This is a genomic window from Streptomyces filipinensis, from assembly GCF_014649495.1.
GTDB classification, from domain to species: Bacteria; Actinomycetota; Actinomycetes; order Streptomycetales; family Streptomycetaceae; genus Streptomyces; species Streptomyces filipinensis.
In genome coordinates, this window is record NZ_BMTD01000002.1 from 227,213 (window position 1) to 284,883 (window position 57,671).

The window sequence follows — 57,671 nt, forward strand, 5'->3', positions numbered from 1 at the left end:
ACCGAGGTGATGGCCGCGCTGGCCCGGCGCGCGCTGGACGAGGGCGCGTCGGCGGCCTGGCTGCAGGTCGAGGCGGACAACGGGGGCGCACACGCGCTCTACGCCGCGCTGGGCTTCACGCCGCACCACTCCTACCACCACTACCGGGCGCCGGACGAGCCGGGTGACAGCCGTGGAAGGGCCTGAGCCCGCCGTGCCCCGCCCGTATCTGCCGCCGCCGTATCCGCCCCCGCCGGAGCGGTCCGCCGAGCTGCGCCGGAGGTTCGCCGAGGAGGCACGCTCGGAGCGGCCGGATCTGTCGGCGCTGTGCCTGCTGATCGGCGCCGAGGCGGACGGCTCGCTGGACGAGACCGGCATCGACGCGGCGCAGGCGGAGCTGGACCGGCTCGCGGGCGAGCTGCCGTACCGGCCGGGCGGGGCGCACGCGTGGGCGGAGGCCGTACGGCGGCTGCTCGGGGCGCGCTACGAGTTCCACGGGACGCCCGGCGACTACCAGCGGCTTGAGGCCTCCCTGCTGCACGAGGTGCTGCGGCGGCGGCGCGGGCTGCCGATCCTGCTGTCGGTGGTCTGGCTGGAGGTCGCGCGGCGGGCGGGTGCCCCGGTGTACGGGGTCGCGCTGCCGGGGCACTTCGTGGTGGGGTTCGGCACGGCTGGGGAGCAGGTGCTGGCCGATCCGTTCGACGGTGGCCGGGTGCTGACCGGGACCGACGCGGACCTGCTCGTGGTGGGGGCCACGGGGGCGCCGCTGGACGCCGCCATGCTGGAGCCCGCGGCGCCGCTGGAGATCATCCACCGGATCCTGAACAACGTCCGCGCGTGGGCCACGGCCCGGCCCGAGCGCTCGGATGTGGCGCTGTGGGCCGTGGAGCTGGCGCTGCTGGTGCCCGCGCATCCGGCGAGGCTGCGCTACGAGCGGGGGCAACTACTGGTGCAGCGGGGCGAGTTCGTGTCGGGTGCGGAAGAGCTGGAGCACTACGCCGACCTGATCGAGGTGGTGGACGAGCCGGCCGCGCACAAGGTGCGGCAGCAGGCCCACACGGCTCGGGCGATGCTCAACTGAGCCGTCAGAGCCAGCCCTTCTCCCGGGCTGTCCGCACCGCCTCCGCCCGGTTGCGTACCGCGAGCTTCTGGATGGCCGTGGAGAGGTAGTTGCGGACCGTGCCCTGGGAGAGGTGGAGGGCCTTGGCCAGTTCGGCGTTGCTGGAGCCGTCGGCCGCCGCGCGGAGCACCTCGCGTTCGCGTTCGGTCAGCGGGTTCGCGCCCTCGGCGAGCGCGGCGGCGGCGAGCGTGGGGTCGATGACCCGCTCGCCGGACAGCACCTTGCGGACGGCCTCGGCGAGCTGAGCGGCCGGGGCGTCCTTGACGAGGAAGGCGTCGGCCCCGGCCTCCATGGCGCTGCGCAGATAGCCGGGGCGCCCGAAGGTGGTCAGGACGACCAGCTTGACCTGCGGATACGCCCGGTGGACCTGGGCAGCCGCCTCGATGCCGGTGCAGCCGGGCATCTCGATGTCGAGCAGCGCCACGTCCACGCCGTGCGCCTTGACGGCCCCGAGCACCTCGTCCCCGCGCGCGACCTGGGCGACGACCTCGATGTCGTCCTCCAGGCCGAGCAGCGCGGCCAGGGCCTCGCGGACCATCGACTGGTCCTCGGCGAGAAGGACCTTGATCGTGCTCGTCATGCCCCGGATCCTACGTCCCCCGCAGGGGCCGCGGGGACGCGGGCGACCAGCCGGAACCCGTGCCTGATCCGGCCCGCCTCCAGGGTGCCGCCGGCCTTTTCCAGCCGCTCGGACAGACCGGTCAGGCCGTTGCCGGGGCCGTTGTTCGTCCCCCCGGATCCGTTGTCCTCGACGCAGAGTTCGAGCACCGGGCCGTCCAGGGTCTGGCGGTGCGTGAACTGGACGAGGCACTTGTCGGCGCCGCTGTGCCGGACGACGTTGGTGACCGCCTCGCGCAGCGCCCAGGCGAGCGCGGACTCGGCCTCCTCGGGGACGTCGGCGAGGCCGGGCTCGGCGGGCACCTCGGCGGTGACACCGGCGGCGGTCAGCGCGACCTGGATCCCGGCGAGTTCGGCGGCCAGCCGGGGGCGCCGGTAGCCGGTGACGGCCTCACGGACGTCGACCAGGGCCTGCCGGCTGACCTGTTCGATGTCGGCGACCTGCTGGGCGGCCTTGTCGGGGTGGTCGGGCAGCATCCGGCCGGCCAGCTCGCTCTTCAGCGTGATCAGGGAGAGCGAGTGGCCGAGCAGGTCGTGCAGGTCGCGGGCGAGCCGCAGCCGCTCCTCGTTGGCGGCGAGATGGGCGACGGTGGCCCTCGCCTTGCGCAACTCGACCGTCGTACGGATGAGTTGGCCGACACCGACCATCGCGAACCCGATCAGCGGGACGAGGAGCAGGCTGTCGTCCGGCCTCTCGTCCCAGTGCAGTCCGACGAGGCACATGACCACGGTCAGCGCGGGGATCGCCCAGAACGCGGCCCGGATCGGCAGGGTCGCCCCGCAGGCGACCGACAGGTAGACGAACAGGCCGAGCCAGGCACCGCCGAGGGTGTACGCCAGCAGCGGGGCGAGCACGGCGAGGACCGAGAGCAGCGAGAGCACGACCCGCGGTGCGAAGGGCCGGCCGATGTTCCGGAAGACCAGCGTCAGATAGGCGGTGACGAAGGCCGTGAGGCCGAGCGCGCCGGCGGCCGAGGCGCCCGCGGTGTGGTGGCCCGAGGTCAGGTCCTTGACCGGCGAACTGAGGAAGATCAGCCAGACGCCGATCCACAGCACCTTGGCCATCAGCTCGCGCCGGTTGCGGGGGCCCTGGCCGATGCGCACCTGCTGCTCCGGCCCCTGCTGGCCGGTCTGCCGGTCTTCCGTCGTCGTGCTCACGCCTTCAGCGTGTCCTTCCGGTACAGCCAGGCCGCGCCGCCCGCGAACAGGACGAAGTAGCCGGCGAGGATCGCGATGTCCGTCGTGCTCGGGGCCTGGCTCTGCTCGATCGCCCGTCCCAGAGCAGCGTACGCGTGCGTGGGCAGCCACTTCGCGATGTCCTGCAGGATCTTCGGGAAGGTGGTGGACGGCATCCACAGGCCGCCCAGGATCGACAGACCGAAGTAGACGATCATCGTGATCGGGCGGACCGCGTCACCGGAGGCGAGGTAGCCGAGGGCGACGCCGAGCGCGGCGAAGACGAGGCTGCCGGCCCAGATGACCCCGGTGAGGGCGAGCCACTGCCACGCGTCCAGGCGGACCTGCTTGATCACGGCGGCGGCGGCGAACACCACGATGATGGAGGGCAGGCTCACCACGGCGGCGCTGGCGGTCTTGGCGAGGACGTAGCCGCGCCCGGGCAGCGTGGTCATCCGCAGCTGCCGTACCCAGCCGCTCTCGCGCTCCTTGGCGATGCGCTCGCTGTTGCCCATCAGGACGGCGGTCAGGGCGCCGAAGGAGGCCATGGAGACCATCAGGTAGGTGGCGACGGTCTGGCCGGTGTCGTCGACCTTCTGGTTCGAGCCGGAGCTGCTGGAGAAGATCAGGAACAGGATCGCGGGGTAGAGCACCGAGAAGAACAGGAACTTCTTGTTGCGCAGGGCTCGCGCGAGTTCGAGCTTGATCAGGGCGTTCATGACTGCTTGGCCTCCTCGGCCTCCGTGATGGCGACGAAGGCCTGCTCCAGGCCGAGCCCGGCGACTTCGAGATTGCGGGGATAGACACCGAGTCCGTACAGGGCGTGGACGGTGGCGTCGGCGTCGGACGACTGGATGCGGACCGTCTGGCCGGACCCGGCGGCGGAGCCGCTGTTGGACACGGTGACGGAGGTCAGGAACGGCAGGGCGCGCAGGGCCGCCTCGTCGATCCCGCCCTCCAGGTCGAAGGAGACGCGGCGGGAGCCGGCCTTGGCCTTGATCTCCGCGGCGGTGCCGTCGGCGAGGAGCCGGCCGCGGTGCAGCACCAGGACGCGGTCGGCGATGGCGTCGGCCTCTTCGAGGTAGTGGGTCGCGAAGAGGACGGTACGGCCCTGGTCGGCCTGCTCGCGCATGGTGGCCCAGAAGGCCTGGCGGGCGGAGACGTCCATGCCGGTGGTCGGCTCGTCCAGGATGATCAGGTCGCTGTCGCCGGCGGTGGCGAGGGCGAAGCGCACGCGCTGGACCTGGCCGCCGGAGAGCTTGTTGACCTTGCGGTCGGCGATCTGCGCGATGCCCGCGCGGGCCATCACATCGGCCGCCTTGTACGGCTTCGGGTGCAGCGAGCAGAACAGCTTCACCAGTTCTTCGACGGTGACCTCGTCCATCAGACCGCCGCTCTGCAGCATCGCCCCGACCCGCCCGGCGACGATGGCCTCGCGCGGGCTGCCGCCGAACAGGCTGACCGTGCCGGTGTCGGGGTGCTTGAGGCCGAGGAGCAGGTCGAGGGTGGTCGACTTGCCGGCCCCGTTCGGGCCGAGGAGGGCGACGGTCTCGCCCGGGTACAGCCTGAGCGAGAGTCCGTCGACGGCCCGCACGCTCCCGTACGTCTTGCTCACCTGGTCGAAGCCGACCACCGGGGTGGTGGCCGGTGCCGCAGTTGTCGTCATGCCGTCCATGCTCGCGGCGAGGGCCGGATGCCGGGCAGTGTCGGGGGTCCTGAGTGCCGGATGACAGATGTCATGCGGATCGGGTGACGGGCACGGCGAAGGGGGCGCCCGGTGAGCGCCCCCCCATGTACCGCCGGGCTAGCTGGGGTTGGTGTCGATGACTGCGACCCGGTTGGTCCTGCTGATCAGGGCCTGGCGCAGGGCGACGTAGACGTCCTGCGGGGTGACGGGGGTCTTCTTGTTGTTGCCGCGGGTGATGAGCACGCCGTCGAAGGTCTTGCCGTAGAGCTGCTTCAGGGCGGCCAGGTCGGGCTTGTCGACCAGTTTGCCGTCCGAGGTGGGCACCACCTTGAGGAACTTCCAGAGCGACTTCTCCGGGCTCATCAGCACCACGTGTCCGGCGCCCGCCGACACGGTCACCTTGGCCGACATCGCCGGCTGTGCGAACTCCTTCATCTCGCGGTCGACCTCGGCCTTGGACACCGTCGGCTGCTTCGTGGCCGACGGGACGGTGACCGCGGTCGCCGTGTCCGTCTCGACCATGGTGCGGTAGGCCTGTTCGACCGCCTGGGTCGACTGGGCCGCGTCGATGGCCTTGCCCGCCTTGCCGTAGACGGCGACGGCCGCGCCGGGCTTGAAGTCGATTCCACCCTCGGTGACCGAGCCGGAGCCGCCGCCGGCCTGCTGCAGGGCGGCCTGCAGCTTCTCCTCGTCCACCGGCATCTCCGGGTCGATCACCCGCTTCTGACCGAAGAGCGAGCCGATGACGTGGACCGGGTTGTAGTCGCTGGTCGCCGCCTTGCTCACGGTGGCCTGGAAGTCGAACTGGAGACCGGCGTTCTCCGGGGTCAGGGTGACCGTCCGGCCGCCGACGGAGAGCTTCAGCGGCTTGTTCACGCGGCCGCCGAAGGCGTCGTCGAGCTTCTTGACGGCGTCGTCCCGGGTGCCGCCGCCGATGTCCACGCCGAGGACGGTGGTGCCCTTGGGGACGTCGGTGTGGTTCATCAGCAGTCCGGCCCCGTAGGCACCGCCCGCGACGACGACCACGCCGGCGCCCAGCAGCACCAGCTTGCTGCGGCCCTTCTTCTTCGGCTTGGCCTGCGCCTTGGGCGCGGGAGCCGGTGCGGGGGCGGACGGGGTCTGCGTGCCCGGGCCGTCGGACCGGGTGCCGCCGAACGGGGAGGTGCCGGCGCCGGGGACGACGGGGATGCCGCTGGTGACGGTGTGCCCGGAGACGTTGTCGGCCGGGCGGTAGCCGGGCGTGCCCGGTTCGGGGGCCGGCTTCTGCGGGGTGAGGATCGCGGTGTCGTCGCTGATCCCGCCGCCCGCGCCGAGTCCGCTGGGGGCGCCGGCGGGGCCGGCACCGGGAACGGCGGGGCCTTCGAGGTCGGCGAGGGCGCTGCGGGGGGCCCGGGTGCCCGGGCCGCCGTAGCCGCCCGTACCGCCGGAGAGGGGACCGCCGTCGAAGGGTTCACCGCCGTCCGGGCCGGGGCCGCCGGGCGCCGGGACGAGGGGGCCGTCACCGGTGACCGGGCCGCTGGTGGGGCCGGCCGGGCCCTGCGGACCGCCGAGGCCGCCCTGGCCGCGCGGGCCGTTGAAGCCGCTGGGGCCTCCGGGACCGCCGAGGCCACCCTGTCCGTCGGGTCCGGTCGCGCCCGCCGTGCCGCCGAAGCCGTCCTGACGGTTCGGACCCCGGGTGCCGGGGCCGTCCGGGTCGCCCGCGCCGGTGGGGCCCGTGCCGCCGAAGCCGTCCTGGCCGCCGTTCTCCGAGAAGTACGGCAGGTCGTCGCGGCGGGCCTCGCCGCCGGACGCGCCGGGGCGGGAGCCGCCGCCCAGCGTGCCCGCGGCCAGTGCCTCGGTCACGTCGAAGGAGCCGGTGCCGCCGCCGTGCCCGGGGGCGACGGGGCCGCCGGTGGCGCCGGGCAGGCCCTTGCCGTTGGTGCCGCCGGAGCGGGAGGCACCGGGGACGCTCATGGAGCCGACCACACCGCCGGGACGGCCGCCGCCGGGTCGTGCGCCGGTGTTACCGGCCGTGCCGGATGCTCCCGGACCACCCGTACGGGTACCCGACGCGCCGGAGGCGGGGGTGGAACCGCCGGAGGTCCCTGCCCCGTTCGTGCCGGCGCCGCCCGGACCGCCCTTGCCGGCGGCGGACTTGCGGGGCGCGAACCAGTCGCTGGTCTTCTCCTCGGCCTGGGCCGCGGGCTCGGCGGCGGACTCGGCTGCGGCCGCAGCGGTGCCCGCGGCCGTGGCGGCCGGCTCGGCAGCGGGCCGCGGGTCGGCGGGCGTCTCGCCCCCCGCGCCGTCGGTGTCCCCGACGGGCTTGCGCACGACGACCGGCGGGATGGGCCGGGATCCGGGGATGTTGATGCGGATCCGGGTCGTCAGCGTGGTCTCGGTCTTCTTCTCCTCCGGTCGCGTGGCCGAACGGCCCGCGTCCGCACCGTCACCCGAAGCCATGGGGGTCCCGTACGGCGGCGTGCCGGAGGGGTATGCGGCTCCGCCGCGCCCGTTGGGCCCGGAGGACGGAGTGTCAGTTTCACGACTCAAGGCAGGTTCTCCCAGTTGGCTCCACCGCCCGTTACGACCTCACGATGGGGGTCCCCCCGCTGCGGCGAAGCCGGAAGCGGGGGAGGCTCGGCGGCGCGCACCACCATACTGGCCACTTCTGGCGCGTATCCCATGACCGCTGAGGAAACCCACACCGGACTCGCACGCGCGTCGCACGGCGAAGTGGTACGTCACTTGCCAAGTCGGGCGGGACCGCCGCGGGGTTGCCGCCCGACGCCGACGGTGGCGCAGATCACAGCGAGGGCCATGCCGCCGAGCAGGAAGAGGTAGGAGCCACCGCCCGCGCCGAACAGGAAGTCCCCTTCGGGGCGCGAGGTCGTGAGCAGGACGACGGTGACGATCCAGCCCGCCACCGGTGCGACCGCGCCGCCCCGGCCGCCGGTGGCGTACGCCCCGCCGAGGAACAGCCCGGCCGCGCCCGCGAGGGCGAGGAGCAGCCCGCCGGGGAACCAGGCGGCCTGGACGAGGGTCCCGGCGAGGCCGGTGACGGCACCCAGCACGAAGAGGCCGACGTGGGCGGCGGCCCGGCCGGCGGAGGGCGGCCGCAGCGGCTGGGCGAGCAGCGAGCCCGGTCCGTTGTCACTCATGCCACGGCCTCCTCGACGCCCGCGAACAGATCCGTCTCGCCAGGCTGCGCCGCGCCGCGCACCGCCTCGTAGTACTCGGTCGTGAACAGCGGCTGGGCCAGGGCGTTGGAGAGCGCGAAGTAGGGCTCGGCCACGTCGATCTGGGTGGCGTGGGCGCGCATGGCGGCGGCCTTGGCGGAGGCGAAGGCGGTCCCGTCGACGCTGGTGGTGACCCGCTCGTCGTCGACCACGCCGGGTACGTCGTCCAGGGTCGCGCCCTTGTCGAACGGCAGTACGGGCAGCTCGTCCTGGAGGCGGGCGAAGGCGGCCTCGGCGACGGAGCGCGGCATCCGGTTCCAGTACACCTTGGCGATGCGGTGCCCGCGCTCGTCCGCCAGCTCGACGGCGCGCATGGCGACGCGGTGGGCCTGGATGTGGTCCGGGTGGCCGTAGCCGCCGCGGTCGTCGTAGGTGACGAGCACCTGGGGGCGGACCTCCAGGATCACCTCGGCGAGATGTCCGGCGGCGGCGTCCACGTCGGCCTGCCAGAAGCAGCCGGGGTCCTCGTTGTCCGCGATGCCCATCATTCCGGAGTCCCCGTACCGTCCGGCCCCGCCGAGCAGCCTGGCGTCCGTCACGCCCAGCTCGCGCACGGCGGCGGCGAGCTCCCCTCGCCGGTGCGCACCCAGCGCCGGGCCCGCCAGATGGCGCAGCTCCGGCGGGATGACCTCGCCCCGCTCCCCGAGTGTGCAGGTGACCAGGGTCACATGCACGCCCTCGGCCGCGTACCGGGCCATGGTCGCGCCGTTGTTGATCGACTCGTCGTCCGGGTGCGCGTGCACCAGCAGCAGACGCCGGGCTGGCAGTTCCGTCATGGGACCACCCTACGAGGTCGCCGCCCGGTGTTCCCGGTGGCGGCGGCCGTCAGAACTTGATGCTGCCGATCATGCTGGCGACGTTCGTCGTCAGCTCACTGATCGTGGGGGCGACGGTGGAGGAGGCGAGATAGAAGCCGAGCAGGACGCAGATGACCGCGTGCCCGCCTTTCAGCCCTGACTTCTTGATCAACAGGAAGACGATGATCGCCAGCAGCACCACCGCCGAAATCGAGAGTGCCACGGCGGCTCACCTCCAAAGATCCCAAGGACGCGGGGGGTTCGGACTATGGGGGTTGTGACTCGGTCGTAGATCAGTAGAGCAAATCCATGCAGGCGCCAGCGGGTTCATACCCACACAGCGGTAGTGATCATAACTATCCGTGCTCGCGCATCGCTCGGCGCACGGCCGCACAAGGGGGCGCATGGCCAATATGGTCGGGGTATGACGACCGAGCCTGACTCCTTCCCCCGTCGGCACGCCCGGACCCAGCGGTTCACCCTCGGCGCGCCGCGTGCGTTCACCGTGGCGCCCGACGGTTCGCGTGTCGCGTTCCTGCGCTCCGGCTCCGGCACCGACCGGGCCAACTCCCTGTGGGTCATGGATCTTCCGGAGGGCGCGGAGCGCCTCGCGGCCGATCCGGGCACCCTCCTCGGCGGCGCCTCGGAAGAGCTCTCGACCGAGGAGCGGGCGCGCCGGGAGCGCAGCCGGGAGGGGGGTGCCGGCATCGTCGGCTACGCCACCGACACGGCAGTGGAGTTGGCGGCTTTCGCCTTGTCGGGGCGGCTTTTCACGGCCGAGCTGCGAGCAGGCACGACGCGTGAACTGCGGGTACCCGGGCCGGTGATCGACCCGCGCCCCGCCCCCGACGGCCGGCACGTCGCGTATGTCGCCGAGGGCGCGCTGCGGGTGGTGGACACCGAGGGCGGAAACGACCGGGCGCTCGCCGAACCGGAGCCGGCGGCGGGGCCGGGCCGTGTCACCTACGGGCTCGCGGAGTTCATCGCGGCCGAGGAGATGGGGCGTTCGCGGGGCTTCTGGTGGGCGCCGGACGGCCGCCGGCTGCTCGTGGCGCGCGTGGACGACACGCCGGTGCAGCGGTGGTGGATCGCGGATCCCGCCCGCCCGGAGCGTGAGCCACTCAACATCGCGTACCCGGCGGCGGGCACGCCGAACGCGGACGTCCGGCTCTTCGTGGTCGGGCTCGAAGGGGAGCGCACGGAGGTGGCGTGGGACCGGGCCCGCTACCCGTATCTGGCCCGAGTGCACTGGTCAGCGGCGGGTGCGCCGCTCTTGCTCGTCCAGGCGCGGGACCAGCACAGCCAGCTGATCCTGGCGGTGGACCCGGACAGCGGGGCGACGCGCATGGTGCACGCGGACGAAGATCCAAGTTGGCTTGAACTGTTCGCCGGAGTGCCCTGCTGGAGCCCCTCCGGGCAGCTTGTCCGGATCGCGGACGAGGGTGGCGCACGGGTGCTGGCGGTCGGCGAACGGCCGTTGACCAGCGGCCAGTTGCAGCTCCGCGCGGTGCTGGACGTGGGCCCGGACGACGTGCTGGTTTCCGCCTCGGCGGGCGCGGAGGCGCCGGAGCCGGAGACCGGCGAGGTCCATGTGTACCGGGTGAACGAGCTGGGCCTGGAGCGCGTGTCACAGGAGCCCGGCGTGCACTCGGCGGTGCGCGCCGGGGGCGTGACGGTGCTCGTGTCGGCGACACCGGGCAGGCCGGGCACTCGCGTCCAGGTACTGCGTGACGGAAAACCGGCGGCGACTGTCCGGTCTTACGCCGAAGATCCCGGTCTGTCCCCGCGGGTGACTCTCACCCAGGGGGGCGCACGCCGAATTCCGTGCGCCGTGCTTATGCCACGGGACTACCACGGTGACGCTCCCCTGCCGGTCCTGATGGACCCCTACGGCGGTCCGCACGGCCAGCGGGTGCTCGCCGCACACAACGCGCACCTCACCTCTCAGTGGTTCGCCGACCAGGGTTTCGCGGTGGTCGTGGCCGACGGACGCGGCACCCCGGGGCGCTCGCCGGCCTGGGAGAAGGCGGTCCGGGACGACCTGGCGGACGTCGTGCTCCAGGACCAGGTGGACGCGCTGCAGGCGCTCGCCGGGGAGTTCCCGCTGGACCTCGGCCGGGTGGCGATCCGCGGCTGGTCCTTCGGCGGCTATCTGGCGGCACTGGCGGTGCTGCGCCGCCCGGACGTCTTCCACGCGGCCGTCGTCGGCGCGCCGGTCACCGATCTGCGGCTGTACGACACCCACTACCAGGAGCGCTACCTCGGCCACCCGGACGAGCGGCCGGAGGTCTACCGCCGCAACTCGGTGATCGACGACGCGGGCCTGGTCGACCCGGCCGGGCCGCACCGCCCGATGATGATCATCCACGGGCTGGCGGACGACAACGTCGTCGTGGCCCACTCCCTGCGGCTGACCTCCGCGCTGCTCGCCGCGGGCCGCCCGCACGAGGTCCTGCCGCTGTCCGGGGTGACGCACATGACCCCGCAGGAGACCGTGGCGGAGAACCTGCTGCGGCTGCAGCTGGACTTCCTCCGGCGGGCGCTGCCCCACCAGGGCACATGAGCGTCAACTGCGTTAACACGCAGGCAACTCCGCGGAAGCGGTACCGATATACGGACGCGGAAGACTGATCAGCGTACGGCCGTGCGGGTGCCGTGAACGGGCCGGGGTGCGCCGAAGTCACCCCGGCCCGTTGCCGTGCTCGCCCTCCGCCGGGACCACCTGCCGTTCCGCCGCGAAGTGACAGGCCGAGTCGTGGGCCGCCGGGCCGGACGCGTCACGGAAGGCTGCCGGTACCGCGAGGGCCGGCACCTCGCGGGCACAGCGCTCCTGGGCCTTCCAGCAGCGGGTGCGGAAGCGGCAGCCGGAGGGGATGTTCGTCGGGGACGGCACGTCTCCGGTGAGGATGATCCGCTCGCGGTGTTCGCGGGCCTCGGGGTCGGGGACCGGGACCGCCGACAGCAGTGCCTGGGTGTAGGGGTGGGTGGGGTGGTCGTAGATCTCGGCGTCCCGTCCGATCTCCACGATCCGGCCCAGGTACATGACGCCGACCCGGTCGGAGATGTGCCGGACCACGGACAGGTCGTGGGCGATGAAGACGTAGGAGAGGTCGAACTCCGCCTGGAGGCGGTCCAGCAGGTTCACCACCTGCGCCTGCACCGAGACGTCCAGCGCGGACACCGGCTCGTCGGCGACGATCACCTCCGGGCGCAGCGCCAGCCCCCGTGCGATGCCGATGCGCTGGCGCTGGCCGCCGGAGAACTGGTGCGGATAGCGGTTGACGTACTCCGGGTTGAGGCCGACCACGTCCAGCAGCTCCTGGACCCGGCGGCGGCGGTCACCCTTCGGTGCCACTTCGGGGTGGATGTCGTACGGCTCCCCGACGATGTCCCCGACCGTCATACGGGGGTTGAGGGACGTGTACGGGTCCTGGAAGACCATCTGGATGTTGCGGCGGACGGCCTTGAGGGCCCTGCCGGACAGCCGGGTGATGTCCTCGCCCTTGAACAGGATGGAGCCGGCCGTCGGGCGCTCCAGGCTGCAGAGCAGCTTCGCGACCGTCGACTTGCCGCAGCCCGACTCCCCGACGATGCCGAGGGTCTCGCCCCTGCCGAGGGTGAAGTCGACGCCGTCGACGGCCTTCACCGCGCCGACCTGCTTCCTGAACAGGACGCCCTGGGTGAGGGGGTAGTGCTTGACCAGTCCGGTCACTTCGAGGATCGGCTCAGTGGTCGCGGTCATCCAGGCACTCCCTCCAGAAGTGGCAGGCGCTGCCGCGTACGCCGGAGACCTCGTACAGCGGGGGTTCGTCGGTGCGGCAGACGTCCCTGGCCATCGGGCAGCGCGGGTGGAAGGAGCAGCCGGGCGGGATGTCCATCAGGTTCGGCGGGAGGCCCTTGATGGCGTACAGCTCCTGCCCCTTCTGGTCCAGGCGCGGGATGGAGTCCAGCAGGCCGCGGGTGTAGGGGTGGGCGGGTGCCTTGTAGAGGTCGTGCACGGGCGCCGACTCGACGATCTTCCCGGCGTACATCACGGCGATCCGGTCGGCCACGTCGGCCACGACGCCCAGGTCGTGGGTGATGAGGATGAGACCCATGCGGTACTCGCGCTGCAGTTCCGCGAGCAGGTCCATGACCTGGGCCTGCACGGTGACGTCGAGGGCGGTGGTCGGCTCGTCGGCGATGACGAGCGCCGGTTCCAGGGCCAGCGCCATGGCGATCATGATGCGCTGGCGCATACCGCCGGAGAACTGGTGGGGATAGTCCCGCACCCGCTGGGCGGCGGCCGGGATGCGCACCCGCTCCATCAGCTCGACGGCCCTGGCGCGCGCGTCCTTCTTCGACATCCCGCGGTGCACGACGAACATCTCGCCCAGCTGGTCCCCGACGGAGATGACGGGATTGAGGGCCGACAGGGCGTCCTGGAAGATCATCGCCATGCCGGCGCCGCGGACCTTCCGCCGCTCCTCTTCCCTCAGCTTCAGCAGGTCCCGCCCCTGGAAGAGGATCCGGCCGCCGGTGATCCGCCCCGGCGGCATGTCGAGGATGCCCATGACGGCCTGCGCGGTGACGGACTTGCCCGACCCCGACTCCCCGAGCACGGCGAGGGTCTCCCCCGCGTCGACCTCGTAGCTCACCCCGTTGACGGCATGCGCCACCCCGTCCCGCGTCCGGAACTCCACGTGCAGGTCCCGCACTTCGAGCAGCACGCCCGCATCACCTCAGCTTCGGGTCGAGGGCGTCGCGGACCGCGTCGCCGAGCATGATGAAGGCCAGGACCGTGACGGCCAGGGCGCCCGAGGGCCACAGCAGGGCGTGCGGGGCGTTGCGGATGTAGGGGGAGGCGCTGGAGATGTCGATGCCCCAGGAGACGCTGGGCGGTTTCAGCCCCACCCCGAGGTACGACAGGGTCGCCTCCAGCGCGATGTACGTGCCCAGCGCGATGGTCGCCACCACGATCACCGGCGCCACGGCGTTCGGGGCGATGTGCCGCAGCAGGATGCGGGAGTCGGAGGCACCGAGGGCGCGGGCGGCCTGGACGTAGTCGTTCTGCTTGGCGGTGATGACCGAGCCGCGCGCGATCCGGGAGATCTGCGGCCAGCCGAGCAACACCATGAAGCCGATGACCGGCCAGACCGTCTTGCTGGTGACCACCGACAGCAGGACGAGGCCGCCGAGGACCACCGGGATCGCGAAGAAGATGTCGGTGACCCGGGACAGGACCGAGTCCCAGACACCGCCGAAGTACCCGGCGAGGGCACCCAGGACCGACCCGGCCACGGCCACCCCGAGCGTCGCCAGCACGCCCACCGTGACGGACGTACGGGCGCCGTACACCGTGCGCGTGTAGACGTTGCAGCCCTGGCCGTCGTACCCGAAGGGCGCGCCCGGTCCCGCGCCGTCCTGTGCCTTGGCCAGGTCGCACTTCAGGGGGCTGCCGGAGGCGATCGCCGAGGGCCACAGGGAGATGAGGACCAGGAAGGCGATCACCAGACCGGAGATCAGGAACACCGGGTTGCGGCGCAGGTCACGCCAGGCGTCGGACCACAGCGAACGGGGCCTGCCGGCCGGTCCGGTGCCCCCCGGGCCGCCCGGCGTCCGCTCCAGCGTGGCCGCCTCGCTCACGCCGAGGTCCATCGCCCCGCCCATGCCGGTCCCGGCGATGGCGCCCTCGGGCTCGTACGACTGCTCAGGCATAGCGGATCCTCGGGTCGAGTACGGCGTACAGGAGGTCGACGAGGAGGTTGGCGACCAGGAAGACGAGGACGAGGACCGTCACGAAACCGACGACCGTCTGGGTGTTCTGGCGCAGGATGCCCTGGTAGAGCTGGAAGCCGACGCCATGGATGTTGAAGATCCGCTCGGTGGCGATCGCCCCGCCCATCAGCGCGCCGATGTCGGCACCGATGAAGGTGACCACGGGGATCAGGGAGTTGCGCAGCAGGTGCCGGACGACCACCCGGCGCCGGGGCAGGCCCTTGGCGATCGCCGTACGGACGTAGTCGGACCGCCTGTTCTCGGCGATGGCGGTGCGGGTGAGCCGGGTGACGTAGGCGAGCGAGACGGAGGCGAGGACCAGGCCGGGCACGATCAGCTCGTCGTAACTTCCGTAGCGCACGGACGGGCTGATCCACTGCCATTTGATGCCGAGCAGCAGTTGCAGCAGCAGACCGGTGACGAAGGTGGGGACGGAGATCACCACCAGGGTGGCCAGCAGCACCCCGGTGTCGACCGGCCGGCCGCGCCGCATGCCCGTCAGCACGCCCAGCGACACGCCGACGACGATCTCGAAGAGGATCGCGACGATCGTGAGCCGGACGGTGACGGGGAACGCCGCTCCCATCAGCTCGGTGACCTTCTGGCCGTTGAAGGCGGTGCCGAAGTCTCCGGTGAAGACGTTGCCCATGTAGGTCGCGTACTGCTGCCAGAGCGGCTTGTCCAAGCCGAACTCCCGCTTCAGCTGGGCGGCCGTCGCCGGGTCGCACGCCCGCTCCCCGCACAGGCCCGCGATGGGGTCGCCCATCACGTTCACCATCAGGAAGATCAGCAGCGTCGACCCGATGAACACCGGGACCATCTGGAGCAGCCGCCGCGCGACATAGCGCCCCACGGGGGTCAGCCGACCTTGATCTCGTTGTAGACCGGCACGCTGAAGGGGTTGAGCGCCACGTGGGAGAGCCGGGCGGTGTAGCCGGCGCTGCCGTTCTGGTACCAGAGCGGGATGGCCGCCATGTTGTCGCGGACGACCTTCTCGGCCTGCTGGAAGAGCCGGACGGCGGTGGGCTGCGCGGTCTCGGCGTTGGCCCGGTCGACGAGCCGGTCGAACCGCTTGTCGGACCACTTGCCGTCGTTGGAGGAGGCGCCCGTGTAGTACAGCGGCTGCAGGAAGTTCTGGATCAACGGGTAGTCCATCTGCCAGCCGGCCCGGAAGGGGCCGGTCATCTTGTGCTGGGTGATCTGGTTGCGGAAGTCGGCGAAGGTGCCGACCGGGTTGCCGACGCAGGCCCTGTCGTCGCCGAGGGCGTTGTTGATGGAGTTGCACACGGCGTCCACCCACTGCCGGTGCGAGCCGGTGTCCGCGTTGTAGGTGATCGTCAGCCGGCCGCCGGGGATCCCGCCGCCCTCCTCGATGAGCCTCCGGGCCTGTGCGGGGTCGTAGTCGCAGGCGTGGCCGCACAGTCCGGGCCGGTAGCCGCCGGCCGTGCCGAGGACCGGGGAGGTCCAGTCGGTGGCGGGGGTGCGGGTGCCCCGGAAGATGGTCTCGGTGATCTGCCTGCGGTTGATCGCCATGGACAGGCCCGTGCGGACCTTCCGTGCACCGCTGGTGTTCCACTTCGGGTCGTAGTAGGGGAAGGCCAGGGTCTGCAGGATGCCGGCCGGGGTGTTGATGTAGCGGCCGTTCAGGTCGGTCTCGACGTTCTTGAGCTGGCTGGCCGGCACGTCGTCGACCAGGTCGAGGTTGCCGGCCAGCACGTCGGTGTACGCGGTGTTGCTGTCGGTGTACACCAGGAGGGTCACGCCGACGTTCCGGGCCGGGTCGGGGCCGGGATAGGCGTCCCACCTCTTCAGGTTCATCGCCGAGCCCTTGGTGTAGGACTCGATCTGGTAGGGCCCGTTGCCGACCGGTCTGCTCAGCCAGGCCGCGTGGTCGGTGAAGAAGGTGCGCGGGAGCGGGGCGTAGGCCACGTACCCGAGGGTGTCGGGGAAGCTGGAGAACTTCTGGCTGAGGGTGACGGTGAAGGTCCTGGGGCCGGTGACCCTGAGCCCGGACAGGGTGTCGGCGGTCTGCGCCCCGCTGTCGGGGTGGACCTGGCCGTAGCCCTCGATGTAGCCGAAGAAGTACGCGTTCTTCTGGTTGTTCCGCAGGCTCGCCCCGTAGTTCCAGGCGTCCACGAAGGACCTGGCGGTGACGGGTTCGCCGTTGCTGAACCGCCAGCCGTTCCTGACGGTGACGGTGAAGTGCCGCGAGTCCGTGGTGTCGATGCGCTCGGCGAGCATGTTCTGGGCCTTGCCGGTCCTCGGGTCGTACCTCTTCAGGCCCCGGAAGACCATGTCGAGGACCTTGCCGCCCTGTACCTCGTTGGTGTTGGAGGGCTCCAGCGGGTTCTGCGGGTCGCTCCAGGAGGAGGTCATCACCCCGGGCCCGCCGAATCCGGCGCCACCCCCGCAGGCGGTGGCCATCAGCCCCGCGGCGACCGCGCAGCCGGCCCATCTGACGCGCGTGCCTCCCCGCATGCGGTGCCTCCTCCGCGCTCACCGACCCGATACCGGTCAATATCGGCTCGTACAGCGCATACCGCATGCCCGTGGCCGGATTGAGGGGCCTTTAGGGGGACACGTCATCCGAATGCAGACAGCCACCTGGAGGAGCCCGGGCGATCTTGCGCCGACCACGCAACAGATCTCTGTGCAACGTTGTCGAAACGTTGGATTGCGACGTGCCGATGTACGCATGTCGACACACCACCGTCCGCATATCGAACTCATTGCCCGATTCGCCCAATTGGTCCAATGTGAAGCACGGATTGATTACAGCGCGCTACCCGCGTAGCTACGGAATAGTCAACTACGAGTAAAGAACGTAAAGACGCAACCAAGGCGACCGAGAATTTATTGACCTTGAATGAATTGCGTTGAAAAAGTCCGGCGTAGCCCGTAGGGGAGCGCCCTGCGGAGCCTTGACCCACAAGGCACGGAGCATCATGACCCCCGCAACCCCTTCCTCGGCCGCCCCCCTTGAGGTGACCAAAGAAGACAGCGCCACATCGGCGAAGCCCGGCAACCCGAAGGGCACCGAGAGCCGCTCTCCGGGACGGCTGGCCTGGACCCGCTTCAAGCGGGACCGCACGGGTGTCATATCGGCCATCACGGTGATCTTGTTCTTCGTCGTGGGCATCGCCGCGCCGCTGATCGCCAAGGTGTACGGCAAGGACCCGTACACCACGTACGGCATGAACATCCCGGGCCTGTTCAACGAGTTCAACTACCCGTTGAAGCCCAACGGCGGCATCAGCTCCGACTTCTGGTTCGGCATCGAGCCGCAGCTCGGGCGGGACGTCTTCACCTTCCTGCTCTACGGCATCCGCAACTCCCTGCTGATCGCCACCGCCGCCGCCCTGATGACGACCCTGCTCGGCGTCGTCATCGGCATCACCGCCGGCTACCTGGGCGGCAAGACGGACTACTTCGTCGGCCGGGTCATCGACATCCTGCTGGCGTTCCCGCAGACGCTGTTCTTCATCGCCTTCTGGCCCGTGGTCATGGCGATCTTCGTCAAGCCGACCGACGGCACCCCGGTCTGGCTGACCGTGACCAGCCTGATCCTCGTGATGACCGCCTTCGGCTGGGCCTCGATCGCGCGTCTGCTGCGCGGTGAGGTGCTCGCCCTGCGCGAGCGCGAGTTCGTGGAGGCGGCCAAGGTCACCGGCGCCTCCCCGGCCCGGATCATCTTCAAGGAACTGCTGCCCAACCTGTGGACCCCGATCCTCATCCAGGCGACGCTCCTCCTCCCGACCTACGTCACCGCCGAAGCGGGTCTCGCCTTCCTCGGTGTCGGCCTTACGGACCCGACCCCCGACTGGGGCGTGATGATCCAGAACGGCGCCAAGGTCTACCAGGACGACATCACCTTCATGCTCTTCCCGGGCGTGGCCATGGTGATCTTCGTCGTGGCCTTCAACCTGCTCGGCGACTCGGTCCGCGACGCACTGGACCCGAAGACCAAGCGCTGAGTTCCTCCCGGCCCGGGCGACGGGGCCCGGCCGGGAACTAGCACCTCCTGTCATCCACTACGAACGGGTCAGCCATGTCTCTCTCCCGCAGAAACTTCGTCATCGCCACCTCTGTCGCGGCCGCGGGCTCGACGCTGCTGTCCGCGTGCAGCAGCGGCGGCGGGGGCGGCAACGGCACCCCGAGCGCCGGCGCCACCAGCTACACGGGCGCCAAGGTCACCATCGGCACGAAGGCCGACTCCACCGGTCCCGCCCCGGAGATCCCCGGCGCCAAGAAGGGCGGCACGATCTACGGCCTCGCGCCGGACGACTTCTCGCACCTCGACCCGCAGCGCATCTACTACGCGTACAACTCCACGATCGCGCTGCTGCTGCACCGCTGCCTGACCGGTTACAAGATCGACTCCTCCGGTCACCAGAAGCTCGTCGGCGACCTCGCCACCGACACCGGCACCGCCTCCAAGGACAACAAGACCTGGACCTTCACGCTGAAGGAGGGTCTGAAGTGGGAGGACGGCAGCGAGCTGACCGTCGAGGACGTGCGCCACGGCATCGAGCGTCTGTGGGCCCCGTTCGTCACCGAGTCCGCCACCTACGCCCAGCTGGCGCTGACCGGCAAGGGCGCCAAGTGGCGTGACGCCTACGAGGGTCCGTACAAGGGCAAGCACCTGGACGCGATCGTCACCGACAAGGCCAAGCGGACCATCACCTTCCACCTGGCCGAGCCGAAGCCGGACTTCAACTTCACGCTGGCGATGCACTCCTACGCCGCCACGCCCGTGAAGCTGGACACCAAGGAGAAGTACGACAAGGCCCCGGTTTCCGCCGGTCCTTACAAGATCAAGGCGCACTCCATCGACAAGTCGATGGTGCTGACCCGCAACAAGAACTGGGACCCGGCCACCGACTCGATCCGCAACGCCTACCCGGACGGCTTCGAGTTCCTCTTCGGTGTCGAGACCCTCGACAGCACCGACCGCCTGATCGCCGACCAGGGCAACGACCAGTACGCGGTGTCGATCTACAAGGGCGTCCCGGCCGAGCGCATCCAGAAGGTGCTCACCGACCCGCAGCTGAAGAAGCGCACCTTCAACGGTCTGCTCACCGGCACGTACTTCTACTGGATCAACACCAAGCGCGTCACCGACCTGAAGGTCCGTCAGGCCCTCATCCACGCCTGGCCGCTGCAGCAGATCCGGCAGATCTACGGCGGCCCGTCCGCCGGTGACCTCGCGAGCTCGATCCTCAGCCCCGACATCATCGGCTACGAGAAGAGCGACGTCTACGGGAAGCTGACGAAGCCGGCGGGCGACCCGGAGAAGGCCAAGGCGCTGCTGAAGGAGGCCGGCAAGGAGGGCGTGAAGGTCGTCTACGCCTTCCCGCAGGACCCGACCTACCTCAAGACCAAGGTCGTCATCGAGAACGCGCTGAAGGCGGCCGGCTTCACGCCGGTCATGAAGCCGGTCGACTCCACGTCGTACTACGACCAGATCCAGCAGATCAACAACAGCTACGACGTCATGTGGGGCGGCTGGTCCCCGGACTGGCCGACCGCCTACACGATGATCGAGCCGCTCTTCGACGGCGCCGCCATCGGAAACGGCCAGAACAACGTCTCCCAGACGGACATCAGCTGGATCAACGACGCGATCAAGAAGACCGCGGTGATCGCCGACCAGACCGAGGCCGGCAAGGCCTGGGCCGCGCTGGACAAGAAGATCATGACGGAGGTGGCGCCGATCATCCCCGAGACGTTCACCCGCCGCTTCTACGTGTACGGCTCGAAGGTGGGCGGTGCCCAGTTCGACCCGAACTTCTCCGCGACCCTGCTGTACAAGACCTTCGTGAAGGCCTGACGTACGAACCCCGGCGGGGCGGCCCCGGTGCCGCCCCGCCGTCTCACCCCCTACGGCATCCCGTCAGGAAAACCCAACTGCCATGCTCCGCTTCCTCATCCGCCGGACCCTCGGCGCCGCTGTGATCCTGCTGATCATCAGCGCCCTGGTGTTCGTCCTGTTCTACGCCGCTCCGCGCGACCCCGCCCGCCTCGCGTGCGGCAAGGTCTGCACCCCCGAGACCCTGGCCCTGGTGAAGAAGAACCTGGGGATCGACCACTCGCTCCCCGTGCAGTACTGGGACTGGCTCAAGGGCCTCTTCGTGGGACGTGACTACGCCTCCTTCGGGCACTGCGACGCGCCGTGCCTGGGTTACTCGTTCCAGAACCGCGAGCCGGTCCTGGGCACCATCGAGGACCGCTTCCCGACGACGATCTCCCTGGCCCTGGGCAGTGCCCTGGTCTTCCTGGTCTTCGGTGTGGGCACCGGCATGCTCGCCGCGGTGAAGCAGGGCAAGGCCCTCGACAAGATCGCCAGCTCCGCCTCGCTGATCGCGTCGTCGATGCAGATCTACGTCATCGGCGTCCTGGCCACGTACCTCCTCGTGGACCAGTGGCACCTGATGGACCGGGCCAACTACACGCCGTTCACCGACGACCCGGGCAAGTGGTTCACGGGCCTGCTGGTGCCGTGGCTGGTGCTGTCGCTGATCTTCACGGCCAACTACACCCGTATGACGCGGTCCCAGATGGTCGAGTCCCTCAGCGAGGACTACGTCCGCACGGCCCGCGCCAAGGGCCTGTCCCGCCGAAAGGTGTTCTTCCGCTTCGCCTGGCGCGGCGCGATGGGCCCGATCATCACCATCTTCGGTCTCGACCTCGGCACGCTCCTCGGCGGCGCGATCATCACCGAGTCGACCTTCAGCCTGCAGGGCATCGGCAAGCTCTCGGTGAAGGCGGTCAACACCAACGACCTGCCGATGCTGCTCGGCGTCATCCTGGTCGCCGCGGCCGCGATCGTCGTCTTCAACATCATCGTCGACGCCGTGTACGCCCTCATCGACCCGCGCGTGCGCCTCGCGTAAGGAGAGCGAATCATGAGCACCCCCTTCCTCTCCCTGCGCGACCTGAAGGTCCACTTCTCCACCGAGGACGGCATCGTCAAGGCCGTCGACGGGCTCTCCTTCGACCTGGAGAAGGGCAAGACCCTCGGCATCGTCGGCGAGTCCGGCTCCGGCAAGTCGGTCACCAACATGGCGATCCTGGGCCTGCACGACCCGCGGAACACCACGATGGACGGCGAGATCCTGCTTGAGGGCAAGGAGCTGATCAGCGCCAGCGAGTCCGAGCTGGAGAAGCTGCGCGGCAACAAGATGTCCATGATCTTCCAGGACGCGCTGGCCTCGCTCTCGCCGTACCACACCATCGGCGCGCAGATCGCCGAGACGTACCGCAAGCACACCGGCGCCTCCAAGAAGGAGGCCCGGGCACGCGCGATCGAGATGCTGCGCCGGGTCGGCATCCCCCAGCCGGATGTCCGTGTGGACGACTACCCGCACCAGTTCTCGGGCGGTATGCGCCAGCGCGCGATGATCGCCATGGCGCTGGTCTGCGACCCCGAGCTGCTGATCGCCGACGAGCCGACGACGGCCCTCGACGTGACGGTCCAGGCCCAGATCATGGACCTGCTCAAGGACCTCCAGCAGGAGTTCGGCACCGCGATCATCTTCATCACCCACGACCTCGGTGTCATCGCCGACATCGCCGACGACGTGCTGGTGATGTACGGCGGCCGGTGCGTGGAGCGCGGCACCAAGAAGCAGGTGCTGAGCGCCCCGGAGCACCCCTACACCCTGGGTCTGCTGAACTCCATGCCGAGCCTGGACGGCCCGGTCGACGTGCCGCTCTCCCCCATCCCCGGTTCCCCGCCCTCGCTGCTCAACCCGCCGTCCGGCTGCCGCTTCCACCCGCGCTGCGCGTTCGCCGAGAAGGTCACCGACGGCCGGTGCTCGTCCGAGCGGCCGAAGCTGGAGGTGGCCGAGGGCCGCGGCTCCGCCTGCCACCTCACCGTGGAGCAGAAGCGGGAACTCTTCTCCGACTACGCCGCAACCCGGCACAACTGACGGCCACCAGACGGGACTTCACGACCATGAGCAACACGAACCCCCTCCTGGACGTCTCCGGGCTCACCAAGCACTTCCCGATCAAGGGCGGCTTCCCGATCCGCCGGACGGTCGGCGCGGTGCAGGCCGTGGACGGACTGGACTTCCAGGTGGCCGAGGGTGAGAGCCTGGGCCTCGTCGGCGAGTCGGGCTGCGGCAAGTCGACCACGGGCCGGCTGATCACCCGGCTCCTGGAGCCGACCGGTGGCAAGATCACCTACCGGGGCCAGGACATCACGCACGCGGACCGCAAGGGCCTGGCGCCGATCCGCTCCGAGATCCAGATGATCTTCCAGGACCCGTACGCCTCGCTGAACCCGCGGCAGACGGTCGGAAAGATCATCTCCGGTCCGATGGAGATCAACGGGATCAACCCCGAGGGCGGGCGCGAGAAGCGGGTCCGTGAACTGCTGGAGATCGTGGGTCTGAACCCCGAGCACTACAACCGCTTCCCGCACGAGTTCTCCGGCGGCCAGCGCCAGCGCATCGGTGTCGCCCGCGCGCTCGCCCTGGAGCCGAAGCTGATCGTCGCGGACGAGCCGGTCTCCGCCCTGGACGTCTCGATCCAGGCGCAGGTCGTCAACCTGCTGCAGAAGGTCCAGAGGGAACTGGGCATCGCGTTCGTCTTCATCGCCCACGACCTCGCCGTCGTGCGGCACTTCTCGCAGCGCGTCGCGGTCATGTACCTCGGCAAGATCGTGGAGATCGCCGACCGCGACGACCTGTACGACAACCCCCGCCACCCCTACACGCGGGCCCTGCTGTCCGCCGTGCCCGAGGCGACGGTGGACGCGGAGCCGCGCGAGCGCATCCGCCTGGTCGGCGACGTGCCCTCGCCGATCAACCCGCCCTCCGGCTGCCGCTTCCGCACCCGCTGCTGGAAGGCGACGGAGAAGTGCGCGACGGAGGCCCCGCCGCTGGTCCAGGCCGAGGGCAACAAGCCCGGTCATCTGACGGCCTGCCACTACCCGGAGACGGCGGACACCGTCCCGGCCCCCCGCCTCTCCAAGGACCCCGAGGCGGCGGCCTGACACACCCCTTTCCGTCAGCCCCGCCTTGCGGAACGGACTTCACCGGCCCATTGACCCGAGCCCATGAAATCCGCTTCCAGGGAACGAAGGCCCGCGCCTCCCCAGGTGCGGGCCTTCGGCATGGAACGGCCATGTCACGCACCAGAGTTGATAGATGCTCAAGAAGTGCACCGGAAACTGACGCGCCGTTCAACAACGTGTGTCAGACTGCCGCGGTGGTAGATCATCCGTTCACCGATCTCACGCTCGCCGCGCTCTACGACAGCCTCAACCCCTGGGGTCCGGCTGACGACTTCTACCTCGGTCTGCTGCGGGACGCGCACGCGGTTCTGGACATCGGGTGCGGCACCGGACGGCTGCTGCGGCGGGCCCGCGCCGAGGGGCACACGGGCCGGCTGATGGGGCTCGACCCGGCCGCCGCCATGCTGGTCCAGGCGCGGCGGGCCCGGCCGGACGTCGAGTGGGTGCTCGGGGACACGCGGGTGCGGCGGTGGGAGGCGGAGTTCGACCTCGTCGTCATGACCGGGCACGCGTTTCAGGAGCTGGTCGGGGACGAGGAGATCCGGCACTGTCTGCGGGCGGTCCGCGCGGCCCTCGGCGACGACGGGCGGTTCGCGTTCGAGACCCGCAACCCGGCCGCCCGCCCCTGGGAACGGTGGGTCCCGGAGCGGGTGCACGAGATCACCGCCGCCGACGGCACGCCGGTACGGGTGTGGCACGAGGTCCTGGAGCCGCTCCGCGGGGGCCGGGTGCGGTTCACGGAGACCTACGACGGCGACGGCTGGCCGACCCCACAGGTGTGCCACGGCGTCCTGCGCTTCCTGGACGCCGGGACCCTGGAGGGTTTCCTCGCGGAGGCCGGTCTGGTGGTCACCGAGCAGTACGGGGACTGGGAGCGGGGACCGCTCACCCCCACCAGCCCCGAGATCATCACCATGGCCCGGCGGGCCTAGGCGCTGCCGGAGGGGGCGCCGCTCGCGGCGAGGCACTACGCGCCGGTCGTGCCCGACCGTGTGGGCGGGGGGTTCACTCGCGGTGAGGGAGGGCCTGGTGCCGGTGGTCCCTGGGCGTGGTGCCGTAGGCCGCGCGGTAGGCACGGCTGAAGTCGGCCGCGCGGGGGAATCCCCAGCGGGCGGCGATGGCGTGGATGGGGACGAGCCGGAGCGCCGGGTCGGCGAGGTCGCGGCGGGCCGCCTCCAGGCGCAGGCGGCGTATCCACGCGGCGACCGTGGCGTCCTCGTCCTGGAAGAGGCGGTGCAGATAGCTGGTGGAGATGTGGTGCGCGGCGGCGATGGTGCTCGGGGTGAGGTGCCGGTCGTGTAAGTGCTCCCGGACGAACGCCTGGATGCGCAGGAGGAGGGCGCGCCGATGGGTCTCCGGGGGCAGGCGGTCCCCGGCGTCGAGCAGATGGGCGAAGAGCGCGGCGACCAGAGGTGTCGCGATGGACGCCAGCCGCGGCCGGTCGGAGGGCCGGTACGCGGACGGGTCCGCGACCAGCCGGGTGAGGAACTGCGCCAGCAGGGCACCCATGCCGTCCCGGGCCGACACCGGCGCCCCGACGATCCGGCCGGCCATGTCACGAGACAGCGGCAGCAGGGCCTTGGGCACCTCCAGCGCCACCGTCTGAACCGGGTCCCCGATGCTGTAGACGTCGTTCGGCAGCGAGGAGGAGTTGATGAACAGGTCGTACGGCTTGTACTCGGTCTCCCGGTGCCGCCACACGCCCGCCCCGGTCCCGCTGACGACGAGTGACAGGTGGTACGCCTCGGGGTCGGACTGCCGGATCAGCTTCGGCGTACGCCGGAACACCAGCGGCTGGAACGTGGCGGACCACACGGTGACGGCACCGAGGTCCAGCACGCGCTGGGAGGCCCGGAAATCGCCGGCGTGGTCGCTGCACAGCTCCATGGGTGCGTGCGTACGGCCCAGGAGTTCGGTCCAGTAGTCGAACCGGTCCGCCGCGCACACGTCTTCGCTCCGGAACACCATCTCGTCCAGCACTGACTTTTCACCGTTTCCGAAACCGCTGGGCAAAGGCTCTCCCCTGGAGTGACGGGGCTCCGAACGCCCTGGTTCCACGCCTTGGGACCTGGAGGTTGCTCGCGTCGGCTATGACAGTGATCACCGTGTGATCACTGGTCGTTGATCGTTTCCGGCGGGTAGATTCGCGTCATGCCCACCCGGTCGGCCGACCACCGACAGCGCGGGTGGCGCCCAGGGGGTGGGTGACGCACACACGCGGCCGAGCCGGTGTGCGGTGTGCACCGAGCGTTCGACAGGCCCGCCCTTTGCGGCGTGGACCGTCGATCCCGAGGACCCGGACCTCTTCATGAACTCCCCCCTGAACCTGCTCCGGTCACGCCTGCCCGTGTGGCTGGTCCCGGTGCCGTGGACCCTCGCCCTCGGCCTGTGGGGGCTGTCCCGGCAGCACAGTGTGTGGCGGGACGAGGCCGCGACGTGGATGGCGGCCCAGCGGTCCGTCCCCGAGATCTGGCATCTGCTGCGGCAGGTCGACGCCGTGCACGGGCTCTACTACCTGTTGATGCACGGGCTGTTCCACTGCTTCGGGGCGAGCACCACGACCCTGCGGCTGCCCTCCGTGCTGGCCGTGGCGGTGGCGGCGGCCTGTGTCACGGCCGTCGGCCATCGGCTGGCCGGGGTCTGGGCCGGCGTGGGCGCCGGGCTGGCGTTCGGGCTCCTTCCCGCCGTGCAGTTCTCCCTCCAGGACGGCCGCCCGTACGCGCTCGTGTCCGCGGGGGCCGCGCTCTCGACGCTGCTGCTCGTCGGCGTGCTCCAGGAGCGCGGCCGTACCGGGCACTGGGTGGCGTACGGCGGCACGGTGCTGCTGTGCGGGCTGCTGAACTGGCTGTCGCTGCTGATCCTGCCCGCGCATCTGGCGACGCTCCGCTGGACCAGGGCCCGGCGCGGAGTGCAGGTGCGCTGGGCGGTCGCCGCGTCGGCCGCGGTCGCCGGCACACTGCCGCTGATCCTGTTCAGCCGGACCCAGGCCCATCAGGTGGCCTGGATACCGCCGCTGACCTGGCAGAAGATGATCGGGCCTGCCGTCCTGCTGACGCTCGGCGCGCTCGCGGCCCTGGCGGACCGGCCACGCGGGGGCCGGCTTTCGGCGGCGGCCGTCGGACTGCCCCTCCTGGCGGTGCCGCAACTCGGCCTGCTCGCCGTCTCCCTGGTCCGTCCGCTGTACCTGGACCGCTATGTCCTGTTCAGCATGCTGGGCCTGGCCCTGCTGATCGGGGCGGCCCTCGCGGCGGCGGTCCGGTCGACGGGCCACCGGTACCCGCGTGCCTCACGATGGCTCGTCCCGGTGGCGCTCGCGGTGGCCGTGGTGGCGCTGTTGCCCCAGTCACTGGCCCAGCGGTCCCCGGCCAGCCGCGTGGACGACGTCCTGGCGGTGGCCGGGGAGGTCCACCGGCTCAAGAGGACCGGGGACGCCGTCCTCTTCCTGCCGGCGGACCGGCGCGACACCGCCCAGGTCTCCCCCGGCGACTTCGCCGGCCTGCGGGACATCGCACTGGTGAGGGATCCCGTGGCGGCCGGGAACCTGAAGGGCGAGGAGGCGTCAGCACAGCGGATACGGTCCGCGATGCTGGCGCAGCACCGCATTCTGCTGGTCACCGACGCGCCGGAGGTGGCCCCGCCGGTCTCGGCCGAGCGGGACAGGGCGAAGGCCGACGTACTGAAGCGGCACTTCACCGCGGTGGCGGACGAACGGGTGCGCGGCCGGCGGGTCACCGTGTACGAGCGTCACCCGTAGTCCGCGACACGGGCGCCACGCGTACTCCCCGATACGGGCGCCACGTGTACTCCCCGATACGGGAGCCCACCGCAGGCCCCGGTACAGGCGCCACCCGCAAGCCTCGATACAGGCGTGCCCGTGTCCCCCGCTCGGGCGTCACCCGCACCCACGGACACGGGCCACGCGTGGCTACGCCTCCTGCGCGGGCTCCGGCCCCGGTGTGCCCTCCTCCAGTGCCGCCAGCGCCGGGTCCAGGACGATGTCCTCGTCCCGTGCCTCGGTCGTCGGCTCCTCCGGGAAGTGGCAGGCCGTCAGATGGCCCTCACGGTTGCCGGAGATCTGGACCAGCGGCGGCTCCTCGGTCGCGCACTTGTCCTGGGCCTTCCAGCAGCGGGTGCGGAAGCGGCAGCCGGAGGGCGGGGAGATCGGCGAGGGCACGTCGCCGGCCAGGCGGATGCGCTCGCGCGCGGTGGCGTCGTCCGTCGCGAGGTTCACCTCGGGGACGGCGGACAGCAGGGCGTGGGTGTACGGGTGGCGCGGCCGGGTGTAGATGGATTCGCGGTCGCCCACCTCGATGATCTTGCCGAGGTACATGACCGCGACGCGCTGCGAGAAGTGCCGCACGACGGCGAGGTCGTGGGCGATGAAGACGAACGCGATGCCCAGTTCCCTCTGGACCTTCTGCAGCAGGTTGACGACCTGCGCCTGGATCGAGACGTCCAGGGCGGAGACCGGCTCGTCCGCCACGATCAGCTTCGGCTCCAGGGCCAGCGCGCGGGCGACACCGATGCGCTGGCGCTGGCCGCCGGAGAACTCGTGCGGGAAGCGGTTGTAGTGCTCGGGGTTCAGACCCACGATCTCCAGCAGTTCACGGACCCGCTTCTCGCGCCCGCCCTCGGGGTTGATCCCGTTGATCTCCATCGGACCGGAGATGATCTTTCCGACCGTCTGCCGTGGATTGAGCGACGAGTACGGGTCCTGGAAGATCATCTGGATCTCGGAGCGGATCGGCGCCAGCTGCTTGCGGTTCGCGTGGCTGATGTCCTGCCCGCGGTAGGTGATCGTGCCGCCGGTCGGCTCCAGCAGCCGGGCGATCAGCCGGCCCGTGGTCGACTTGCCGCAGCCCGACTCGCCGACCAGACCGAAGCTCTCCCCGGCGTGCACGGTGATGTCGACCCCGTCCACGGCCTGCACCGCGCCGACCGTCCGGCGGATCGGGAAGCCGCCCTTGACGGGGAAGTGCTTGACCAGTCCGGAGACCTCCAGCAACGGCTCCCCGTCCGCGCCGGCGCTCTTCTCGCGCGGGGCCGGGAGGACCAGGTCCTCTTTCATGACGGTGTCCTCCTAGGACGTACGACGACCTAGCCCAGACGGGGCTTGATCTCTTCGATGAAGATGGTCCGCTTCTGTTCCTCCGTGAGATGGCACGCGGAGGCCCGGTCCGGTGCCAGCAGCGGGCGCTCGCGCACACAGCGGCCCGTGCCCTCCACCCGCTCCTGGAAGGTGCAGCGGGGATGGAAGCGGCAGCCGGACGGCGGGGTGAGCAGCGAGGGCGGCGAACCGGGGATCGGGGACAGCTGGGCAGCGAGGTCGGAGTCCAGCCGGGGCATCGAGTTCAGCAGGCCCCAGGTGTACGGGTGCCGGGGCGCGCGCAGCACCTCGTCGGTGGTGCCCCGCTCCACCGCGCCGCCCGCGTACATCACCATGATGTCGTCGGCCATGTCGGCGATCACCCCCAGGTCGTGGGTGATGAAGACGATGCCGGTGCCGAACTCCTGCTGCAGGTCCTTCAGCAGGTCCAGGATCTGCGCCTGCACCGTCACGTCCAGGGCGGTCGTCGGCTCGTCGGCGATGAGCAGGTCGGGGTCGCAGACCAGCGCCATGGCGATCATCGCGCGCTGGCGCATACCGCCGGAGAACTGGTGCGGGTACTCCTTCGCCCGCTCCCTGGGGTTCGGGATGCCGACCTTGCCGAGCATCTCCACGGCACGTGCCCAGGCCTCCTTCTTGGAGGCGCCGATGTGCTTCATGTACGGCTCGGCGATCTGCCGGCCGACCGTGTAGTAAGGGGAGAGCGCGGTGAGCGGGTCCTGGAAGATCATGGCGACCTTGTTGCCGCGCAGCTTCTCCAGCTCGGACTCGCGGGCCGTGGTCAACTCCCGCCCGTCCAGCAGGATTTCACCCTCGACCGTGGTGAACATGGGGTTGTGCAGGCCGAGGATGGTCAGGTTGGTCACCGACTTGCCCGAGCCGGACTCGCCCACGATGCCGAGCGTCCTGCCGCGCTCCACGTCGAAGGACAGCCCGTCCACGGCCCGTACGACGCCGTCCTCGGTCTTGAAGCTGACGTGCAGGTCCCGCACCGAGAGCAGGGGACCGGTACCGGCCGGGTTCGGAGCACCGGCTTCCTTGGTCAGAGTGGTCACGACAGTGCTCCTAGGACAGCCGCACGCGCGGGTCGATGAAGGCGTAGGCGGCGTCGACGATGATGTTGAACAGCAGGATCATGCTGGCGGAGAAGAGCATCACGCCGAGCAGCAGCGGCAGGTCGCTGAAGAAGACGGACTGGACGGCGAGGTTGCCGAGGCCGGGGAGGCCGAAGGTGTACTCGGTGATGATGGCGCCGCCGAACAGCGAGCCGAGGTCGATGCCGAAGATGGTGACGATCGGGATCAGCGAACCGCGCCAGGCGTAGCGGAAGAAGACGTATCCGCGGGACATGCCCTTGGCGCGCGCGGTGCGGACGTGTTCCTCCTGGAGCTGTTCGATCATCGAGGAGCGCGCCATACGGGTGTACTGCGCGGCGAAGATCGTGGAGAGGATCACCCACGGGATGATGAGTCCCGTGAACCAGGACGCGGGGTCCTGGGTGAAGTCGTTGTAGGCGGGCTTGTCGAACCAGTGGGTCTGGTAGACGAGGATCGCCAGGGCCAGCGGGCCGAGGAAGTAGATCTGCAGCGAACTGATGACCATGGCGCCCGCGGTGGCCGTCTTGTCGATCAGGGTGCCGCGCCGCCAGGCGGCGAGCAGCCCGGTGCCGAGGCCGACGATCAGGAAGCACACGGCCGCGCCGAGGGTGAGCGAGACGGTGGTGGGCAGGCGGTCCATCAGGGTGCCCCAGACCTGCTCGTTGGTGTGGTACGAGTAGCCGAAGCAGGGGGCGGGGCAGGGCCCCTGGGCGAACTGGTTGCTGCCCAGGACGAGGTTGTGCAGGAAGATCCAGTACTGCTCGGTGATGGGCTTGTCGAGGCCGAGCACATGGTGGATGTTCGCGATGCTGTCCGGGTTGCACGTCTTGCCGCACATCAGCAGCGCCGGGTCCCGGGGCACCCCGAAGAACAGCAGGAACGTGACAATGCTCAACAGGAACAGGATGACGACGGCACCGATGAACCGGCGCACGAGGAAGCGCAGCATGGCAGGGCAGCTCTCAGACGTCGGCGGCCTCGGCGGTGCCCGGCGCGTCCCGCTGGCGGGAGCGCGCCGGGTACCGGGCGGGGACGGTTACTTGATGAAGAGGCGACGCGGGTCGACGCCGCCGATCACGTCGTCGTAGACGAGGCCGCCGACCTTGGAGCCGGCGATCTGGGTCTGCTTGTAGTACCCGGTCGGGACGACGTTGACGACGTCCTTGACGATGTACTGGTCGAGCTTCTCCCACTCGGCCGCCGACTTGACCGGGTCGGTGATCTTGTTGATCCGGTCGATCTCACTGTTGATCTTCGGGTCGTTGACCTGCGAGTAGTTCTGCGCGCCGTCGGCGATCACACGGCCGTCGTACAGCGGCGGGAGCACGGTCGAGGCGGACGGCCAGTCGGCACCCCACGCGGTGTGGAAGATGTCGTAGTTGTTGTTCAGCTTGGAGACCTGGTCGTAGTAGGTCTCGGACGGGATCTCCTGGCGCTGGACGTCGAAGCCGGCCTTCTTCAGGCCCGCCGCCATGGCGGTGGAGTACTGCTGGCCCTCGGGGGTGTTGATGTAGCCGAAGGTCAGCTTCATGTTGAGCTTGCCGGCCTTCTTCAGCAGCTCACGGGCCTTGTCCGGGTCACCGGCGGGCTTCTTCTTCTTGCCCCACGGGTCGAAGGAGGGGTCGTAGCCGGAGACGGTCGGGGAGATCAGGCCGCCCGCGACCTCCATGGCGTCGGTGCCGCCGTAGGCGCGCACGAACGGGGTGACCGGCAGCGCGTAGGCGATGGCCTCGCGGACCGTCTTGTCCTTCATGGCCGGGTGGCTCATGTTGATGTTCATCTGGCCGACGTAGGGCTGGTAGCCGGAGACCGTGCGGGACTTCATCTTCGGGTCCTTGAGCACCTGGGACAGGTTGCCCGCGTCGACCTGGTTGTTGAAGCTGAGGCCGGTCTGGTCGGCGCCGCTGTCGGCCAGCAGGGCCTTGGTGGAGGTCTCGTACTGCTGGTTGAACGTGATGTTGAACTGGTCCACGTACTGGTGCCGGATCGGGTCCGTCTTCGCGTCCCAGCTGGGGTTCTTGACCAGCACCATCGACTTGCCGGACTTGAACGACTGGATCTTGTACGGGCCGGACACCACCGGGGCCTTGTCGTACCGCTGCTTGGTGTCGCCCTTCTCCGAGACCACCGCGTAGCCGGACATCGCCAGCGCGTAGGGCAGGTCGGGGTGCGGGGACTTGAAGTGGAAGACGATGGTCTTGTCGTCCGGGGTCTCCAGCACGGAGCTGGGCAGGTGCTTGCCCTTGTACGGCCCGTCGGGCAGCAGCTTGCGGTAGGCGGCGCCGGAGGCGTTGGCGAGCCACTGCTGGAGGTAGGTGGGACCCTGGTTGATGAACGGCGCGAAGAGCCGCTCGACGCTGTGCCGGATGTCCTTGGACGTGATCGGCGTGCCGTCCTGGAACTTGATGCCGTCCTTGAGCGTGTACTTCCAGGTCTTGCCGCCGTCGGTGGTGGTCCCCGAATCGGTGGCGAGGTCACCGACCACCTCGTGCCCGCTGCCGTCGTCGGTGGTGGCCTTGTAGCCGGTCAGGCCTCTGTGCAGCAGCTGCGCGACGGACATCTGGTCCGAGACGTAGATCTGGCCCGGGTCGAGGTGCGCGTACGAGTCCCGCTGCAGCACCTCCATGGTGCCGCCCGTCTTGGCGCCGGGCACGGGAGCCGCCGGACCGGTGGAGTCCGCCGCGCCACCGAACTTGATGGACGCCTGCTGCCGTTTCGCGTTCTCCTGGTCCTTCTTGCCGTCGGTACCGGAGTCGCTGCCGCCCTTGCTGCAACCGGTGAGCACGAGAGCTCCGGCCGCGAGCACGGAGAGTGCGCCGTATGCGTGGCGTCCGCCCCTACTCATCACGAAGGTTCCCACCTATCTGTGAAAGTGACGATCCGTGTGGTTGACGTGGTGCCAGGTCAGCGCGCGGTCTTGGGATCGAAGGCGTCTCTGACCGAGTCCCCGAGCAGGTTGAACGCGACGACGAAGATGATCATCGAAACGCCGGGGAAGAACATGTAGGTGATGTCGTTCTGCATCACCAGCTGGGTGGACGCCTTGGAGAACATCTGCCCCCAGTCCGGCGTCGGTTCGACGATGCCGACGCCCAGGAACGACAGACCGGCCTCGGCCGTCACGAAGTTGGGCAGCAGATACGTCGCCTGCACCAGCAGTGGGGTGACGATGTTCGGCAGGATCTCCTTGCGGATGATCCGCCAGGGCGAGGCGCCGCTGACCTTGGCCGCCTCGATGAACTCCCGCTCCCGCAGGGCGAGTGCGGTGCCGCGCAGGATGCGGCCGAGACCCATCCAGCCCAGGAACCACTGGACGAGGATCAGGGCCACCACCCGGACGTAGGTCGGTGTCTCGTCGCGCGGGCTGACGAACAGGGAGACCACGACGGGCATGCTCGCGATGAAGAACAGCTGTGCCGGGAAGGCGAGCAGGAAGTCGATGACCCGGCCGATGAAGTAGTCGGTCCTGCCGCCGAGATAGCCGGCCGCGACACCGAGCAGGATGCCGGTCACGACCACCGCGACGGTGACGGCGACCGAGATCATCAGCGAGGTGCGGATGCCGTAGATCAGCTTGGTGAAGACGTCGTAGCCGTTGCCGGGTTCGAGGCCGAACCAGAAGTCGCCGCCGATACCGCCGTTGGGCTGCACCGGCACGCCGGCGCTGTCGAAGAGGTCCGGGCGCTCGTCCGCGTACACCGTGTACGGGTTCTTGCCGTACAGCTTGGCGATCAGCGGGGCGAGCAGTCCGACCAGGAAGAAGAAGCCCACGACGTAGGCCGAGATCACGCCCGTGCGGTCGCGCCTGAAGCGCAGCCACATCAGCTGGCCGGGAGACCGGCCGTCGAGCTTGACGGCTTCGCCCTTCGTCTCCGGCCCTGGTTCGCCGTCGACGACGACCGAAGTCCCGCCACCCTCAATGTCGATAGGACTTGTCACGGTTCGTCCGTTTCAAGGTATGAGTGACTCCACGCGTTCACCAACAGGAGAGGGTTCACGTCGTCCCCCCGACACCCCTGACGGAGAGGCAGACACCCCCTGGTGCTCGTGAGTCGGCGCACTGTCCCCACAGTTCGCGACCCATTGACCCGAGCGCTTCGCGGCTAACTATCTGCCATGGGTCGACCACCGACCACTGCCCGTAGATCTCAATTCAGTCACGGATCGCCGCCGCATCTTCCAAAATCTGGACAAACTGTTCGACGGAAGAAGGCACGAAACGGACTTGTTACATGGCTATCGGGCAACGATCTCCGCATGCCGGACATAGGGCCCCCGAAAACGGGTTGCAAAAAGCCCGGGTGCCCCCACGCTGGGGGACACCCGGGCTCAACCGGCTTGGGATCAGCCGTGCTTGGCGCGGCTGGCGGCGCGGGCCCGCTCACGCTGGTCGAGGTTGACCTTGCGGATGCGAACGGCCTCCGGGGTCACCTCGACGCACTCGTCGTCACGGCAGAACTCCAGGGACTGCTCCAGGGAGAGCTTGCGCGGCGGGACGATGGCCTCGAACGAGTCGGCCGACGAGGACCGCATGTTCGTAAGCTTCTTCTCCTTGGTGATGTTCACGTCCATGTCGTCGGAGCGCGAGTTCTCGCCGACGATCATGCCCTCGTACACCTCGGTGCCCGGCTCCGTGAACAGCACGCCGCGCTCCTGGAGGTTCGTCATCGCGAACGCGGTGACCGCACCGGCGCGGTCGGCGACCAGGGAACCGTTGTTACGGGTCTGGAGCGTGCCGAACCAGGGCTCGAAGCCCTCGTGGATGGAGTGGCCGATACCGGTGCCACGGGTCTGCGTCAGGAACTCGGTCCGGAACCCGATGAGACCACGGGACGGCACGACGAACTCCATGCGCACCCATCCGGAGCCGTGGTTGGACATGTTGTCCATACGGCCCTTGCGCACACCCATCAGCTGGGTGACGGCGCCCATGTGCTCCTCGGGCACGTCGATCGTCATGCGCTCGACGGGCTCGTAGGTCTTGCCGTCGACCTGCTTGGTGACGACCTGGGGCTTGCCGATGGTCAGCTCGAAGCCCTCGCGGCGCATCTGCTCGACCAGGATGGCGAGCGCGAGCTCACCACGGCCCTGGACCTCCCAGGCGTCCGGACGCTCGGTGTCGAGCACGCGCAGCGAGACGTTACCGATCAGCTCGCGGTCCAGGCGGTCCTTCACCTGGCGGGCGGTGACCTTGCGGTCCTTCACGGCCGACTTCGCGTCGGCGCCCTTGCCGGTGCCGCCCCGGCCGACCAGCGGCGAGGTGTTCGTGCCGATGACCATGGAGATCGCCGGCTCGTCGACCGTGATCAGCGGCAGCGGGATCGGGTTCTCGGTGTCGGCGAGGGTCTCGCCGATCATGATGTCCGGGATACCGGCGACCGCGCAGATGTCACCCGGGCCGGCCTTCTCGGCCGGCTTGCGGGTGAGCGCCTCGGTCATCATCAGCTCGGAGATGCGGACGTTGCTGACGGTCCCGTCACGCTTGATCCAGGCGACGGTCTGGCCCTTGCGCAGCTCGCCCTGCTCGACGCGGAGCAGCGCGATACGGCCGAGGAAGTTGTCGGCGTCGAGGTTGGTGACGTGGGCCTGGAGCGGCGCGGCCTCGTCGTACGTCGGGGCCGGGATGTGCTCCAGGATCGTGGAGAAGAACGGCTCCAGGTTGGTGGAGTCGGCCGGGACGGTCCCGTCCTCCGGCTTGGTCAGCGACGCGACGCCGTCACGGCCGCAGGCGTAGACGATCGGGAACTCGATCTGGTCCTCGTCCGCGTCCAGGTCCAGGAAAAGGTCGTAGGTCTCGTTGACGACCTCGTCGATGCGGGAGTCCGGGCGGTCCGTCTTGTTGATGCACAGGATGACGGGCAGCCGCTGCTGGAGGGCCTTGCGCAGCACGAAGCGGGTCTGCGGGAGCGGGCCCTCGGACGCGTCCACCAGCAGCACGACGCCGTCCACCATCGACAGACCGCGCTCGACCTCGCCGCCGAAGTCGGCGTGGCCGGGGGTGTCGATGATGTTGATGGTGATCGGGTCCCCGCCGTCCTTCGGGTGGTATTTGACCGCCGTGTTCTTGGCGAGGATCGTGATGCCCTTCTCACGCTCCAGGTCGTTCGAGTCCATGACCCGGTCGTCGACCTGGTCGAGCTGGTGGGCGGCGAACGCGCCGGCCTGCTTCAGCATGCCGTCGACGATGGTGGTCTTGCCGTGGTCGACGTGAGCGACGATGGCGACGTTTCGGATGTCGTGGCGCGTGGCCATAAGCTGCCGTACTCCCGGAGTGGTGAGGATCGCCCTGCGCGTACGTCTGTGTCGCACGGGCCCTGCCGGGCTTGACACGCCACGGCCTCACCCCATGGTACGTGGCCCCGAGTGAGTCGGCCTTCTCAGGGCCGAGCCGTGATCTTTGTGCAGGTCACTTCGTGGGGCTGGGGGAGATCCTCGCCCCCTTCTTCAAGAAGCCCATGTCCTCGTAGACCGGCGTCTGGAAACCGAACGCCCCGGCGTTGACCAGATTCTTGCGGACCCCCACCAGCTGGGGCCGCTGGTAGAGGGGAATCGAGCCGCCCGCGGCCCAGATCCTGGCGTCCGCCTTGCGGATCAGGGAGACCTCCTCGTCCTCGTCCAGCGTCGCCATGGCCTGGTCGAAGAGCTGGTCGACCTGGTCGGTCCCCACCCGCGTGTAGTTCTGCTCGACGTTCACCGAGCCGTCCGCGGCCGGTACCGGCTTCGCGTAGACCGGCCGGTCGTCCGTCGCCGGGAACGCGGAGGACGGCCACGAGTACAGCGCGAGGTCGTAGTCGCCGGAGGCGATGTGGTCCTTGAAGTAGCTCTCGTCGGAGACCTTGGTGATCGTCGTCCGGATCCCGAGCCGCTCCAGCATGGCCGAGATCCGCTCGGCGACCGAGTTCAGCGTCTCGGAGCCGGCGCCGGACGGCAGCACGAAGCGGAGCGCGAGCGCCTTGCCGTCCTTGGCGAGCAGGCCCGCCGGCGCGGCGGCCGGCGCGGCCGTGCCCTTGGGGGCGTACGCTCCGGGCACGCCTCCGTGCTTGCCCTCCTGCGCGATGTGCCGGTCCCCGCCGTCGTCGCGGCCCCCCGACTTGTCGTCGCCGCTCGTACCGTCCCCGCTCTTGTCGTCCTCGCCGACGATGTACGCGCCGTCGTCGCCGCCGTCGGACTTGTCCTCCTTCTCCTCCTGTCCCTTCTTGCCGGCGCGATCGCCCTCGGAGCCGGCCGCCTTCTCGCCCTTCTTCTCCTCCTTGACCGGGCCGCCCGGCACCCAGCCGGCCTCGGCGAGCAGCGCCTGCGCCCCCTTGGGGTCCTGGTCGCCGACCGCGTCGCTGCTGTCCGCGTAGGCGGGCTGCCCGGCCAGGGCGAGGTGGCTGCCCACCGGGACGGCGGGCAGGCCCAGCGGGGTGAGCACCAGCCTGGCCAGTTCCTTGCGGTCCAGGGCGCGGGCGACGGCCCGGCGGACGCGCTCGTCGGCGAGGGGGCCCTCGGAGCCGTTGAGGGCGAGCTGGGTGTAGGCGGGCTCCAGCGACTTGCGGACCTCGACGCCCCGCAGCTGCTGCTGCTCGTCCAGGTACCGGGTGATGGCCCGGCGCAGCGTCGTCTGCCCGGCCCGGGCCTGGTCGGAGCCGACGCCGTGCGCCAGCGCCCAGGAGCGCAGCTTGGTCACGGAGGTCCTGCCGGACCCCTGCAGCGGGTTCGCGGTGCCGCGGGCGGCGAGCCCGATCCGCTCGGCATCGGCGGGGTCGACGTCGGCGAGGTCCACGCTGCCGTCGGCGAGCGCGACGGCCCGCTGGTCGTGGGGGACGGCGTGCAGCACGATCTCGTTGAGCTTGGCGGGCCTGCCCCACCAGCGCGGGTTACGGGTGAGGACCACGTCCTTGGCGGCGGTGTCGACCTTGTCCACCTTGAAGGGGCCGGCGGTGACCGTCAGCTTGCGGCGGGCCCCGTCGTTGAAGGCGTCCGGGGTGCCCATGACGTCCTTCGGGTACAGCGGCGAGAACAGCGACCTCCAGTCGGCGTAGGGCCGCGAGAAGGTGACCCGCACCTGCAGGTCGTTGGCGCCGCGCTCGATCTTCTCGATGCGGTCGTAACCGGCGTTGCGGGCGGTCCAGTACGCGCTGTTCCGGCCGGACAGGGCGCGCCACTGGGCGGCGAAGTCGGCGGCGCCGATCTCCCGGCCGTCGCTCCAGACGGCCTGCTGGTTCAGCTTGTACAGCACGACCTGGCGCGGCTCGGTCTCGATGACCTTGGCCGACTCCAGGTAGGCGGGATTGGCCACCGTCCGGCCGGTGGCGTCCAGCCGGAACATCGACGGCAGCACGGCCTGGGCCACCCGGGTGGTGCCGGCGTCGGCGTCGGCCTGGAAGGTGTTCAGCGTCGCGGGGACGGCGTCCACCGCCCACTTCAGGGTGCCCCCGTCGGCGACCAGACCACGCGCGACCGGGGCGATGTCCTGCCCGGCCAGCGGTTTGCCGGCCTTGTCCTCGGAGTCGCAGCCGGCGAGAAGGGGCACGGCGAGCACACCGGCGGTCAGAAAGGCGACCGAACGCATGACGCTCCGCTGGGGGTGCCGCGAGCGGGCGACGACGCCGTCGTGGGACATCACTGCTACCTCCGGGGAGCCGCTGGCTTTATGCTCACATTTGTCGGTATATGGAGCTGATCACCTTTGGCGGTATATGGAGCTGATCAGATCTATGCGGCCCACTGAAGAGGAAAGGATCCGGCAACCACGGGCGACACGGCGACGACGGGCGGTAACCCCACCCGTGCGGCGCAACACCACCCGAGATGCATCGGTGCGCCTCCGCCAATCGCTGCACATGCCTTCACAGCGGCACGTGCGGCGCGCAACACTCCAAGGCGCATGAACGTTGCCGCCCAGGCCCGCCGGACCCGCGGAAGTGAGGGCAAGTCATGTCCGTGCACGACGACATCACCTCGGTCCAGCGTTCTCTCGACGATCTGTACCGGTCGCTGGGACGTCTGGAGCACCAGCTCGGCAGCGGCGGCATCGAGATGCGCCGGGTCCGACTGGACGCCGACCATCTGCGTGAGAGCGTGGCGCTGCTGCGCGAGGCGAGCGCCGCGCCGGACGCCCCGCGCCGGCCCGACCTCGTCACCATCTCCGACACGCCCTACGACATCAGCCTGTGGACGGACTCGGACGACGAGGGCCTGGGCGCCCGCGACCGCCGCGCCCCCTGACCCCCGACCGACCGGAGCCCTGCCTTGGCCACTGGTACGGAACCCCAACAGAACAGCGGCGGCGTACGCACCACCGCGCGCGCCGCGATCACCGCCCCGCATCTGCGGACCGACCGCTGGTGGCTGGCGCCCGCCGTCACCGCGGCCGGTCTGCTGGCCTTCGTCGTCTACTCGACCTGGCGGGCCTTCGCGGGCGCGCACTACTACGCGGCGCCGTACGTCTCGCCGTTCTACTCGCCCTGTCTGGCGCAGAACTGCAAGGACATGCCCTCGGGCCCGAACGCCGACCTCTTCGGCAGCTGGTGGACGATCTCCCCGGCGATCATCATCCTGGTCTTCCCGCTGGGCTTCCGGCTGACGTGCTACTACTACCGCAAGGCGTACTACCGCAGCTTCTGGGCGTCCCCGCCCGCCTGCGCGGTGGCCGAGCCGCACCGGACGTACACCGGCGAGACCCGCTTCCCGCTGATCCTGCAGAACGCCCACCGGTACTTCTTCTACGCGGCGATCCTGGTCGCGGGCGTGCTGACGTACGACACCGTGCTGTCCTTCCGCGATCCGCACGAGAACTGGGGCCACATGGGCCTCGGCACCGTCGTGTTCCTCGTCAACATCACCCTGATCTGGGCCTACACCATCTCCTGCCACTCCTGTCGGCACATCGTCGGCGGCAAGCTCAAACACTTCTCCAAGCACCCCGTGCGCTACAAGGCGTGGCAGTTCGTCGGCCGGCTCAACGCCCGCCACATGCAGCTGGCGTGGGCGTCGCTGCTGAGCGTGGCGCTCGCCGACTTCTACGTCTATCTCGTCGCGTCCGGGGTCTTCGCCGACCCCCGTTTCTTCTAGAACAGGTGGAGCCGTCTGATGACCGTGGTCGACCGCCAGGAGTGGGACGTCGTCGTGGTCGGTGCCGGCGGCGCCGGACTGCGGGCCGCCATCGAGGCGCGTGAGCGGGGCGCCCGTACGGCGGTGATCTGCAAGTCGCTGTTCGGCAAGGCGCACACGGTCATGGCCGAGGGCGGCATCGCGGCGGCCATGGCCAACGCCAACGAGCACGACAACTGGCAGGTCCACTTCCGCGACACCCTGCGCGGCGGCAAGTTCCTCAACCAGTGGCGGATGGCCGAGCTGCACGCGCAGGAGGCCCCGGACCGGGTGTGGGAGCTGGAGACCTGGGGCGCGCTGTTCGACCGTACGAAGGACGGCCGCATCTCGCAGCGCAACTTCGGCGGCCACGAGTACCCGCGCCTCGCCCACGTCGGGGACCGTACGGGCCTGGAGCTGATCCGCACCCTCCAGCAGAGGATGGTCGCGCTCCAGCAGGAGGACTTCAGGGAGACCGGGGACTACGAGTCCCGGCTGAAGGTCTTCCAGGAGTGCACGGTCACCCGGGTCCTCAAGGACACGGCGTCCGGCAGCGGCACCGCCGCGGGCCGGGTCTGCGGCGTCTTCGCGTACGAGCGCGAATCCGGCCGTTTCCTCGTCCTCGAGGCGCCCGCGGTCGTCGTCGCGACCGGCGGGATCGGCAAGTCGTTCAAGGTCACGTCGAACTCGTGGGAGTACACCGGCGACGGTCACGCGCTGGCGCTGCTGGCCGGGGCGCGGCTGGTGAACATGGAGTTCGTCCAGTTCCATCCGACGGGCATGGTCTGGCCGCCGTCGGTGAAGGGCATCCTCGTCACCGAGTCGGTGCGCGGCGACGGCGGGGTGCTCAGGAACTCCGAGGGCGAGCGGTTCATGTTCGACTACGTCCCGGACGTGTTCAAGGAGAAGTACGCCGAGTCGGAGGAGGAGGCCGACCGGTGGTACGACGACCCGGACACCAACCGGCGCCCGCCGGAGCTTCTCCCCCGCGACGAGGTGGCCCGGGCGATCAACTCCGAGGTGAAGGCGGGCCGGGGTTCGCCGCACGGCGGGGTCTTCCTGGACGTGTCCACACGGATGCCCGCCGAGGTGATCCGGCGCCGGCTGCCGTCGATGTACCACCAGTTCAAGGAGCTGGCGGACGTCGACATCACGGCCGAGGCGATGGAGGTCGGGCCGACCTGTCACTACGTGATGGGCGGTGTCGCCGTCGACTCCGACACGGCGGCGGCGCGCGGCGTGCCGGGCCTGTACGCGGCCGGTGAGGTGGCCGGCGGTATGCACGGCTCCAACCGGCTCGGCGGCAACTCCCTGTCCGATCTGCTGGTGTTCGGGCGCCGGGCGGGCTGGCACGCGGCGGAGTACGCGCAGGGGCTGGCGTACCAGCGCCCGCCGGTGGACGACGCCCAGGTCGACTCGGCGGCGGCGGAGGCCCTGCGGCCCTTCTCGGCGGAGGCCGGGCGGGAGGGCGAGGCGGGCCCGCCGGAGAACCCGTACACCCTGCACCAGGAACTCCAGCAGACCATGAACGACCTGGTCGGCATCATCCGCCGGGAGGGCGAGATGGAGCAGGCCCTGCACAAGCTGGCCGAGCTGCGGGTGCGGGCCCGCCGGGCCGGTGTGGAGGGCCACCGCCAGTTCAACCCCGGCTGGCACCTGGCCCTCGACCTCAGGAACATGCTGCTGGTCAGCGAGTGCGTGGCCCGGGCCGCGCTGGAGCGCACCGAGTCGCGCGGCGGGCACACCCGCGAGGACCACCCCACGATGGACCGCGCCTGGCGCAACGTGAACCTGCTGTGCGCCCTCGCCGACCCCACCGGCGGCCTCGCGGCGACCGACCCCGGCCGCGGCCAGATCCGCCTCACCCGCGAGAGCACCGACCCCATCCGCCCGGACCTGCTCGCCCTCTTCGAGAAGGAGGAGCTGGTCAAGTACCTCGCCGAAGAGGAGCTGTACGAGTGAGCAGCTATGAGGCCCGCTTCAAGGTGTGGCGGGGCGACGAGCAGGGCGGCGGCCTGGAGGACTTCTCGGTCGAGGTCAACGACGGCGAGGTGGTGCTGGACATCATCCACCGGCTGCAGTCCACCCAGGCGCCCGACCTCGCCGTCCGCTGGAACTGCAAGGCGGGCAAGTGCGGTTCGTGCTCGGCGGAGATCAACGGCCGCCCGCGTCTGATGTGCATGACCCGGATGTCGGTGTTCGACCGCGCGGAGACGATCACCGTCACCCCTCTGCGCGCCTTCCCGGTGATCCGCGATCTGGTGACGAACGTCGGCTTCAACTACCAGAAGGCCAGGGAGGTCCCGGCGTTCGTGCCGCCGGCCGGTGTGGGCCCCGGCGAGTACCGGATGACGCAGGAGGACGTGGACCGCTCGCAGGAGTTCCGCAAGTGCATCGAGTGCTTCCTGTGCCAGGACACCTGTCACGTCGTCCGTGACCACGAGGAGAACAAGGCGGCGTTCGCGGGCCCCCGCTTCCTGATGCGGATCGCCGAACTCGACATGCACCCGCTGGACGCGGCCGCCGAGACCGGCCTGGACCGCAAGCGCACGGCCCAGGACGAACACGGCCTCGGCTACTGCAACATCACCAAGTGCTGCACGGAGGTCTGCCCCGAGGGCATCAAGATCACCGACAACGCCCTGATCCCGCTGAAGGAGCGCGCGGTGGACCGCAAGTACGACCCGTTGGTGTGGCTGGGCTCGAAGATCAGGCGGCGGTCTTCGTAACGGGCGTCCGGGGCGCGGGGCCGGCGGGATGAGGGCCGCCCCCTGTACTTCCGGTCAGCGGACCCAGTCCTCCTGGTACGCCCGCCAGTCCGCCTCCGTGGCCGCGAAGTCGACGTACAGGGCGACGCCGAACCGGACGCGGTCGGCGTCGGTGCGGGACAGGCCCAGACGGACCCCGCGTACGGCGGCGGGGACGGTCTCCGCGTGGGCACGGTGGCCGAAGCGGTTCTCGTGGTAGAAGGGCAGGCCCATCAGGAGGTCGGTGGTCCTGGGAGTGACTTCCAGGGCGAGGCTGGTCTGCTGGGCCACGTAGCCGCCGTAGAGGCTCTGCAGGGGTTGCATGGTGTCGTACGACATGACGGCGATCTGGTCCACGCGGCGGGCGACCTGCCCGAAGTAGGCCTGCGACCACCATTTGGGATGCCCGGTGGTCGCGCCCCAGAAGGAGTGGAAGGCCGGGAGCGGGTCGATCTGGTGGGCCGCGACGGAGAGCAGCGCGTGACGGGCGTGGGTGAGGGCGCGGAGGTCGTCGAGGAGGGCGAGGTAGTTCTTGTCGCCGGAGTGGAGGGGCTCCAGGTCGAAGTGGGCGCCCTCGAAGCCGGCGGCGAGGATCTGGCGGGTGGAGGCGAGGATCGCGGTGCGGGTGGCCGCGCGGTCCAGCCGCAGCCCGTCGGGGCTCTCGCTGGCCAGCTTGTCGCCGAGCCAGGCCTGGACACGGACGCCGGGCGCCGCGCGGTGCAGGGCCGTGGTCAGCCAACGGGACCTGCGGTAGGCCGACTTGGGCAGGGTGCCGTCGTGTTCCAGGGGGCCCGCGTGGACGTACAGGTCCCGGATGCCGGTGGTCTTCAGGCGGCGGGCGAGGGCCTGGACGTCGCGGTCGGTCCTACGGCCGTCCACCCAGGCGTGGCCCAGCCACAGGGCGTCCTGGTGACGGGTGGTGGTGCCGGGTTTCGGGGTGCCCGTGTAGTTGACGCGGAGGGCCGTTTCGGCGGTGAGGAGGGGGAGGAGAAGGAGGGTGAGGGCGGCCAGGGCGGAGCGGAGGACACGGCGGCGCCGTCTCGGGCGGCGCGCCTCGGCGGCGCCTTCGCCGGGGGTTTCCGCGCCGGCGCTCGGACCCGCCCCCGCGCCGCCGGCCCCTTCCCCGCCGGTCTCCTCCCCGCCCGTTCCCGTCTCGCCCGTTCCTTCCCCGTCCGGCGCTTCCTCGTCCCTTCCCCCTTCGTGCATACCCCGCCCGTCCATTTCTGTCTCCTGCCCTTCTCTTCCCCCACCCGTATCCGCCCCGCTCGCGAAGGCGCCTACCTGCCCATACGCTCCAAAATGTGACGTCCTCCCCGACCCGGTGCCGGCCCCGGCGCGCCACCGCGCACATATCGGCGCGGGTGGCGCACGCCGTGCTGGGTGCCGGGGTCGGGGCCGGGTGGCTGGTGTTGCCCCTGATGACGACCGGTGCGCAAGATCCGGTTCCCGTGGCGGCCGTCGCGACGGTCGCGAGCGCCGACGCGCCGGGGCAGGACGAGACGTCCACCGCGGATCTCGTCCTGCCCCTCGTCGCGGGCGTCGCGGCCGTGGGGCTGGCCGGATACGGCTATCTGCGCCGCACCCGCCGCGCCCGCAGCCGTACGACCCCCGGGACCGTCTCCGCCGCCCCGCCCGTCCCCTCCCCGGCCGACACCGAGCGCCAGGCCCGCGCGGCACTGGTCCTCGCCGACGACTGCGTACGGACCAGCCGTGAGGAACTCTCCTTCGTCCGGCGGCGGTTCGGGCAGGCCGAGACCGAACCCCTCGTCCACGCGCTGCGGGCCGCCGAGACCGAGCTGGCCGCCGCGTGCGCGATCTGGCAGCGGTACGAGCAGGGGGTGCCCGAGGACACGGTGGCACGGCGGCAGGCGCTGGTCGGCGTGGTCGGCCGGTGCGCGGAGGCGGGCCGCCGGCTGGACGCGGAGGCTCCCGAGCTGGACCGGCTGCGGGAGCTGGACGGTCCTGGGCTGGCCGGGGCCCTGGAGTCGGCCGAGACCTGGTTCCGCGAGCTGACGGGGCGCACGCTGACCGCACAGGACACCCTGGTGGAACTGCACGAGCGGTACACCGCCTCGGCGATCGGGCCGGTCATCGGGTACGTCGAACAGGCCAAGGACCGGCTGGTGTTCGCCACCGTCCGGCTCAACGAAGCCCGTCAGGCGGCCGACGCGGGCGACGGCGGGCGGGCCGCCGGGCAACTGCGCGCCGCCGAGGGTGCGGTGGTCCAGGCCGAGGCCCTGGTGACCGGGGTGGAAGGGCTCGCGGCGCGGCTGCGGGAGGCGGCGGAGCTGGTGCCGGCCGCGCTGACCGGCGCGGAGGCGGAGATCGCGCCGGCCCGGCAGGGGGGTGGGCGCAAGCCGCTGACGAGCGGTGAGCTGCACGCGCGGCTGGCCCACGCCGACGGTGTGCTGGCCGCCGTGCGGGAGGAGCGGACGGCGGGACCGTACGACCCGCTGGACGCCCTGCGCCGGATCGCGCGGGCCGTGGAGCGGCTGGAGACGGGCCACTCGGGCGCACCGGCCGCGGCTGCGCTGCTCGTGGCGAGGGGTTCCGTCGCCGGGGCGGAGGAGTTCGTCGCGGTGCACCGGGGCGCGGTGGGCCCGGAGGCGCGGGTTCTCCTGGCACAGGCGGCACGGGAGCTGGGCACGGGCCACCCCGACGAGGCCGACTCCCTCGCCCGCGCGGCCCGGGAGCTGGCCGAACGGAACGTGCGGGCCCACGGCAGCCCGTACCCGGGCGCCGGCGGGGACGCGCCGGGCCTGGCCGGTGCGGTCCTGGGCGGTGTGCTGCTGGCCGAGGACCCGGACGCGGGCCCGCCGGCGAGCTACGGCGGCCCTCGGACACGGGGCCGCCACCGCTTCGCACCGCGCGCCTAGTGCCGCAGCACCGGCCGACCGGGCGAACGACCGCTTCCGCCAGGACGCGCCGCGGACGTCACCACGACGAAGGCCCGCCCCCACGGTTACGGCCCCGGGCCCACCAGCCAGGCCGGCCCCGGCAGTCGGGGTCGGCGCTGAGCGAGCCGGACCGCCAGGCCCCGTCCGTCGAGGGGCTCGTCAGAAGAGGCTCAGCAGTGCTTCGGCCGGGTCGGTCAGTCCCGCCTCTCCCCCGGGCAACGGCAACTCGAACCACACCGTCTTGCCGCGCGGCGTCCGGCGTGAGCCCCACGCCGCGCTCAGCAACCCGACCAGCTGCAGCCCCCGGCCCCCCTCGTCCGTGTCCCGGGCGCGTCGCCGCCGGGGCTGGACCAGGCCGGAGTCCCAGACCTCGCAGACCAGCGTGCGGTCCAGCAGCAGCCGGAGCCGGATCTCCCCCTCGCCGTACCGCAGCGCGTTGGTGACCAGCTCGCTGACGAGCAGCTCCGCCGTGTCGACCAGTGGCTCCAGACCCCAGCCCTGCAGCCGCGCCCGGGCGTACTCGCGCGCCCGCCCCACGCTCCGCGGCTCGCGCGGCAGCGTCCAGTCCCCGACGGAATCGGACGGCAGCCCCTGCACCCTCGCCATCAGCAGCGCGATGTCGTCCTCGCCGTGGTGGGTGTCGAGGGTGCTCAGGACGTGGTCGCAGACGTCCTCCAGCGGGCTGGACGGGTCGGTGAGCGCGCCGACGAAGGCCTGGAGGCCCTCCTCCAGGGGGTGGTCGCGGGACTCGACCAGACCGTCCGTGTAGAGGGCCAGCAGCGCGCCCTCCGGCAACTCGACCTCGACCTCCTCGAAGGGCTCGCCCCCCACGCCGAGCGGCATGCCGGGCGGCACGTCCAGCATCAGGGCGGCCTCACCGGGCTCGACCAGGACCGGCGGCAGATGGCCGGCGTTGGCGAACGTACAGCGTCTGGTGACGGAGTCGTACACCGCGTAGACGCAGGTCGCGAGGTACACCTCGGACAGGTCGGCGTCCCGCGGCTGGCGTGCCGTACGCGTGGCCTGCTGGACGCCGCCCGGGGTGCCCAGCCCTCGCGCGATCTCGTCCAGCGCCGAGAGGACCTCGGCGGGTTCGAGGTCCAGCAGAGCCAAGGTCCGTACGGCCGTGCGGAGTTCACCCATGGCGACGGCGGCCCGCAGACCCCGCCCCATCACATCGCCCACGACCAGCGCCGTACGGTGACCCGGCAGTTCGATCACGTCGAACCAGTCGCCGCCCACCTCGGTGGCCGCGTTGCCAGGCAGATAGCGGCAGGCGATGTCGAGCCCGGACGCCTCCGGGTCCCCCGGCGGCAGGAGCGAGCGTTGCAGTATCAGCGCCCGCTCGTGTTCCCGGCGGTACAGGCGCGCGTTGTCGATGCACACGGCGGCGCGCGCGGCCAGCTCCACCGCCAGTTCGCGGTCCCGGTCGCCGAACGGCTCGCTGCCCTTGGCGCGGGCGAACCGGGCGAGCCCGACGACCGTGTCGTGGGCGACCATCGGCACGGCCAGCGTGGACTGGACGAGTGCACCCTCCTCGGCGGGCACGCGCTGGGGCCGGGCGGTGCGCAGGGCGTCCGCGCAGGGCGAGTTGAAGGGGAAGTGGTGCACCGCGCCGACCGCGACGGGATCGGCGGTGCCGCTGAGCGGCACGTCCGACACGGCGCTGGCGAAGGCGACGCGGCGCAGTTCGGCACTGCCGTCGGCGAGGCCGGGCGGGGTCTCGTCGCCGGTGAGCAGGCCCTGGTAGAGGTCGACGGTGGCCAGGTCGCAGAAGCCGGGGACGACGACGTCGAGGAGTTCCCGGGCGGTGGTCTCCAGGTCGAGGGAGTTCCCTATGCGGGCGCCGGCCTCGTTGAGCAGGGCGAGGTTGCGGCGGGCGGCGGCGGCCTCGCGGGCGGCGGCCCGGCGGGCGGTGATGTCGGTGCCGAGCCAGGCGATACCGATGGGCCGGCCGCTGCCGCTGTGCACGCGGTAGAGGTTGACGGACCAGTGCCGGCGTTCCTCGGAGCCGGGGACGTACCCGGTGACATGCATGTCGGTGATGGACTCGCCGGACTGCAGCACCCGGCGCAGCGTGGCCGAAACCCGCTCGGCCTCACCGCGCGGCAGATAGTCGTGCACGCCCTTGCCCCGGTGGTCGTCCGGGGTCCCGCCGAAGACGGAGGCGAACCGCTCGTTGGCCCGACGGACCCTCAGATCGGCGTCGATCAGCAGGAATCCGAACGGAGACTGGCCGAATATGGCCTGTGAGGCGGCGAGATCGGTCTCGATGCTGCGCAGGGTGCGTACGTCCACGACGATGCAGACGGCGGCCCTGTCGCCCTCGCCGGTCCGGGTGGGCATGACGTAGACCTCGGCGAGGCCGTCCTCGCCGCGGGCCCCGTCCGCCTGGTCCGGCATGCGGAAGGGCACGACCCCGGTCCACTCCCGCCCGTCGAGGATTTCGGCCATCTTGCGCTGGCCGCGCTCGCGCAGATCGGGGTCGATGAAGGCCTCTATGGGGTCCATACCGACGGCGCGCGCGGCGGGGATGCCGAAGAGTTGCTCGGCGCGCAGGCTCCACTGTTCGACCAGCCCGCCGGGGCCGATGGAGAAGGACGCGACCTTGATGTAGTCGTAGATCGAACCGGGCGGGCTGCTCTGCCACATGGCGTCGCCGGGTGCCGCGGCAGCTTCCGCGGCCTGGTGCCTCGCGCCGTCCGACGGGTCCTCGGACTCCGTGGCCTTCGCTGGTATCTCGCTCACGCGAACCGTCCCCTCCAGCTCACCGCGTCCGGCACCGGTCACCGGGTGCGGCTGCCCGCAGTATCCAGCACTACGGCGCCGCACGACACGGTGTTCACGATCACAGCTCGGTCCAGATGCTTTTCGGACCGCTCCGTGACAACACTCCCAGTCTTCTAACCAGGGAACACGCCCTCGAATCACACAGTGTGGGACCGGCCGCGCGCCCGGAGCGCACGGTGGGCGGACCGCCGCCGGCCGTACTCCCCCGTGCCCCCTCCATGCTTCCGGCTCACCCCGGCACCGCGAGTTCGAACCAGACGGTCTTTCCGCTCACGCCAGGCCTGGTGCCCCAGCGGCGCGAGGAGCCCGCGACCAGTTGCAGACCGCGCCCGCTCTCGTCCTCGTCGCGGGCGACCCGCTCGCGCGGCGGGTCCGGCAGCGGGTCGGAGACCTCCACCCGCAGGGTGCCGGCCAGCCCGGCGGGGCGTACGAGCCGTACGCCGATGGGGCCGGTGGCGTGCCGCAGCGAGTTGGTGACCAGCTCGCTCACCAGCAAGGCGGTGAGGTCGGCGAGGCAGTCGAGGCCCCAGCCGTGCAACTGGCCGCGGACCGCGGAGCGTGCGGTGCGCACGGCGCCCGGTTCCGCGGGAAAGGTCCACTCGGCGCAGTCACCATCGGTGTCGATCACGCCGATCACTTCCCAGCCCAGCGAGCCCGCCCATGTCCGGTTTCATGGGGTTAATGGGCACATACCCGATATCCAGTGGGCAGTACCGCGCGAGAGGGCGCACTGTGGCACGAACGGCGTAGAGGGCGCTCCCCACAAAGAGCCCCGCGCCCGAGAACTCCGAGGGCGCGCTTCATCCGACTGCGGGGTCCGCGGTGACCGCTCGCGCCCCTCGGCGGAGCCTCAGTTGCTCACCGCCCCGCACCCCTTGCAGGACTACGTCCCGGATCCGGTCGCGGCCGCCACCTCGCGGACCGCCGGGACGTCCTGGTCGAGCCAGTCGACCTCCCAGATCCGGTCCGGGGTGAGCCAGCGCAGTTCGTCGTGGTCCTGGAGGGGCCTCGGCGCGGGGGAGCCGGGGCGCAGACGGGCGGTCCACACCCGCAGGACGTACGGGGACCTCAGGGGCCACTCCCCCGGCACGCGCGCGACCGGTTCGGCGTCGACGCCCAGCTCCTCGCGCAGTTCGCGCACCAGGGCGTCCTCGGGCCGCTCGCCCGTCTCGACCTTGCCGCCGGGCAGCTCCCAGCGGCCCGCCAGGTCGGCGGGGGCGCTGCGGCGCGCGGCGAGCAGCCGGCCGCCGTCGAACAGGGCGGCTCCGACCACCACGATCCGGTCCGTCACGGGGGTCCTGGGCGTCGCAGGCGTCATGGAGCGGAGCCTACGGGAGGCACCGCGGGGTCAGTTACGGACGCTGTCCCCGTTCTGCCCTATGCGCTCGACCCAGTAGAGCTGTTCGTGGCCCCGGTCGTCGAGACTGTCGGCGATCTTCTGGGCCTCGGCGCGGGTCGCGTACCGGCCCACGCGGTAGCGATTGCCGTTGTCGTCCTGCCGTATCACGATCCAGGGCAGCGAGACCGTCCCCTCACTCATGGCCCCCACCACCCGCGCCGTTCCTTCTCGCACCGGCCCACCACCCGCTTCCCGTCCCGGGCCCCCGCCGAGCCCCGCCTAAGGAAACCGCAATCCGCATATGCCCGAGCGTACGCCCAACCTTCACGCAGCGAATACGCCTTTTCACAAAGAGGTACGCAACCAGCCAGAACACCGGGGGCGCACGGAGGCGAACGCGCCGTCGTGAACGCCTCCGTCGTGCGTCGCGGGCATACCCGAGTGACCCCTGGTCACCTGGGAAGACGGCCGGATTGCAGCGGCGGCCGGCCCAGGCCGCGGGCGTGCTCGGCCGGACATCCACCCCAGGGGGCGCCGAGGGTGTGCGCTACCTCACTCGACGGGGCGCGCACTCCGGCCGTCACTTCACCGGCAGGTGGTACGCCACCCGGTACCGGTCGGCCGGGATCACCACGTCGGCGGTCTCCACCGGGCGGCCCGAGGCGTAGTACGTGCGCTGGACGACCACGACCACATGGCCGGGGACACCGCCGAGGACGTGCAGTTCCTCGGCGAGGCCGGGGCGGGCGCCGACCTCCTCGGTGACGTTGTCCACGATGACGTCGATGGCGCGCATGCGCTCGACGACGCCCATGCCGCCGAGCGGACCCTCCTCGGGCAGCATCACCGGGGTGCGGCCGGTGACGGCGAGGGGCTCCCAGGAGGTGGAGAGCATCATCGGCTCGCCGGCCTCGCGGAACAGGTACTTGGTGCGCATGACCCGGTCGCCGGCCTGGATCGCGAGCCGCTCGGCGAGGGCGGCCCCGGCCTCGGCCTGCTCGCTGCTCGACTCCCAGGTGCCGCGCACCGAGGCGTCGGCCTGCTCCTGCCGGAAGGGCGTGGCGCCGCCGGCCGGCCGGTATCCGGAGCGGGCCAGCCGGCGGGGCACGGGCCGCTCGCGCACATACGTCCCGGAGCCGGAGCGGCCCTCGACCAGCCCCTCGGCCATCAGTACCTTGCGGGCCTCCAGCGCGACCGTGTCCGAGACGCCGTACTCCTGGCGGATACGGGCCTGTGAGGGCAGGCGGGTGTGGGGCGGCAGCGAACCGTCGACGATCTTCTTGCGGAGATCACCCGCGACACGCAGGTACGCCGGCTGCTCACCGAAAGTCACTGGCCGCTCCCATCAGGTTGTACAGACAGCAACAGCGTGGCAACCGTGGGTTGTGCCATGCAAGCAAAGGCCAGAGAATCACTCGATGTGATGACATGGCGGGTGGGAGGGCTTTACGCAGGCACTTCCTCCCTATAGATGCGCTCGCCCGGCTGAGCTCACACCTGGAACGCCCGGCAGGCGGCACAGCACGCCGCACGCGCGGCCGACGCGGCCCTTCCGGCTGGTGGGGGCCGGGAGCCGGGGGTACGGACACCGGTACCGTGCTCCTGGGGCGGGCGGCGCGCGGCGCGGGACCGGCGCAGGGGGAGCGGGGACGAACGGGGGCGCTTCTTGTGCGGGACGGGCGCGAGCCGCAGGCCGGCGGCGGGTGGGGGGACGGATCCGCTGCCGCTGCCCGAGGACACGTACGCGATGACCGGACGAGGAGTGGGCAAGGCCTCGTGGAAGGACGACCAGTGAGCAAGGTGACCGCCGAGACGGTCCGTCGGGTGAACGGGCTGACGGCCCGCTGGGCGCAGGCCCTGCCGGAGGGCACGGTCTTCTCCGCGCCCGGAGTCTGGCCCCTGCTGGCCTTCCTGGCCGACGGCGCCGCGGGCCCGGCGCGGGCGGAGCTGAGCGGGGCCCTCGGCCTGCCGGCGGACCAGGCGGCCGCCGCCGCACGGGAGTTGCTGGGCGCGCTGGCGGAGGTGCCCGGTCTGGACGCGGCGCTCGGCCTGTGGGCGCACCACGCGCTCGCCCTGCGCGAGGAGTGGCGGGCGGGGCTGCCCGCCGGGACGTACGGGGTGTTCGGGGACGACCTGGTGACCGCGCAGGAGCGACTGGACGCCTGGGCGGCCGAGCGGACCGGCGGGCTGGTCGAGCGCATGCCGGTGACGCTGACCCGGGACGCGCGGATGGTGCTGGCCGGTGCCCTCGCGCTGCGCACGACCTGGCGGCAGCCGTTCGCCGAGCTGCCGCTGCGGCCCGGCTCCGGCCCCTGGCAGGGTCGTACGCTGCGCGGGCTGCACCGGCGGAGCGTGCGTCCGGACCGGGTGGGTGTGACGGGCACGCCGGACGGCTTCGTCACCGCGCTCACGGTGCCCGGCGACAACGGCATCGACGTCCATCTGGTGCTCGGCGAGGAGCGCATGGCGCCGGGTCAGGTGCTCGCGGCCGGCGTGGGTGCCGTGGAGCGGACGCTGCCGCTCACCGCGGGCGGATCGCTGCCGCTCGGACATGTGGGGCCGGGCCTGTACGTGGAGCGGCAGCCGGCCGTCGAGCCGACGCCGCTGACGCTGGACGTGCGGACGGTGGTGTACGAGGTGCGCGCCGACCACGATCTGCTGGGCCTGGCGGGCCTGTTCGGGCTCACGGCGGCGACCGACCCGCGGCACGCCCACTTCCCCGGCGTCAGCGACTTCCCGCTCACGGTGGGCCAGGCACGCCAGTCGGCCGTCGCCCAGTTCGGCGCCCTCGGCTTCCGGGCGGCGGCCGCGACGGCGGCCGCGGAGGTGTACGGCAGCGCGCCGCCGCAGTACCGCTGCGAGTCCACGGTCGTCCGGGTCGTCTACGACCGGCCCTTCGGCTTCCTCGCCGTCGACCGCGAGTCACGGCTGGTGCTGGCGGCCGGCTGGGTGACCGATCCGGCGCCGGAGCCCGTCATGAGCTTCCCGGGCGCTGTTCCTCCAGCACTCTGACGCAGCGGGCGAGCAGCCCGGTCAGGGCGTCCCGCTCCGCGTCGGTGAACTCCGCGGCCAGGGCCCGCTCGACGCGCACGGCGGACGTGTCGGCGGTGGCCAGGACGGCACGGCCCTCGTCCGTGAGGCGGGTCTCCAGGACGTTCCTGTGCCACTCGTGCGGGCTGCGGACGATCAGCTCGCGGTCCTGGAGGTTCTTCAGGACCGTGTTCATGGTCGGCGGGGTGACCCCGCACAGCCGGGCCAGGGCGGCCGCGGAGATGCCCGGGTTGCCGGAGAGGTTGAGCAGCGCGGCGTACTGGGCGACGGTCAGGCCCGCCGGCTTCAGGACCGCCGTCTTGGTCGCGTTGAGGGCCTGCTCGGCCCGCTTGAGGTGGGAGCCGAGGCGCTCGGACGCGGGCATGGAGGTCACCGGGCCACATTAATGCCTGGGCGGGGATCAATACGCTCGCGAAGATTAGAGTTCTAATCTAGATTCGTGGTCATCATAGAGTGAGTAGCCGAACCGAGAGGCACCGCCGTGTCCCGTTCGATCCACCGCCGTACCTTCCTGACCGGCGCCGCCGCGGCGGCCGTGGCCGTCGCCGCGCCCACAGCGAGCGCGGCCACCGGCCCGCGCATCTCCACCGCCTTCACCCTCCCCGACGAGCGCGCCTACCCCGAGGGCATCGCCCTCGACCCCCGCACGGGCGACGCGTACGTCGGCTCCTTCACGGACGGCGCGGTCTACCGCGCCGCCGCCGGCAGCCGCGCGGCCGAGGTCTTCCTGCCCGCCGGCGCCGACGGCCGGACCACCGCCAACGGTCTGAAGGCCGACCGGGCGGGCCGGCTGTGGGTCATCGACCACACCACCGGGATCGACGTCTACGACCTGCGCGACCGCTCCCTGCTGACCCGCTTCGAGGCACCGCAGGACGACCCGCACTTCCTGAACGACCTCGTGATCACCGCGGACGGCACGGCCTACGCCACCGACAGCGCGCGCCCGTTGATCTACCGCGTCACCCCGGCCGACCTGGCCCGCGCCCGCGGCGGCCGCGCGCCGCTGACCGCGCACTACGACCTGAGCGGGGCCGTGTCCGCACACTCGCCGGACGACTACACCCTCAACGGCATCGCCGCCGACCCCGCCGGGCGCCTGCTGTTCGCCGTCGACATGACGGGGGGCGGCCTGTACCGGGTCGGCGTGACCGACGGCTCCGTACGCCGAGTCGCCCTGCACGGCGGCGACCTGAAGCACGGCGACGGCCTGGAGCTGGCCCACGGCACGCTGTGGGCGGCGCACAACGCGACCGACACCCTCACCCGCTGGCGTCTCTCCCCCGACGGCACCAGGGCCCGCCTGACCCGCACCCTGACCGACCCCGCCCTGCAGGTCCCCACCACCCTGGCCCGCGACCACCACGGCCTCCTCGTCGTCCGCTCCCAGTTCGACAAGGGCGGCCCGATGGGACAGGGGGTGCCCGAGACGCCGTTCACGGTGGCACGGGTGACGGGGATGTGATCTCGCGGCCGGGGCCTCGCCGGGGTGCCGCTAGCCCCCGAGCCCCGTACCCCTGGACACATGGAAGGGGACGGTGTTCCAGGGGCTGTCCGGGTGGCCGGCCAGGGCCCGGTGGGCGGCGAGCATCTCCTGGTACCAGCCGCCGAACTCCTCGTCGTCGAAGTGCAGGCAGCGCCCCAGGGCGTAGCCGGCGGAGAAGTCGTGCCACGAGGTGTGGGCGGCCTGGGCGGCCTCACTCGCCTCGACGACGGCCTCCCGCATCTCGGCGCGGGTGGCGAAGCGGGCGCCGTAGCCCCAGCGGGCCATCATCGAGGCGCGGCCGAGGTCCCAGGCGGCGACCGAACGCACCGCGGCGTCCGCCGGGAGCAGGCCGTCGGCGCGGAACCTGGCCTCGTAGCGCAGCACCTTGCCGACCAGGCCCACGACGTGCGCGACGAACTCCTCCCAGTCCGGGCCGATCTCCCCCTCCGGGGCGTGCGCGGCGCGCTCGCGCAGTGTCAGCTCGACGCGTTCGCGCCATGCGGTGGGGTCGACCGCCTGCGGCCGGCCGGCCGGGTGCCGGTGAGCGAGCGCGTTGCGCGCGTCGAGGACGAACTCCCAGTACCAGGGGGTGACGTCACGCTCCAGGAGCCGGCGCTGGATCTCCTGCCATGCGGCCCGGTCGGTGACGTCCCACCACTTGGCGAGCCGTTCGTGCTCCATGGACAGGCCCAGACCGTGGTAGTGCGGGTTGTTCCAGGCCTCGCCGTTGACGAAGCACATGTGGGCGCCGAGGGCCAGGCCGTGCAGGAGCGGGCCGCGGGGCGGTGCGCCGGTGCGCAGGGTGACGAGCCGCTCGGCGCGGCCGTCCTCGTCCCAGTGCTCGTTGTGGAGCGCGCGCCAGACCTGGCGCTCCTCCGCGTCGGCCGACATGAGCATGGGGCAGGGCGTCTGGTTGTTGACGGCGATGCCGGCGACGTCGTCGGGCATGTCGTCGGCCAGCTCGCGCAGGGTGTACGCCTCGAAGACCAGGTACGGGTGGGGGCGGGGCAGCAGGCCCCGGGTGTAGACGGCGACGATCCGTCCGACGCGGGTGTCGTAGACGTGGAAGGTGCGCCTGCCGGGATCGGGGGAGGTCTCCTCGCGCCGGAACGGCACGTACACGAGGTCACCGGCGAGTGCCTCCAGGTAGGCGAGCTGCAGGTCGCCCCGGGCCTCCTCCTCGGCTTCCGGGTCCTGCCAGTCGGCCGCGGCATGGCGGGTCAGCAGTTCGTACAGGTGCTGTTCGAGTGCGGCGGGCGCCTGCCAGGTGCCGGGCTCGGCGGGCGTGGGGACGTCGGGCAGCGCCTCGTCGTGATCGTCGAGTTCCCCGACGACGTAGCGTTCGGCCGACTGCCCTTCCGCTCCGCCCTGTTCGCGCCGATCCGCCCGCTTCCGTCCGCCGAACACCAGGTCCCCCGCATCCATGACCACGCCTGCGGCCACGAAGCGGCCGCTACAGGGGCTCGATGGTAATACGGTCCTCGATCTCCCGAATCGCCGCGTAGTCGGCATGCACCTGCTTCGCGTCCTCGTGGGAGAGGAACACGAAGCCGTAATTCAGCGAACGGACGAGATCGGAGCTCGGCTGCACCTCGTCCCCGTCACGCACGTCCACATGGAGGCCGCCGCAGCTCACCAACTCCTCGATCTCCTCGTAGAGGTGAGCGCCTTTGATGCGCCCTGCCGCGCGGATGAGAAGGAAGACAATCATGACCGCGCGCCGCAGGGCGTAGTCGCGGTGCAGATAGGGGGCATCGCCGAGGTATTCGATCAACCTCCTGATCCCGTTGTCCCCGGTGGCGGCTTCGGCGCTGATCGGCATTCCGCCACCACCGAGCCGGGCACCCGTCTCGATGAGTACCGGGCCCGCCGGGGTGAGCATCACCTCCGTGTGCGCCGGACCGAACCGAATCCCCAGGGCGTCCAGGACATCACGCGTGTACCGCGCGAGTGCGGCATATTCGGGAACCTCGGGTGACACATACTCCAGGCTCTCGTACACCGCTATGTTGCCCGCGTTCTTCACCTTTCCGTAGCGGGCCACATCGAGAATGTCGTGGCGGCCGTCGACGGAGAAGGTGTCGATGACGTACTCCGTGCCCGTCACACACTCCTGGACGACCACCTCCTCGTTGCGCAGTCCGAGGCAGTTCGTCGCCCCGATGATGCCGTGGAACGCCTCGCTCCAGCCCGCGCCTCCGGGAGCCATGGTGACGCCGTCGGTACCGGCGGACTTGGCAGGCTTGAGGATGAGGTCGGCGCCTTCCAGACCCGACCTGGCGATCCATTCCGGCACCGATTCGGGAGTCGCGGTGCACAGCGTCCTGATCGTCGCCAGACCGCTTGCCGCGACCGCCTCGGCCATGTCGCCCTTGTGCCGCCGCGCGGAGGACAGCGCGGGGACGTTGGCAAGGTCCGGGGTGATCTGTTCCGCCAGGCGATCAGCCAGTTCGACGCCTATCTCCGCACCCGGCAGCACGGCCACGGGGTCGAGGGAGCGCAGTTCCTTCACCAACTCCGGGGTGAATTCCGTGAACCAGGCATCGAAGTCGGAACTCTCGAACGAGTCCACGTAGAGGTCGGGTATGGATGAACCCGACGTGACGGCGACCACCGAATATCCTTCCTCCCGCAGCGCCGACGCGAGAAGCGTTCCGGATGAATAGGGATCGACGATCACTACCGTGCGTGCAGTCATGGCTTCCTTCGCGGCTTCGATCGGGTTGCTTATGCGATGCGATACGAGAAGGCACTCGTCACTCGCCGACAGGCGTCCAGGAGGTGGGCCGCGTCATCGCCGTGCACGAGGAACTCGGCGACGAAGTTCTCGTAATCCAGGGAGTACACCCGATAGGAATCGAGAACATAGCCGTCCAGGACCTCCGGGAGTGCTTTCATTTCTTCCAGCGGAGTGATGTCCACCACGTCTCCGACGCGGTCGGCGTCGAACGGGATCAGCGCGAGCCGGCAGTCCCGCGGCGTGTCGCGCGGCGTGCGCGACGGCTGTCCCAACGCCACGGAGACGACGACGTCGACGGGATCGATATGACATGCGTGCCGGGTCGCCACCCGGTAGAGGCCGCCTCCGGAGCGGACGTTGATCTCCACCAGCTCCACCGCGCCGCCGGCGCCGGCCCGCCCTTCCACATGCAGCCAGCCCTGGCTGAACTCCAGGTCCCGGCAGAGCGCCCCGACCTTGCCGCTCAGTTCACGGGCGGCGGTCGTCACCCCCGCCGACACCGGCGGATGCAGCCGGAGTCCCGCGTCGTGGTGGCGCTGCTCGTTGTGCTGCGTCTTCTCGACGACGAAGATCCCGTGGAACACCCCGTCGACGACCGGTCCGTCGACCGAGAACTCGACGCCCTCGATGTACTCCTCGATGACCAGCTCCGTCTCGTCGCCCGCGGCGTCGGCGATGGCGTCCAGGGCTGCGCCCAACTCCTCTGGTGTGTCCGCCTTTCGCACCAGCCTGGACCCCCCGGTGTCCCTGGCCGGCTTGACGATGACCGGGTAGCGGGGTACCGAACCCACCTCGAAGGAACCGGCGAATCCGCCGGCGAACCAGAGGTCGGAGTAGCCGTTGTCGCGCATCACCGTGCGGACCCGGGCCTTGCTCAGAAACGTCTCCCTGGCCTTCTCGCCCCCGGGCAGCCCGTAGAGACGCGCCACGGCGATCTGCCACGCCATGAGCGACTCCACGACGTTGACGATT

At 70.8% G+C, this 57,671-nt stretch carries 48 protein-coding genes (2 of these 48 running past the window's edge); 17 read left to right on the forward strand and 31 right to left on the reverse strand.

Annotated elements, in window-relative coordinates; all coding sequences use genetic code 11:
- Positions 1 to 186 carry the final stretch of a GNAT family N-acetyltransferase gene (locus IE244_RS06070; RefSeq protein WP_191871597.1) on the forward strand. Its footprint begins 837 nt before the window's first position, so only the last 186 of its 1,023 coding nucleotides appear in the window; its start codon lies off the left edge, out of view; it ends in the stop codon at positions 184 to 186.
- On the forward strand, positions 173 to 1,060 hold the full coding sequence (locus IE244_RS06075; protein ID WP_373305713.1) for a transglutaminase family protein: 888 nt from the start codon (positions 173 to 175) through the stop codon (positions 1,058 to 1,060). Before IE244_RS06070 ends, IE244_RS06075 begins: the two co-directional genes overlap by 14 nt.
- 4 nt (positions 1,061 to 1,064) lie before the next feature.
- Here the strand turns inward: IE244_RS06075 and IE244_RS06080 are convergent, their stop codons facing one another.
- From IE244_RS06080 to IE244_RS06115, 8 genes are all read right to left on the reverse strand, one after another.
- The gene (locus IE244_RS06080) at positions 1,065 to 1,679 is read right to left on the reverse strand and encodes a response regulator transcription factor (RefSeq protein ID WP_191871598.1); all 615 of its coding nucleotides are present in this window, start codon (positions 1,677 to 1,679) and stop codon (positions 1,065 to 1,067) included.
- A complete protein-coding gene (locus IE244_RS06085; protein ID WP_191871599.1) occupies positions 1,676 to 2,875 on the reverse strand; it encodes a sensor histidine kinase in 1,200 nt (399 codons plus the stop codon). Before IE244_RS06085 ends, IE244_RS06080 begins: the two co-directional genes overlap by 4 nt.
- On the reverse strand, positions 2,872 to 3,612 hold the full coding sequence (locus IE244_RS06090; RefSeq protein WP_191871600.1) for an ABC transporter permease: 741 nt from the start codon (positions 3,610 to 3,612) through the stop codon (positions 2,872 to 2,874). The genes IE244_RS06085 and IE244_RS06090 overlap by 4 nt, the downstream gene beginning before the upstream one ends.
- Positions 3,609 to 4,559, reverse strand: coding sequence for an ABC transporter ATP-binding protein (locus tag IE244_RS06095; protein ID WP_191871601.1), 951 nt, complete (start codon positions 4,557 to 4,559; stop codon positions 3,609 to 3,611). The genes IE244_RS06090 and IE244_RS06095 overlap by 4 nt, the downstream gene beginning before the upstream one ends.
- A 138-nt stretch (positions 4,560 to 4,697) precedes the next feature.
- Positions 4,698 to 7,109 (reverse strand): hypothetical protein, encoded by a 2,412-nt coding sequence (locus IE244_RS06100; protein WP_191871602.1) that lies wholly within the window; start codon positions 7,107 to 7,109, stop codon positions 4,698 to 4,700.
- Between the two features lie 191 nt (positions 7,110 to 7,300).
- A complete protein-coding gene (locus tag IE244_RS06105; RefSeq protein WP_191871603.1) occupies positions 7,301 to 7,717 on the reverse strand; it encodes a DUF6113 family protein in 417 nt (138 codons plus the stop codon).
- Complete coding sequence (gene mshB / locus IE244_RS06110) at positions 7,714 to 8,571, reverse strand: N-acetyl-1-D-myo-inositol-2-amino-2-deoxy-alpha-D-glucopyranoside deacetylase (protein WP_191871604.1); 858 nt, start codon at positions 8,569 to 8,571, stop codon at positions 7,714 to 7,716. The genes IE244_RS06105 and mshB overlap by 4 nt, the downstream gene beginning before the upstream one ends.
- 49 nt (positions 8,572 to 8,620) lie before the next feature.
- Complete coding sequence (locus IE244_RS06115; RefSeq protein WP_031163587.1) at positions 8,621 to 8,815, reverse strand: hypothetical protein; 195 nt, start codon at positions 8,813 to 8,815, stop codon at positions 8,621 to 8,623.
- Positions 8,816 to 9,016: 201 nt separating this feature from the next.
- Between IE244_RS06115 and IE244_RS06120 the strand changes: the two genes are divergently transcribed.
- On the forward strand, positions 9,017 to 11,155 hold the full coding sequence (locus IE244_RS06120; RefSeq protein WP_191871605.1) for a S9 family peptidase: 2,139 nt from the start codon (positions 9,017 to 9,019) through the stop codon (positions 11,153 to 11,155).
- A 117-nt stretch (positions 11,156 to 11,272) separates the two neighbouring features.
- Here IE244_RS06120 and IE244_RS06125 read toward each other — a convergent pair whose 3' ends face one another.
- The 5 genes from IE244_RS06125 to IE244_RS06145 are packed head-to-tail and all read right to left on the reverse strand — an operon-like array spanning position 11,273 to position 16,827.
- Positions 11,273 to 12,334 (reverse strand): ABC transporter ATP-binding protein, encoded by a 1,062-nt coding sequence (locus IE244_RS06125; protein WP_191871606.1) that lies wholly within the window; start codon positions 12,332 to 12,334, stop codon positions 11,273 to 11,275.
- Entirely contained in the window at positions 12,318 to 13,301 is a 984-nt protein-coding gene (locus IE244_RS06130) for an ABC transporter ATP-binding protein (RefSeq protein WP_191871607.1), read from the reverse strand. The genes IE244_RS06125 and IE244_RS06130 overlap by 17 nt, the downstream gene beginning before the upstream one ends.
- Positions 13,302 to 13,308: 7 nt before the next feature.
- Entirely contained in the window at positions 13,309 to 14,289 is a 981-nt protein-coding gene (locus IE244_RS06135) for an ABC transporter permease (protein ID WP_191871608.1), read from the reverse strand.
- On the reverse strand, positions 14,282 to 15,202 hold the full coding sequence (locus IE244_RS06140; RefSeq protein WP_191871609.1) for an ABC transporter permease: 921 nt from the start codon (positions 15,200 to 15,202) through the stop codon (positions 14,282 to 14,284). The genes IE244_RS06135 and IE244_RS06140 overlap by 8 nt, the downstream gene beginning before the upstream one ends.
- Before the next feature lie 5 nt (positions 15,203 to 15,207).
- On the reverse strand, positions 15,208 to 16,827 hold the full coding sequence (locus IE244_RS06145) for a peptide ABC transporter substrate-binding protein (RefSeq protein ID WP_191871610.1): 1,620 nt from the start codon (positions 16,825 to 16,827) through the stop codon (positions 15,208 to 15,210).
- Positions 16,828 to 17,294: 467 nt separating this feature from the next.
- Here IE244_RS06145 and IE244_RS06150 point away from each other — a divergent pair, with 467 nt between their 5' ends.
- The 6 genes from IE244_RS06150 (at position 17,295) to IE244_RS06175 (ending at position 24,303) form a co-directional block, all read left to right on the forward strand.
- Positions 17,295 to 18,323 (forward strand): ABC transporter permease, encoded by a 1,029-nt coding sequence (locus IE244_RS06150; protein ID WP_191871611.1) that lies wholly within the window; start codon positions 17,295 to 17,297, stop codon positions 18,321 to 18,323.
- Between the two features lie 74 nt (positions 18,324 to 18,397).
- On the forward strand, positions 18,398 to 20,179 hold the full coding sequence (locus IE244_RS06155; protein WP_191871612.1) for an ABC transporter substrate-binding protein: 1,782 nt from the start codon (positions 18,398 to 18,400) through the stop codon (positions 20,177 to 20,179).
- Between the two features lie 82 nt (positions 20,180 to 20,261).
- Positions 20,262 to 21,242 (forward strand): ABC transporter permease, encoded by a 981-nt coding sequence (locus IE244_RS06160; RefSeq protein WP_191871613.1) that lies wholly within the window; start codon positions 20,262 to 20,264, stop codon positions 21,240 to 21,242.
- Positions 21,243 to 21,254: 12 nt separating this feature from the next.
- On the forward strand, positions 21,255 to 22,280 hold the full coding sequence (locus IE244_RS06165) for an ABC transporter ATP-binding protein (protein ID WP_191871614.1): 1,026 nt from the start codon (positions 21,255 to 21,257) through the stop codon (positions 22,278 to 22,280).
- Between the two features lie 26 nt (positions 22,281 to 22,306).
- Positions 22,307 to 23,350: an ABC transporter ATP-binding protein gene (locus IE244_RS06170; RefSeq protein WP_191871615.1), complete on the forward strand. Its 1,044-nt coding sequence runs from the start codon at positions 22,307 to 22,309 to the stop codon at positions 23,348 to 23,350.
- 215 nt (positions 23,351 to 23,565) lie between these two features.
- Complete coding sequence (locus IE244_RS06175; protein ID WP_191871616.1) at positions 23,566 to 24,303, forward strand: class I SAM-dependent methyltransferase; 738 nt, start codon at positions 23,566 to 23,568, stop codon at positions 24,301 to 24,303.
- Positions 24,304 to 24,376: 73 nt separating this feature from the next.
- Here the strand turns inward: IE244_RS06175 and IE244_RS06180 are convergent, their stop codons facing one another.
- Positions 24,377 to 25,351 carry an AraC-like ligand-binding domain-containing protein gene (locus IE244_RS06180; RefSeq protein WP_191871617.1) on the reverse strand — a complete coding sequence of 325 codons (975 nt, stop codon included), beginning with the start codon at positions 25,349 to 25,351 and terminating at the stop codon, positions 24,377 to 24,379.
- 328 nt (positions 25,352 to 25,679) lie between these two features.
- On the opposite strand from IE244_RS06180, the gene IE244_RS06185 reads away from it, so the two are divergent.
- A complete protein-coding gene (locus IE244_RS06185; RefSeq protein WP_191871618.1) occupies positions 25,680 to 27,125 on the forward strand; it encodes a glycosyltransferase family protein in 1,446 nt (481 codons plus the stop codon).
- 171 nt (positions 27,126 to 27,296) lie between these two features.
- Here the strand turns inward: IE244_RS06185 and IE244_RS06190 are convergent, their stop codons facing one another.
- From IE244_RS06190 to IE244_RS06220, 7 genes are all read right to left on the reverse strand, one after another.
- Complete coding sequence (locus IE244_RS06190; protein WP_191871619.1) at positions 27,297 to 28,439, reverse strand: ABC transporter ATP-binding protein; 1,143 nt, start codon at positions 28,437 to 28,439, stop codon at positions 27,297 to 27,299.
- A gap of 29 nt (positions 28,440 to 28,468) precedes the next feature.
- A complete protein-coding gene (locus tag IE244_RS06195) occupies positions 28,469 to 29,533 on the reverse strand; it encodes an ABC transporter ATP-binding protein (RefSeq protein WP_031163622.1) in 1,065 nt (354 codons plus the stop codon).
- A 10-nt stretch (positions 29,534 to 29,543) separates the two neighbouring features.
- Positions 29,544 to 30,524, reverse strand: coding sequence for an ABC transporter permease (locus IE244_RS06200; RefSeq protein ID WP_191871620.1), 981 nt, complete (start codon positions 30,522 to 30,524; stop codon positions 29,544 to 29,546).
- 87 nt (positions 30,525 to 30,611) lie between these two features.
- Positions 30,612 to 32,420: an ABC transporter substrate-binding protein gene (locus IE244_RS06205; protein WP_191871621.1), complete on the reverse strand. Its 1,809-nt coding sequence runs from the start codon at positions 32,418 to 32,420 to the stop codon at positions 30,612 to 30,614.
- 59 nt (positions 32,421 to 32,479) lie between these two features.
- Entirely contained in the window at positions 32,480 to 33,514 is a 1,035-nt protein-coding gene (locus IE244_RS06210) for an ABC transporter permease (RefSeq protein ID WP_191871622.1), read from the reverse strand.
- A 405-nt stretch (positions 33,515 to 33,919) separates the two neighbouring features.
- Positions 33,920 to 35,827, reverse strand: a complete 1,908-nt coding sequence (gene typA / locus IE244_RS06215; RefSeq protein WP_191871623.1) for a translational GTPase TypA — start codon at positions 35,825 to 35,827, stop codon at positions 33,920 to 33,922.
- A 154-nt stretch (positions 35,828 to 35,981) separates the two neighbouring features.
- A complete protein-coding gene (locus IE244_RS06220) occupies positions 35,982 to 38,180 on the reverse strand; it encodes an ABC transporter family substrate-binding protein (protein WP_191871624.1) in 2,199 nt (732 codons plus the stop codon).
- Between the two features lie 314 nt (positions 38,181 to 38,494).
- On the opposite strand from IE244_RS06220, the gene IE244_RS06225 reads away from it, so the two are divergent.
- Genes IE244_RS06225 through IE244_RS06240 form a run of 4 tightly spaced genes read left to right on the forward strand, consistent with a single transcriptional unit; the run spans position 38,495 to position 42,378 of the window.
- Positions 38,495 to 38,785: an Rv0250c family protein gene (locus tag IE244_RS06225; RefSeq protein ID WP_031163635.1), complete on the forward strand. Its 291-nt coding sequence runs from the start codon at positions 38,495 to 38,497 to the stop codon at positions 38,783 to 38,785.
- Between the two features lie 24 nt (positions 38,786 to 38,809).
- Entirely contained in the window at positions 38,810 to 39,631 is an 822-nt protein-coding gene (gene sdhC, locus IE244_RS06230; RefSeq protein ID WP_191871625.1) for a succinate dehydrogenase subunit SdhC, read from the forward strand.
- An 18-nt stretch (positions 39,632 to 39,649) separates the two neighbouring features.
- The gene (locus IE244_RS06235) at positions 39,650 to 41,611 is read left to right on the forward strand and encodes a fumarate reductase/succinate dehydrogenase flavoprotein subunit (RefSeq protein WP_191871626.1); all 1,962 of its coding nucleotides are present in this window, start codon (positions 39,650 to 39,652) and stop codon (positions 41,609 to 41,611) included.
- Entirely contained in the window at positions 41,608 to 42,378 is a 771-nt protein-coding gene (locus IE244_RS06240; protein WP_191871627.1) for a succinate dehydrogenase/fumarate reductase iron-sulfur subunit, read from the forward strand. Before IE244_RS06235 ends, IE244_RS06240 begins: the two co-directional genes overlap by 4 nt.
- 54 nt (positions 42,379 to 42,432) lie before the next feature.
- Here IE244_RS06240 and IE244_RS06245 read toward each other — a convergent pair whose 3' ends face one another.
- Positions 42,433 to 43,602: a glycoside hydrolase family 18 protein gene (locus IE244_RS06245; RefSeq protein WP_229853970.1), complete on the reverse strand. Its 1,170-nt coding sequence runs from the start codon at positions 43,600 to 43,602 to the stop codon at positions 42,433 to 42,435.
- Between the two features lie 95 nt (positions 43,603 to 43,697).
- Between IE244_RS06245 and IE244_RS06250 the strand changes: the two genes are divergently transcribed.
- Complete coding sequence (locus IE244_RS06250; RefSeq protein WP_191871628.1) at positions 43,698 to 45,272, forward strand: hypothetical protein; 1,575 nt, start codon at positions 43,698 to 43,700, stop codon at positions 45,270 to 45,272.
- 180 nt (positions 45,273 to 45,452) lie between these two features.
- Here IE244_RS06250 and IE244_RS06255 read toward each other — a convergent pair whose 3' ends face one another.
- From IE244_RS06255 to IE244_RS06275, 5 genes are all read right to left on the reverse strand, one after another.
- A complete protein-coding gene (locus tag IE244_RS06255) occupies positions 45,453 to 48,041 on the reverse strand; it encodes a SpoIIE family protein phosphatase (RefSeq protein WP_191871629.1) in 2,589 nt (862 codons plus the stop codon).
- A gap of 271 nt (positions 48,042 to 48,312) precedes the next feature.
- Positions 48,313 to 48,720, reverse strand: coding sequence for an ATP-binding protein (locus tag IE244_RS06260; protein WP_191871630.1), 408 nt, complete (start codon positions 48,718 to 48,720; stop codon positions 48,313 to 48,315).
- Between the two features lie 246 nt (positions 48,721 to 48,966).
- Positions 48,967 to 49,401 carry a (deoxy)nucleoside triphosphate pyrophosphohydrolase gene (locus IE244_RS06265; RefSeq protein ID WP_229853971.1) on the reverse strand — a complete coding sequence of 145 codons (435 nt, stop codon included), beginning with the start codon at positions 49,399 to 49,401 and terminating at the stop codon, positions 48,967 to 48,969.
- 30 nt (positions 49,402 to 49,431) lie between these two features.
- Entirely contained in the window at positions 49,432 to 49,623 is a 192-nt protein-coding gene (locus IE244_RS06270) for an SPOR domain-containing protein (RefSeq protein WP_191871631.1), read from the reverse strand.
- Positions 49,624 to 50,002: 379 nt separating this feature from the next.
- The gene (locus IE244_RS06275; protein WP_191871632.1) at positions 50,003 to 50,755 is read right to left on the reverse strand and encodes a GntR family transcriptional regulator; all 753 of its coding nucleotides are present in this window, start codon (positions 50,753 to 50,755) and stop codon (positions 50,003 to 50,005) included.
- Between the two features lie 458 nt (positions 50,756 to 51,213).
- Between IE244_RS06275 and IE244_RS06280 the strand changes: the two genes are divergently transcribed.
- On the forward strand, positions 51,214 to 52,434 hold the full coding sequence (locus tag IE244_RS06280) for a serpin family protein (RefSeq protein ID WP_229853972.1): 1,221 nt from the start codon (positions 51,214 to 51,216) through the stop codon (positions 52,432 to 52,434).
- Here IE244_RS06280 and IE244_RS06285 read toward each other — a convergent pair.
- Positions 52,397 to 52,837 carry a MarR family winged helix-turn-helix transcriptional regulator gene (locus tag IE244_RS06285; RefSeq protein WP_191872100.1) on the reverse strand — a complete coding sequence of 147 codons (441 nt, stop codon included), beginning with the start codon at positions 52,835 to 52,837 and terminating at the stop codon, positions 52,397 to 52,399. The two genes, IE244_RS06280 and IE244_RS06285, sit on opposite strands and share 38 nt — an antisense overlap.
- A gap of 117 nt (positions 52,838 to 52,954) precedes the next feature.
- Between IE244_RS06285 and IE244_RS06290 the strand changes: the two genes are divergently transcribed.
- On the forward strand, positions 52,955 to 53,938 hold the full coding sequence (locus tag IE244_RS06290; RefSeq protein WP_229853973.1) for an SMP-30/gluconolactonase/LRE family protein: 984 nt from the start codon (positions 52,955 to 52,957) through the stop codon (positions 53,936 to 53,938).
- 30 nt (positions 53,939 to 53,968) lie between these two features.
- Here the strand turns inward: IE244_RS06290 and IE244_RS06295 are convergent, their stop codons facing one another.
- The 3 genes in view from IE244_RS06295 to IE244_RS06305 are tightly spaced (at most 29 nt apart) and all read right to left on the reverse strand, a layout consistent with a single transcriptional unit that may run on beyond the window.
- Positions 53,969 to 55,384: a DUF1266 domain-containing protein gene (locus IE244_RS06295; RefSeq protein ID WP_191871633.1), complete on the reverse strand. Its 1,416-nt coding sequence runs from the start codon at positions 55,382 to 55,384 to the stop codon at positions 53,969 to 53,971.
- A gap of 28 nt (positions 55,385 to 55,412) precedes the next feature.
- Complete coding sequence (locus tag IE244_RS06300) at positions 55,413 to 56,657, reverse strand: ATP-grasp domain-containing protein (protein WP_191871634.1); 1,245 nt, start codon at positions 56,655 to 56,657, stop codon at positions 55,413 to 55,415.
- Between the two features lie 29 nt (positions 56,658 to 56,686).
- Positions 56,687 to 57,671: the 3' portion of an ATP-grasp domain-containing protein gene (locus IE244_RS06305; protein ID WP_191871635.1), read on the reverse strand. Its footprint extends 227 nt past the window's final position; the window shows 985 of its 1,212 coding nt (coding positions 228–1,212); its start codon lies beyond the right edge, outside the window; the stop codon is at positions 56,687 to 56,689.

Excerpts from the sequence above, each read along its gene's own strand:
- IE244_RS06270 (WP_191871631.1), bottom strand. The coding sequence starts at position 49,623 with ATGAGTGAGGGGACGGTCTCGCTGCCCTGGATCGTGATACGGCAGGAC.
- IE244_RS06145 (WP_191871610.1), bottom strand. The coding sequence starts at position 16,827 with ATGCGGGGAGGCACGCGCGTCAGATGGGCCGGCTGCGCGGTCGCCGCG.
- IE244_RS06245 (WP_229853970.1), bottom strand. The coding sequence starts at position 43,602 with ATGCACGAAGGGGGAAGGGACGAGGAAGCGCCGGACGGGGAAGGAACG.
- mshB (WP_191871604.1), bottom strand. The coding sequence starts at position 8,571 with ATGACGGAACTGCCAGCCCGGCGTCTGCTGCTGGTGCACGCGCACCCG.
- IE244_RS06220 (WP_191871624.1), bottom strand. The coding sequence starts at position 38,180 with ATGTCCCACGACGGCGTCGTCGCCCGCTCGCGGCACCCCCAGCGGAGC.
- IE244_RS06265 (WP_229853971.1), bottom strand. The coding sequence starts at position 49,401 with ATGACGCCTGCGACGCCCAGGACCCCCGTGACGGACCGGATCGTGGTG.
- IE244_RS06190 (WP_191871619.1), bottom strand. The coding sequence starts at position 28,439 with ATGAAAGAGGACCTGGTCCTCCCGGCCCCGCGCGAGAAGAGCGCCGGC.
- IE244_RS06200 (WP_191871620.1), bottom strand. The coding sequence starts at position 30,524 with ATGCTGCGCTTCCTCGTGCGCCGGTTCATCGGTGCCGTCGTCATCCTG.
- IE244_RS06300 (WP_191871634.1), bottom strand. The coding sequence starts at position 56,657 with ATGACTGCACGCACGGTAGTGATCGTCGATCCCTATTCATCCGGAACG.
- IE244_RS06170 (WP_191871615.1), top strand. The coding sequence starts at position 22,307 with ATGAGCAACACGAACCCCCTCCTGGACGTCTCCGGGCTCACCAAGCAC.
- IE244_RS06125 (WP_191871606.1), bottom strand. The coding sequence starts at position 12,334 with ATGACCGCGACCACTGAGCCGATCCTCGAAGTGACCGGACTGGTCAAG.
- IE244_RS06120 (WP_191871605.1), top strand. The coding sequence starts at position 9,017 with ATGACGACCGAGCCTGACTCCTTCCCCCGTCGGCACGCCCGGACCCAG.
- IE244_RS06095 (WP_191871601.1), bottom strand. The coding sequence starts at position 4,559 with ATGACGACAACTGCGGCACCGGCCACCACCCCGGTGGTCGGCTTCGAC.
- IE244_RS06225 (WP_031163635.1), top strand. The coding sequence starts at position 38,495 with ATGTCCGTGCACGACGACATCACCTCGGTCCAGCGTTCTCTCGACGAT.
- IE244_RS06135 (WP_191871608.1), bottom strand. The coding sequence starts at position 14,289 with ATGCCTGAGCAGTCGTACGAGCCCGAGGGCGCCATCGCCGGGACCGGC.
- IE244_RS06185 (WP_191871618.1), top strand. The coding sequence starts at position 25,680 with ATGAACTCCCCCCTGAACCTGCTCCGGTCACGCCTGCCCGTGTGGCTG.
- typA (WP_191871623.1), bottom strand. The coding sequence starts at position 35,827 with ATGGCCACGCGCCACGACATCCGAAACGTCGCCATCGTCGCTCACGTC.
- IE244_RS06105 (WP_191871603.1), bottom strand. The coding sequence starts at position 7,717 with ATGAGTGACAACGGACCGGGCTCGCTGCTCGCCCAGCCGCTGCGGCCG.
- IE244_RS06295 (WP_191871633.1), bottom strand. The coding sequence starts at position 55,384 with ATGGATGCGGGGGACCTGGTGTTCGGCGGACGGAAGCGGGCGGATCGG.
- IE244_RS06090 (WP_191871600.1), bottom strand. The coding sequence starts at position 3,612 with ATGAACGCCCTGATCAAGCTCGAACTCGCGCGAGCCCTGCGCAACAAG.
- IE244_RS06160 (WP_191871613.1), top strand. The coding sequence starts at position 20,262 with ATGCTCCGCTTCCTCATCCGCCGGACCCTCGGCGCCGCTGTGATCCTG.
- IE244_RS06235 (WP_191871626.1), top strand. The coding sequence starts at position 39,650 with ATGACCGTGGTCGACCGCCAGGAGTGGGACGTCGTCGTGGTCGGTGCC.
- IE244_RS06285 (WP_191872100.1), bottom strand. The coding sequence starts at position 52,837 with ATGCCCGCGTCCGAGCGCCTCGGCTCCCACCTCAAGCGGGCCGAGCAG.
- IE244_RS06155 (WP_191871612.1), top strand. The coding sequence starts at position 18,398 with ATGTCTCTCTCCCGCAGAAACTTCGTCATCGCCACCTCTGTCGCGGCC.
- IE244_RS06205 (WP_191871621.1), bottom strand. The coding sequence starts at position 32,420 with ATGAGTAGGGGCGGACGCCACGCATACGGCGCACTCTCCGTGCTCGCG.
- IE244_RS06150 (WP_191871611.1), top strand. The coding sequence starts at position 17,295 with ATGACCCCCGCAACCCCTTCCTCGGCCGCCCCCCTTGAGGTGACCAAA.
- IE244_RS06080 (WP_191871598.1), bottom strand. The coding sequence starts at position 1,679 with ATGACGAGCACGATCAAGGTCCTTCTCGCCGAGGACCAGTCGATGGTC.
- IE244_RS06165 (WP_191871614.1), top strand. The coding sequence starts at position 21,255 with ATGAGCACCCCCTTCCTCTCCCTGCGCGACCTGAAGGTCCACTTCTCC.